The sequence below is a fragment of the Acinetobacter sp. F16 genome (genome assembly GCF_052712855.1).
On record NZ_JBRATK010000014.1, the window covers coordinates 1 to 57671 of the forward strand.

Annotated in this window: 47 protein-coding genes, 8 tRNA genes and 1 pseudogene (1 of these 56 running past the window's edge); 38 read left to right on the top strand and 18 right to left on the bottom strand. The window is 40.4% G+C overall.

The window, feature by feature from the left end:
- Nucleotides 1–174 precede the first annotated feature (174 nt).
- Nucleotides 175–270: pseudogene (locus ACU0NF_RS09220) on the bottom strand (hypothetical protein); the annotation flags it as partial.
- 373 nt (nucleotides 271–643) lie between these two features.
- On the opposite strand from ACU0NF_RS09220, the gene ACU0NF_RS09225 reads away from it, so the two are divergent.
- Nucleotides 644–1108, top strand: a complete 465-nt coding sequence (locus ACU0NF_RS09225; RefSeq protein ID WP_445660916.1) for a hypothetical protein — start codon at nucleotides 644–646, stop codon at nucleotides 1106–1108.
- A 100-nt stretch (nucleotides 1109–1208) separates the two neighbouring features.
- On the opposite strand, the gene ACU0NF_RS09230 is transcribed toward ACU0NF_RS09225, so the two are convergent.
- Nucleotides 1209–1532 carry a hypothetical protein gene (locus ACU0NF_RS09230; RefSeq protein WP_445660917.1) on the bottom strand — a complete coding sequence of 108 codons (324 nt, stop codon included), beginning with the start codon at nucleotides 1530–1532 and terminating at the stop codon, nucleotides 1209–1211.
- A 387-nt stretch (nucleotides 1533–1919) separates the two neighbouring features.
- On the opposite strand from ACU0NF_RS09230, the gene apbC reads away from it, so the two are divergent.
- The gene (gene apbC, locus ACU0NF_RS09235) at nucleotides 1920–3200 is read left to right on the top strand and encodes an iron-sulfur cluster carrier protein ApbC (protein ID WP_445660918.1); all 1281 of its coding nucleotides are present in this window, start codon (nucleotides 1920–1922) and stop codon (nucleotides 3198–3200) included.
- A gap of 283 nt (nucleotides 3201–3483) precedes the next feature.
- Here the strand turns inward: apbC and ACU0NF_RS09240 are convergent, their stop codons facing one another.
- The gene (locus ACU0NF_RS09240; RefSeq protein ID WP_171538735.1) at nucleotides 3484–4026 is read right to left on the bottom strand and encodes a DUF2062 domain-containing protein; all 543 of its coding nucleotides are present in this window, start codon (nucleotides 4024–4026) and stop codon (nucleotides 3484–3486) included.
- 277 nt (nucleotides 4027–4303) lie between these two features.
- On the opposite strand from ACU0NF_RS09240, the gene ACU0NF_RS09245 reads away from it, so the two are divergent.
- From ACU0NF_RS09245 to ACU0NF_RS09270, 6 genes are all read left to right on the top strand, one after another.
- Nucleotides 4304–4897, top strand: coding sequence for a LysE family translocator (locus ACU0NF_RS09245; RefSeq protein WP_370984142.1), 594 nt, complete (start codon nucleotides 4304–4306; stop codon nucleotides 4895–4897).
- A 126-nt stretch (nucleotides 4898–5023) separates the two neighbouring features.
- Complete coding sequence (gene dcd / locus ACU0NF_RS09250; protein ID WP_067723803.1) at nucleotides 5024–5593, top strand: dCTP deaminase; 570 nt, start codon at nucleotides 5024–5026, stop codon at nucleotides 5591–5593.
- Nucleotides 5594–5837: 244 nt separating this feature from the next.
- Nucleotides 5838–7718, top strand: a complete 1881-nt coding sequence (locus ACU0NF_RS09255; protein WP_445660919.1) for a hypothetical protein — start codon at nucleotides 5838–5840, stop codon at nucleotides 7716–7718.
- A 12-nt stretch (nucleotides 7719–7730) separates the two neighbouring features.
- Nucleotides 7731–8453, top strand: coding sequence for a hypothetical protein (locus ACU0NF_RS09260; protein ID WP_370984140.1), 723 nt, complete (start codon nucleotides 7731–7733; stop codon nucleotides 8451–8453).
- Nucleotides 8454–8482: 29 nt separating this feature from the next.
- Nucleotides 8483–10786: a DUF6160 family protein gene (locus ACU0NF_RS09265; RefSeq protein WP_445660957.1), complete on the top strand. Its 2304-nt coding sequence runs from the start codon at nucleotides 8483–8485 to the stop codon at nucleotides 10784–10786.
- Nucleotides 10787–10804: 18 nt separating this feature from the next.
- On the top strand, nucleotides 10805–12238 hold the full coding sequence (locus tag ACU0NF_RS09270; RefSeq protein WP_131384233.1) for a hypothetical protein: 1434 nt from the start codon (nucleotides 10805–10807) through the stop codon (nucleotides 12236–12238).
- Between the two features lie 53 nt (nucleotides 12239–12291).
- Here the strand turns inward: ACU0NF_RS09270 and ACU0NF_RS09275 are convergent, their stop codons facing one another.
- From ACU0NF_RS09275 to ACU0NF_RS09290, 4 genes are all read right to left on the bottom strand, one after another.
- Nucleotides 12292–14007 (bottom strand): proline--tRNA ligase, encoded by a 1716-nt coding sequence (locus tag ACU0NF_RS09275; RefSeq protein ID WP_445660920.1) that lies wholly within the window; start codon nucleotides 14005–14007, stop codon nucleotides 12292–12294.
- A gap of 96 nt (nucleotides 14008–14103) precedes the next feature.
- Nucleotides 14104–17208: an efflux RND transporter permease subunit gene (locus ACU0NF_RS09280; protein WP_445660921.1), complete on the bottom strand. Its 3105-nt coding sequence runs from the start codon at nucleotides 17206–17208 to the stop codon at nucleotides 14104–14106.
- A 22-nt stretch (nucleotides 17209–17230) separates the two neighbouring features.
- The gene (locus tag ACU0NF_RS09285) at nucleotides 17231–18358 is read right to left on the bottom strand and encodes an efflux RND transporter periplasmic adaptor subunit (RefSeq protein ID WP_445660922.1); all 1128 of its coding nucleotides are present in this window, start codon (nucleotides 18356–18358) and stop codon (nucleotides 17231–17233) included.
- A gap of 60 nt (nucleotides 18359–18418) precedes the next feature.
- Nucleotides 18419–19060: a hypothetical protein gene (locus ACU0NF_RS09290; protein WP_445660923.1), complete on the bottom strand. Its 642-nt coding sequence runs from the start codon at nucleotides 19058–19060 to the stop codon at nucleotides 18419–18421.
- 280 nt (nucleotides 19061–19340) lie between these two features.
- On the opposite strand from ACU0NF_RS09290, the gene pilG reads away from it, so the two are divergent.
- The 6 genes from pilG to ACU0NF_RS09320 all read left to right on the top strand — a co-directional run bounded on the left by pilG (nucleotide 19341) and on the right by ACU0NF_RS09320 (nucleotide 27861).
- The gene (gene pilG / locus ACU0NF_RS09295; protein ID WP_067723812.1) at nucleotides 19341–19724 is read left to right on the top strand and encodes a twitching motility response regulator PilG; all 384 of its coding nucleotides are present in this window, start codon (nucleotides 19341–19343) and stop codon (nucleotides 19722–19724) included.
- Between the two features lie 21 nt (nucleotides 19725–19745).
- A complete protein-coding gene (locus ACU0NF_RS09300; protein ID WP_067723813.1) occupies nucleotides 19746–20114 on the top strand; it encodes a response regulator in 369 nt (122 codons plus the stop codon).
- A 5-nt stretch (nucleotides 20115–20119) separates the two neighbouring features.
- Entirely contained in the window at nucleotides 20120–20656 is a 537-nt protein-coding gene (locus ACU0NF_RS09305; protein WP_131318597.1) for a chemotaxis protein CheW, read from the top strand.
- Nucleotides 20657–20701: 45 nt separating this feature from the next.
- On the top strand, nucleotides 20702–22774 hold the full coding sequence (locus ACU0NF_RS09310) for a methyl-accepting chemotaxis protein (protein WP_445660924.1): 2073 nt from the start codon (nucleotides 20702–20704) through the stop codon (nucleotides 22772–22774).
- A gap of 175 nt (nucleotides 22775–22949) precedes the next feature.
- On the top strand, nucleotides 22950–27398 hold the full coding sequence (locus ACU0NF_RS09315; protein WP_445660925.1) for an Hpt domain-containing protein: 4449 nt from the start codon (nucleotides 22950–22952) through the stop codon (nucleotides 27396–27398).
- A 4-nt stretch (nucleotides 27399–27402) separates the two neighbouring features.
- Nucleotides 27403–27861 carry a hypothetical protein gene (locus ACU0NF_RS09320; protein WP_445660926.1) on the top strand — a complete coding sequence of 153 codons (459 nt, stop codon included), beginning with the start codon at nucleotides 27403–27405 and terminating at the stop codon, nucleotides 27859–27861.
- Between the two features lie 71 nt (nucleotides 27862–27932).
- Here ACU0NF_RS09320 and dapE read toward each other — a convergent pair whose 3' ends face one another.
- From dapE to ACU0NF_RS09335, 3 genes are all read right to left on the bottom strand, one after another.
- A complete protein-coding gene (dapE, locus tag ACU0NF_RS09325) occupies nucleotides 27933–29069 on the bottom strand; it encodes a succinyl-diaminopimelate desuccinylase (RefSeq protein WP_131384251.1) in 1137 nt (378 codons plus the stop codon).
- A gap of 131 nt (nucleotides 29070–29200) precedes the next feature.
- A complete protein-coding gene (locus ACU0NF_RS09330; protein WP_067723819.1) occupies nucleotides 29201–29350 on the bottom strand; it encodes an entericidin A/B family lipoprotein in 150 nt (49 codons plus the stop codon).
- A 126-nt stretch (nucleotides 29351–29476) separates the two neighbouring features.
- Complete coding sequence (locus ACU0NF_RS09335; RefSeq protein WP_445660927.1) at nucleotides 29477–30346, bottom strand: DUF1853 family protein; 870 nt, start codon at nucleotides 30344–30346, stop codon at nucleotides 29477–29479.
- A 96-nt stretch (nucleotides 30347–30442) separates the two neighbouring features.
- On the opposite strand from ACU0NF_RS09335, the gene ACU0NF_RS09340 reads away from it, so the two are divergent.
- The 11 genes from ACU0NF_RS09340 (at nucleotide 30443) to ACU0NF_RS09390 (ending at nucleotide 33070) form a co-directional block, all read left to right on the top strand.
- On the top strand, nucleotides 30443–30826 hold the full coding sequence (locus ACU0NF_RS09340) for a YbaN family protein (protein WP_131384255.1): 384 nt from the start codon (nucleotides 30443–30445) through the stop codon (nucleotides 30824–30826).
- Between the two features lie 8 nt (nucleotides 30827–30834).
- Nucleotides 30835–31365, top strand: a complete 531-nt coding sequence (elsL, locus tag ACU0NF_RS09345; RefSeq protein ID WP_445660928.1) for a cell wall-recycling L,D-carboxypeptidase ElsL — start codon at nucleotides 30835–30837, stop codon at nucleotides 31363–31365.
- Nucleotides 31366–31654: 289 nt separating this feature from the next.
- Nucleotides 31655–31730 (top strand) — tRNA-Val (locus tag ACU0NF_RS09350).
- 25 nt (nucleotides 31731–31755) lie between these two features.
- A tRNA-Asp gene (locus ACU0NF_RS09355) sits at nucleotides 31756–31832 on the top strand.
- Nucleotides 31833–31883: 51 nt separating this feature from the next.
- Nucleotides 31884–31960, top strand: a tRNA-Asp gene (locus ACU0NF_RS09360).
- Between the two features lie 21 nt (nucleotides 31961–31981).
- Nucleotides 31982–32057: transfer RNA gene (locus ACU0NF_RS09365), tRNA-Val, on the top strand.
- Between the two features lie 13 nt (nucleotides 32058–32070).
- Nucleotides 32071–32147: transfer RNA gene (locus ACU0NF_RS09370), tRNA-Asp, on the top strand.
- A gap of 30 nt (nucleotides 32148–32177) precedes the next feature.
- A tRNA-Val gene (locus ACU0NF_RS09375) sits at nucleotides 32178–32253 on the top strand.
- 37 nt (nucleotides 32254–32290) lie between these two features.
- Nucleotides 32291–32367: transfer RNA gene (locus ACU0NF_RS09380), tRNA-Asp, on the top strand.
- Between the two features lie 91 nt (nucleotides 32368–32458).
- Nucleotides 32459–32534, top strand: a tRNA-Val gene (locus tag ACU0NF_RS09385).
- A gap of 74 nt (nucleotides 32535–32608) precedes the next feature.
- Complete coding sequence (locus ACU0NF_RS09390; protein ID WP_131268601.1) at nucleotides 32609–33070, top strand: DUF2750 domain-containing protein; 462 nt, start codon at nucleotides 32609–32611, stop codon at nucleotides 33068–33070.
- 38 nt (nucleotides 33071–33108) lie between these two features.
- On the opposite strand, the gene ACU0NF_RS09395 is transcribed toward ACU0NF_RS09390, so the two are convergent.
- The 4 genes from ACU0NF_RS09395 to yccS all read right to left on the bottom strand — a co-directional run bounded on the left by ACU0NF_RS09395 (nucleotide 33109) and on the right by yccS (nucleotide 39667).
- Complete coding sequence (locus ACU0NF_RS09395) at nucleotides 33109–33891, bottom strand: YdcF family protein (protein WP_131384261.1); 783 nt, start codon at nucleotides 33889–33891, stop codon at nucleotides 33109–33111.
- A gap of 102 nt (nucleotides 33892–33993) precedes the next feature.
- Nucleotides 33994–36666, bottom strand: coding sequence for a PepSY domain-containing protein (locus ACU0NF_RS09400; protein WP_445660929.1), 2673 nt, complete (start codon nucleotides 36664–36666; stop codon nucleotides 33994–33996).
- A gap of 181 nt (nucleotides 36667–36847) precedes the next feature.
- On the bottom strand, nucleotides 36848–37408 hold the full coding sequence (locus ACU0NF_RS09405) for a hypothetical protein (protein ID WP_370984130.1): 561 nt from the start codon (nucleotides 37406–37408) through the stop codon (nucleotides 36848–36850).
- 84 nt (nucleotides 37409–37492) lie between these two features.
- A complete protein-coding gene (gene yccS, locus ACU0NF_RS09410; protein WP_445660930.1) occupies nucleotides 37493–39667 on the bottom strand; it encodes a YccS family putative transporter in 2175 nt (724 codons plus the stop codon).
- Between the two features lie 136 nt (nucleotides 39668–39803).
- Here yccS and ACU0NF_RS09415 point away from each other — a divergent pair, with 136 nt between their 5' ends.
- Nucleotides 39804–41021, top strand: a complete 1218-nt coding sequence (locus ACU0NF_RS09415; RefSeq protein WP_445660931.1) for a multidrug effflux MFS transporter — start codon at nucleotides 39804–39806, stop codon at nucleotides 41019–41021.
- A 77-nt stretch (nucleotides 41022–41098) separates the two neighbouring features.
- Here the strand turns inward: ACU0NF_RS09415 and ACU0NF_RS09420 are convergent, their stop codons facing one another.
- Nucleotides 41099–41806 carry a nitroreductase gene (locus ACU0NF_RS09420; protein ID WP_445660932.1) on the bottom strand — a complete coding sequence of 236 codons (708 nt, stop codon included), beginning with the start codon at nucleotides 41804–41806 and terminating at the stop codon, nucleotides 41099–41101.
- Nucleotides 41807–42195: 389 nt separating this feature from the next.
- Between ACU0NF_RS09420 and ACU0NF_RS09425 the strand changes: the two genes are divergently transcribed.
- Entirely contained in the window at nucleotides 42196–43566 is a 1371-nt protein-coding gene (locus ACU0NF_RS09425; RefSeq protein WP_445660933.1) for a DcaP family trimeric outer membrane transporter, read from the top strand.
- A 591-nt stretch (nucleotides 43567–44157) separates the two neighbouring features.
- The gene (gltS, locus tag ACU0NF_RS09430; protein WP_445660934.1) at nucleotides 44158–45399 is read left to right on the top strand and encodes a sodium/glutamate symporter; all 1242 of its coding nucleotides are present in this window, start codon (nucleotides 44158–44160) and stop codon (nucleotides 45397–45399) included.
- A gap of 55 nt (nucleotides 45400–45454) precedes the next feature.
- Here gltS and chrA read toward each other — a convergent pair whose 3' ends face one another.
- Nucleotides 45455–46663, bottom strand: coding sequence for a chromate efflux transporter (chrA, locus tag ACU0NF_RS09435; RefSeq protein ID WP_445660935.1), 1209 nt, complete (start codon nucleotides 46661–46663; stop codon nucleotides 45455–45457).
- Nucleotides 46664–46802: 139 nt separating this feature from the next.
- Between chrA and ACU0NF_RS09440 the strand changes: the two genes are divergently transcribed.
- From ACU0NF_RS09440 to ACU0NF_RS09470, 7 genes are all read left to right on the top strand, one after another.
- Complete coding sequence (locus tag ACU0NF_RS09440; protein WP_445660936.1) at nucleotides 46803–47792, top strand: patatin-like phospholipase family protein; 990 nt, start codon at nucleotides 46803–46805, stop codon at nucleotides 47790–47792.
- A 356-nt stretch (nucleotides 47793–48148) separates the two neighbouring features.
- The gene (locus ACU0NF_RS09445) at nucleotides 48149–48349 is read left to right on the top strand and encodes a hypothetical protein (RefSeq protein WP_445660937.1); all 201 of its coding nucleotides are present in this window, start codon (nucleotides 48149–48151) and stop codon (nucleotides 48347–48349) included.
- Between the two features lie 405 nt (nucleotides 48350–48754).
- A complete protein-coding gene (locus tag ACU0NF_RS09450) occupies nucleotides 48755–49276 on the top strand; it encodes an acyl-CoA thioesterase (RefSeq protein WP_131268580.1) in 522 nt (173 codons plus the stop codon).
- Between the two features lie 132 nt (nucleotides 49277–49408).
- Nucleotides 49409–49984, top strand: coding sequence for a TetR/AcrR family transcriptional regulator (locus tag ACU0NF_RS09455; protein ID WP_445660938.1), 576 nt, complete (start codon nucleotides 49409–49411; stop codon nucleotides 49982–49984).
- 20 nt (nucleotides 49985–50004) lie between these two features.
- Nucleotides 50005–51195, top strand: a complete 1191-nt coding sequence (locus ACU0NF_RS09460) for an MFS transporter (RefSeq protein ID WP_370984122.1) — start codon at nucleotides 50005–50007, stop codon at nucleotides 51193–51195.
- 12 nt (nucleotides 51196–51207) lie between these two features.
- Entirely contained in the window at nucleotides 51208–52101 is an 894-nt protein-coding gene (locus ACU0NF_RS09465) for a LysR substrate-binding domain-containing protein (RefSeq protein WP_445660939.1), read from the top strand.
- Nucleotides 52102–52240: 139 nt separating this feature from the next.
- Complete coding sequence (locus tag ACU0NF_RS09470; RefSeq protein ID WP_445660958.1) at nucleotides 52241–52855, top strand: glutathione S-transferase family protein; 615 nt, start codon at nucleotides 52241–52243, stop codon at nucleotides 52853–52855.
- Nucleotides 52856–52960: 105 nt separating this feature from the next.
- On the opposite strand, the gene ACU0NF_RS09475 is transcribed toward ACU0NF_RS09470, so the two are convergent.
- The gene (locus ACU0NF_RS09475) at nucleotides 52961–54568 is read right to left on the bottom strand and encodes a bifunctional 3-(3-hydroxy-phenyl)propionate/3-hydroxycinnamic acid hydroxylase (RefSeq protein WP_445660940.1); all 1608 of its coding nucleotides are present in this window, start codon (nucleotides 54566–54568) and stop codon (nucleotides 52961–52963) included.
- Between the two features lie 342 nt (nucleotides 54569–54910).
- A complete protein-coding gene (locus ACU0NF_RS09480; RefSeq protein WP_445660941.1) occupies nucleotides 54911–55144 on the bottom strand; it encodes a hypothetical protein in 234 nt (77 codons plus the stop codon).
- A gap of 57 nt (nucleotides 55145–55201) precedes the next feature.
- Here ACU0NF_RS09480 and ACU0NF_RS09485 point away from each other — a divergent pair, with 57 nt between their 5' ends.
- The 3 genes from ACU0NF_RS09485 to ACU0NF_RS09495 form a co-directional block, all read left to right on the top strand.
- On the top strand, nucleotides 55202–55444 hold the full coding sequence (locus tag ACU0NF_RS09485; protein WP_445660942.1) for a hypothetical protein: 243 nt from the start codon (nucleotides 55202–55204) through the stop codon (nucleotides 55442–55444).
- A 280-nt stretch (nucleotides 55445–55724) separates the two neighbouring features.
- On the top strand, nucleotides 55725–56726 hold the full coding sequence (locus ACU0NF_RS09490; RefSeq protein ID WP_445660943.1) for a CobW family GTP-binding protein: 1002 nt from the start codon (nucleotides 55725–55727) through the stop codon (nucleotides 56724–56726).
- A gap of 426 nt (nucleotides 56727–57152) precedes the next feature.
- Nucleotides 57153–57671 carry the 5' portion of a YaeQ family protein gene (locus tag ACU0NF_RS09495; RefSeq protein ID WP_445660944.1) on the top strand. The gene runs 12 nt beyond the window's last position, so the window shows 519 of its 531 coding nt (coding positions 1–519); the start codon lies at nucleotides 57153–57155; its stop codon lies off the right edge, out of view.

Sequence of the window (57671 nt, forward strand, 5' to 3'; positions counted from 1 at the left end):
GAGAGTAAGTCATCGCCAGCTCATTATTCCTGAAAATCCCCCTCCGCATACGCCGAGGGGGATTTTTTTATGCGCGGAATAAATAAAAAAAAGCAGACTTGAACAAAGCAAAAGCAGAAAAGAAAGGTTCCCGAAACCAGCGAAGAAGATCAGCAGCAGCCTGAATCCCGGTTTTTATTGCAGCTGCCGCCGGGCATGTTTAAAGGCGGTTCTCAGGCCTTCTTGCAGAGTGGGGTGATAAAAAGGTTTCTGCAAGATCTCATCTAGAGTAATAGATGTGCCGTATGATTAGACCAATGATAGTTTTTAATTACACATTTACCATTTCTCATAAAAGCCTGTTTGTTTTATAGACACTGATAAATTCTTAATAATTTGCTGAAATGTATAACCTGAATTTGTACATCAAATTTATGTAATTTTTTTATAATTTTATCGTTCTTTTGGACGTTCTTCTCGTTATTAATTTTACCAATCAATCATTTATAAATTATGCCGATACTTTTAATTAAATGACTTATCTCACTTCGCTACATCCTGTACATCCTTTGTTTCAAAATGCAGCTTTAGATTCCATTTATAGAAGTGGCCTTGTATAACTAATAAGTGAGCTAAATGTTGAATAACATAGAGGAAAAAAAACATGATAAATGAAAATAAATTAGACGATTTAAAAAATAAAGCATCTGACTTGGGGAAAGACTTAAAGTTCAAAGCTAAAGATTTGCAGTTGCAAGGTGAAAAAACAGGCAATGATCTCAAACATAAAATTACTGAAATTAAGCTTGAAGGTGAAAAGGCTCTTCATAATCTAAATACGGAAACTGATGCTCAATATACTGAAGCTAAAGTGTCATTTGATGAAAAAGCAAAAGAAGAAAAAACTGAATCTTCAGTGACAGAGAATACGGTACAGGAGAAATTAGAGCACCTAAAAGTGGAAGCAAGTCATAAATTTGAAGAAGCCAAATTAAAAGCGACTGAACTTAAGCAAGAAGCTTCAGTTAAATTTGATGAATTCAAAGCGCAGGCAAGTACTAAATTTGATGAGTTAAAGAAAACTGCAACAGATACAGTTAACAAATTTAAAAAAGATGACCAAGCTTGATTTTAAGTCAGTTACGCTTTAATTGAAGATTCCAGTTAAATCATCTTTAATTTAGCTAGGATGCTCAGAATTAAGAATCAGGATTTTCTAAACAGGGAATTTATTGCGTGATTTCAGCTTTAATTTCCTGATCAGTATTGAGCCATTCAATTCTCTTTACATAATTATTCACAATGGTGATGGTATACATCATATTTTCTATTTCGTATTTATAGTCCATTGCTAAATAAACATTTCCACCTTCTTTGAATTCGCGTGTATTCATTGAATTCGGAGACAAATTTAGTCGATTTTGCATATCCGTAAAAGTATCGCCTAAACTGATTAATTGTCCTTCTGGAGTTTGTATAGAAGAAGTTTCATTTGCAGCGTGGACAAATGACATAGCAGTTAATAAAGTGCATGTAAGCAATTGTTTTAACAAAAATATAATCCCCGAATAAAATATTGTTATGATGAAAATAATAATGTGCAGCCAATATAAAGAACCAAATAAAGATACGTCTGCATAATAATTGTTACGAAAAATAATCTTTATTAAAATAGGTCAATCAAAAAAAGTAAATTTTTTGAACTGTTTCGAATCTATTTGCTTTGCTCGTGTTAGTAAATAATTTAATAAACGTATAGTTATAGATGGTTTAATAGTATGCAACATCATTTATAAAATAAACAGTTAAGCACTAAAACCTACTGATTTGGTCGGATTTTTGGCAACATTCATAAAGCAAGCTAGAACTTTACTTAACCTTCGCCTCATTTAAAGCTAAACTATGATATTCAGCTGTATGTTCGTACTTGGAGTAAACTTATGTCGTGGCTTTCTTCGCTTAAATCTGTTTTTTCACCCTCGCAGGAGGTGAAGGAGGAAGAAATCCAGAATGTGCTACAAGGCTATATATTGCCTAATTCAAGCAATGCACTGAAAGACCGAATTACCCAAGTGAATGTTGAAGGGCGAGTATTGCAAATCACCATTAATACTTATCCTGAGGAAGCGGATCATTTACAAAAAATCCATGATGATCTGGCTGATGCCTTGGAAAAATGTGGTATCCAAGAACTCAATATGCATGTGATTCAGCAAAAACATGCACAAGGTGAAAGCTGTTCTAATCATGATCATGGAAAAGAAGGACATAGCTGTTCAAGCAACTCTCAAGGTGAAAATGCAACGCCTCAAGCCCAAAAACTTCCGCCTGTGGTAGATGCCTCTGGTAAAACAGCCCAAGCTGAAACCAAAACTGAAGAAGATCCAAACAATCCACCCATTCAAAAACCGGCACCGCAACAAAGAGATGTACCTAAACATCCACGTATTAAAAATGTGATCTTGGTTTCATCGGGTAAAGGTGGTGTGGGTAAATCGACCACTACTGTAAACCTTGCATTAGCATTGCAAAAATTAGGTTTGAAAGTCGGTGTTTTAGATGCTGATATTTATGGTCCAAGTATTCCAACCATGTTAGGTAATGCTGGCCGTACCCCAATGATTGAAGCGGAAAATTTTGTTCCAATCGATGCCTATGGCATTGCAGTGCTATCGATTGGACATTTAACAGGTGATAACAATACCCCTGTGGCTTGGCGTGGTCCGAAAGCAACAGGTGCATTGATGCAGTTGTTTAACCAAACTTTGTGGCCAGACCTGGATGTTCTGATGATTGATATGCCACCAGGGACAGGGGATATTCAGTTGACACTTGCGCAGCGTATTCCTGTGACGGGTGCTGTTATTGTGACTACTCCACAAAATGTAGCACTTTTAGATGCAACAAAAGGAATTGAACTGTTTAATAAAGTTCAGATTCCTGTCATGGGTGTCGTGGAAAATATGTCGACGCATATTTGTTCGAATTGTGGTTATGAAGAGCAGATTTTTGGTACAGGTGGTGGCGACAAGTTGTCTGAACAGTACAATATTCCTTTATTGGGTCGTTTACCCTTAAATGTTCAAATTCGTGAAAATGCCGATGCAGGTAAACCTTCTGTACTTGTAGGCGACGATGCCGCTGAAAGCTATATGGCTATTGCACAAAAAATTGCAGATCAATTACCGAAAGTAGAAAAGCCTCAAAATAGAATTTTCTAATCGCTGATTGAAAAGTTATATTTTAAAAGCCCTGCTTGAGTGGGGCTTTTTTGATTGAGGGGGATTAGGTTTTTTGAAGTACAAAGTAATAGGATAAAGCTGTTCAAAAGCAGGATTGATACTTCAATAATGCTTAATAAAAAGATCAAAACTGTATTGTGGGATTAATCGCAGAGTAAAAAAAGTTGGCTTCGTCAGGAAAAACATTAGAAAGCAAATTTTATAGTCCAAGGCAGTTGCAATAATGCGTCTAGTGCTCTTTTTATATTTAAAGGGTTGATGATTATTTGATAGGACGACGACGCTTATAATGTTGAATGATATTCCAGCGCCAAAACAGGCGTGTAATCACAAATAATATCACGGCAAAAATTAAAGCTTCCAGTAGTAAACCGGATAATAGAATTTTCGCCAAACTTAAATCGATATGGCCATTACCAAAGTGGGTAATCCAGTGGCTGATCTGATGCAGAACACCCAGTATCATATCCTGATCAATCATATTCACTTGAAATACCTTTGCACCCAACCAAAAACCAATATATAAAATGGGAACTAGCGTGAAAGGATTAGTCAGCCAAGCGAGACATAAACTCACCGGTAAATTGACCTCAAACAGTAAAACCGTCAAAACAATCAAAATGCTATGAAAAGGCAAAGGCAACATGCCCCAAAACGTGCCAATAAAAATGGCTTTTGAAATCGACTTTCTGTTCACATACCACAGCACAGGATTTAGGGTACGTTGACCAAAAATCTTCATCAGTTTCATCTCTGCAACTTTGTGAGGAGAGGGAAGCCATGATTGAAAGAACCGTTTTGCCATAAAAGTAGGATGCTTAAGTAATAAGGTATTGTGCCTGAATTGATCCTTAAGTGACAGTTCAAGCATGGCTGAATGTAATCATGAATGCTAAAAAATGGGATTGTTGAAATTTTCTATAACAAATGACTCTATAGTTATACTTTGATTAATCTGATAAGTGTTTAAAACTTATATATTTTTTAGTAAATCTGGCGATTTTTAAAAAGATGTAAAATTCCGTATTTGCTAAGTACAATGAACTCAATTACTCTTCGCGCACTCTATAGAGAGGTCGCATATGATTTCATGGCTGTTCATCGGTTTAGTGGTCACTATTTTATTGACACCTGGCCCAACAAATACATTGCTTGCTTCTTCTGGTATACAGGTAGGTGTGCGCAAATCATTACGACTTATTCCGGCAGAATCAATTGGTTATTTAATTTCAATTAGCATTTGGGGGATTGTTGTAGGTACAGTTTCCAGTCAATTTCCTATTCTCCCGATATTTTTGAAGTTATTAAGCGCGCTGTATATTATTTTTCTCGCGATTAAGCTCTGGAAAACGGCAGATATCGAAGCCAGTTATCATCTGCCCACCATTCGTGCACGTGAATTATTTTGTGCAACCCTATTGAATCCTAAGGCATTACTCTTTGCTTCTGCTATTTTTCCAGGTTCAGCGTGGTTAACACTGAATAATTACTTGGTTCATATTGGCATGTTCCTTATTTTAATCGTACCAATTGCCCTGTTTTGGACTTTTATCGGTTCTATTTTGGCCTCGAATAAAGTACGTTGGCTGAATCAATCGAACTTGCAAAAAACTGCTTCTTTGGTTTTGGTCAGTTTTTCTATTCCACTGGGTTATTCTGCTCTTTTAAGTCTTTAAGATGAGATGATGAAAATTGCATTTGGTAAAAAGTGACATCATCGCCTGATCATCATTTCCATTGCAGCCAATTTCAGTTAAAGTACAGCGCAATAATTGATTTAACTATTTTTGGGTATAGAAATAATGGCAATTAAGTCTGATCGTTGGATTCGTGAAATGAGCGAAAATCACGGCATGATTGAACCGTATGCAGAAAACCAAGTGCGTTATGATGAAACAGGTGAAAAACTCATTTCTTATGGTGTTTCAAGCTATGGTTATGATGTTCGTTGTGCGCGTGAATTTAAAGTATTTACCAATGTCCATTCAGTAATTGTCGATCCCAAAAACTTTGATGATAAAAGCTTTATCGATATTGAATCGGATGTATGTATTATTCCGCCAAATTCATTTGCATTAGCACGCACAGTAGAATATTTCCGTATTCCACGTAATGTATTAACGGTATGCTTAGGTAAATCGACTTATGCACGTTGCGGTATTATTGTGAATGTGACTCCACTTGAGCCTGAGTGGGAAGGTCACGTGACTTTGGAATTTTCAAATACAACCAACTTGCCTGCCCGTATTTATGCAGGTGAAGGGGTCGCGCAAATGTTATTCTTTGAATCAGATGAAGTATGTGAAACATCATATAAAGACCGCGGTGGTAAATACCAAGGTCAAACGGGTGTGACTTTGCCGAAAGCATAAACAGTATAAATAATTGAATAAGCGGATCATTTTGTTCCGCTTATTTTTTATGGGATTCATTCATCGGAAACTGGGTTCATTCGCCCAGTTTTTTTTGCAATTGGGTCAATATTCAGCATAATAAAAAGTTATACAAGCTTGGTAAGAACATTGTTGTAATGACAAATAAATAAAAGAGATATACCAAGCTCAGGATGAACTAAAAAATAATGATGCGGAGCATCTGATAAAAAGGAAGGTCGTGATGACTCAGAGTTGGAATAATACAAGATTTAAAAAGTCTTGTTTGGCGAGTTTAATCGCAGTTTTACTTAGTCCGTCAGTTTATGCGCTTGAATCTTTATCAGATGATCACCTGTCCAATACGACTGGTGAAGGTGTCGCACTCGTACTCGATGATTTTAAAATGGTGTTCCAGGCACCTAAAGATATCTCTGCCGGTTCCAGTTATACAAGAAATATTGAAAACCCAGGTCAGGCGGATACTGGCTTTATCCGTATTATTCCCACTGGTGAAAACTACCAACAGCTTTCTAATGCTGCTTGGACAGCGGCATATCAACCTGCTTATGATGCGCAGTACCAAACGTCTTATGACAATGTATACAGTAGCTCAAAAACCACAGAATTTAACCGCATTCAAAGTACTGAACGTACTGTTGCATATAATGAACTGAACACAGCAAAGCGCACCCAATATACGAATTATGAAAAAACTTTTGTTACGGGGACGTTAGCTCAAGAACGATATCAATGGCATTATGATAATGTTTATAATGTGGGGTTAAATTGGTTTTTACTTCCAGCTGAGAAAAAAAGTAGATCAGAGGCTGCTGCATTAAATGATTTAAATACTGTCCCAACTTGGATGAGTGCATTAGCGACGAAGGTAACCAATATAATTACCAATGAAGCGAATGTCCTCGGTGATACACGAGCAAATAATAAAGCCAACATTTTCGCATTAGAAAAAGTAAAATTAAATACGATTACACAAATTCAAATGGTCGTGAACAATGCGAGCAATATTGCAAACAAAAGAACCAAAGCAGATGTATTTATTTATGGTTTGGCTTTATCCAAGAGCGATGGCTCATTAAATACACGTTACAGTAATCAGGGTTTTAATTGGGGTTCGACGGTTAACCCATGGCTATTCCGGGCAGGGACGGAAAAAGTAAGACAATTCAGTGCTACAGAAAAAGACCTCGGATATATTGCTTTGGAGGCGCCATTGGCTACTGTGGCAGCAAATGAAGCAGACAATAACATTAAACTGGGTTTCTGGACGGATATTTTTGCACGCAATTTTACATCATCTAATTATGTTGATCCAAAGACAGGGGCACCCAATGTACCAGAAGATCTGTTAGTTTCAGAGCGCTTACGACTACAATTTGTTGCCAATGGTTTAAGTCTCAATGGCTCTCAATTTCGCCTGTTTCAAACTTTCAATTCTCCGACGAAGGACTATAGTCAAACTTTGGGTTTAGCTAGTGTTATTCGTATCAATACCAATGATACGCCGGAAAATTTAACCACGACTTCTACCAATCTAGATAGTAAAGGAATTCGTATTAGCACTGCTGCCAAGACGGATCAATTAGATGGGGTGGGTTCTACGCCAGCACTGAATTCATCTGTTGCCCCGACTTTCCATGAATTAGAAGGTATGTATATCTATAGTCCAAATATTAACTTGGTCTTGGGTACCATGGATCAGCCATTTATTGTGGCCTCAGATGGTAATAATATTATTTTGGAAGTAACGCGTATTCCAAATGTGCCTGAAATTTATAATAAAATTTATCAAAACTATGGCAGCGGATTAGGCACAACGGTTTTAAAAGGCTCAACCTGTAATGTGTATCAATGTGGTGAGACGATCAAAAATGTATCTACTGATGCTTCTGCACTTTATCAAGGACGTACAGCAACCCACAGTAGTATAGCCATTGGCAGTACAGAACGTATTCCGGGCACCAATCTGTTGCGTGCTAAAACAGATACAAATTCAACTGGTATTATGTTTAAAAATGCCAATGGTGATATTAAAAATTTTGGATCTGCTGTCATTGATGGCGTTTTGATTCAACATCTTAAAATTAAAACAACCGGTCTATAAGGGAGTACAGCAATGCTAAAAAAAATTACACTTTTTGCACTGTTGAGTGCTGCCTTCATTGCACATGCGGGTCTTGAAACCATGAGTCCACAAGAGCTTACAGATGCCGTGGGTCAAGGTGGTGCTGACCTGAGTTGGACGTTATCATTAAATCATCTCTATGCGACAGATATGACGAAAAATGCGATTTCTGTCCTAGATGGCAATGGTAATGCAACTGAAGTTTATTATTCACTCGATCCAAATGCATGTGGCGCAAACAAGCAATTTTGTCGTTTAGCCATCGCACCGAATAATCATGTGGATGCTTTGGATAATAAAAGATGGCTGGTGTTCAAAGGTATTCAAGGTACCTTGCAGATTGATCAATTTTCTATTGATGCTGTAACAGTCGGCAACAACAGTAATACAGCGCAGACTGCGATGAAAATTACATTCTATGATAATAAGCCTTTAAAAATTCGTAACTTAGGTTTTAATACTTTAGCGATTGAAACAGGTACAGGCTCCGGGGCCAATGAAGGATATGCCAATACTCCAATTTATAGCACCTTTACGACCAAAAAAATTCAAGATGACGGCACGACTATTGATGTTGTAACGGATGTTCCGACATTTGATAAAAATACGGAGAAAGGCTTTATGGGATTGAATATGCATGGCAACTTACATATGTCCGGTAATTTAAAAATATTTAGCTATAACTGTACTGGCGGTGCAAGCATCCGTTGTTAGAAGCTTCAGTGTATAATAAGGATATAAATATGATAAAAACAACAATGAAGCTAAGTGTGCTGACAGTATGTATGTGTCTTGCACACCAAGGATACGCACTAGAGCAAATTGATGAACAAGAACTGAGTGACTTGACGGGTCAAGATGGTATTGTGATCACGCATGAAGTATCACGGGTCAAAATTGAGCAAGCAAATTGGTACGATCCAAATCCAGCAGCAAATGTACAAATGGGCTTAGGATTACATAACGCGCAGTTTGATGGGGTGGCGAATAACCCAATTCTAAGTCAACTTGAATTCGATGTTGGTGCAACATCTACGGGTGCAGGTATTCGTTTAGCGGCTAGTGTTTCACCTTTTACAGCCACTGCAGATTTAATATTAGTTAAAAATACATGTACGAGCAATCCATGTCAGCAAGCAGCGAATAGTTTACGTACTCCAGGGGTTAAATCTAATCAAAGCTTAGGTAAGCTTGGAATCAGCACATCTACACCCCTGAATTTCGTTTTGCAAACGACGGGTGGTTTGTTTAATAAGTATGCGAAAGCGAGTATAGATTTTCAATTACAAAATGCCACTATTAGTCATAAATTAGGCCTTAATAGCCTTATTTTGAATGATTTTAATTTTAATTTTGCCGGTGATGGCTATATGTATATCGACCAAGACGAAGGGCTTGTGTTGAGTACATATAATGAAAATCAAAATCACTATGTTGATCTAAAACGCGTTACGGATACCACAGATGTTGCTACTGGGCGTACTGATGCGACGAATCCGGGTGTAAATATCGATTTACGTTATAATACTCCGAGCAATGAACGTAAAAATATTATGCGCTTAGGTGCTTCCGGTGCAGTAACGAATGCTAAATTAGCTGTGAATGGTAACCAAACAAAGGTTGCTAATTTTGAAGTCAATAACAAGGTTAATGGCGTATTAACGAAAGAGACTAAAACAGCATCAGGCTATAATGGTGCAGGCAATGACCTTGGGCTTGTTGGCTCCGGAGGTTTGCATTTAAGTTTAGCGGCGGACTTCACTAATGCATCTGATACTAATCTTCCTGCAACGATGTCAGCAACAACGCTTGAAATTGGGCATACGGGTAAAGGTAGTCATGCGATTGAGTTTTCAAATTTAAGACAGCTGACCACTCGGGCCGCAGATGGCACCTTACACAAAAAAAATGCGTATATCGACTTTGGTGACATTTATATTAATACGATAACAACGAAAACTCTTGATTTCATTGTTAATGAAAATATTCAAAAAACGCTTGCTGTCACCAGTCCAATACTGAAACAAACGTTAACTAACGCAGCTATTCCTAAAGATGTTGTTTTAATTGCTATTCGTGGCATGGATTTCCAATCCATTGCAGCAAAAGCGCGCATTATTTCAGACAATTCGTTGCAAAAATTGAATGGTAGTGGAGGGACGTGGGGGATTGGTATTCCCATTTATAACCTGAATGCCAATGTCGCACTGTCTGCTGGAACCTATGGGACAACCAACAAGAGCGGAATTGCTTACAATGTTATGGCATCTACAGAAGGCTATGGCATAGATTCAAAAACAGGTTTACCAAGTACCACGTCAATTATCTTAATTGATGGTCAAAATGGGGTTCATGGCGAAGCCGTCAATTATTATGCTGGTTTTCGAAATATAGATGCCTTTTTTCAATCAGAAGGTGTCATTGGTTATGAGAATGAAGGGATTTATATTCGTGCCGATAAGCTATTGATTGCTGCAAAAGCGGAACTTGCGATTGGTCAATTACCTGGATCAAAATATAACTGTACATCAGGTGCTTACGCTAAGTGTGGCACCTATGTGCCACATGATAATTTTTCGAAGCGTGACGATGTAATCACTAATATCGCTTTTAAGCTTGATGGCAGTGGAGAGTTGTTAATTATTCCAGGCATAGACCCAACAATTGAGAACCCAGATAGTAATTTCTTAGCCTTCGATGCAAAATTTAAATTTAGACCATTAAGCACAGCTGAGGTCGCTGACGTCGCAAACCTAGGTAGTTATTTTAGTCTTACCAATGAAGATATTGATGTAGATGGTAAATTAAAGACTTCAGGGATTCATTTTAACCGTTTTGAGGGGGATCTTGCGATGAAAGCAAAAGTTCGTGTGAGTGCAGATACCATAACTTTTGATAACCAAGTCAAGTTAAATGCTGGTAATAACATCGCAACACCATTTAGAACCGATTTTGCCATGTCAACCAATGGCAATATACAGAATATCGCATCAATTGCACTGACTGGTGGAACAATTCGCAGCACTTTGGGCATCACACCACGTTAAGATCAGGAAGATATAAAAATGAAAAAGAAATTATTAAGTGGTTTGATTTTTGCCGCATTTAATCTCACAAATTATACCTGTGCGATGATGCCATTAGATGATAATGAATTATCGAAAGTTGATGGGCAGGCATTATTAAATTTAGAAAATAGCTCAGATGCCTCACAAGGGTTAAATTTCCATAAATTAAGTATTGCTGCATTAATGGAGTTGAACGTCAATATTAAAACCTTGCAGTTAGGGTGTGGCGGAACCAATAACAGTTATAAAGTCGGTTGTGACATTGATATTTCCAACCTATCTTTAAGTGGATTAAATACGACTAGTGATAGCAACGGTAGTCCTACATTCGGTGGTGAAGGGCGTGCAGCAACCAGTGCGTCAATTACCAATCCGTTTATCGAGTTTGCGATTAAAGGCAATACTGCTGCGACACGTGAAGTTGCCGGCTTCCGTCTAGGTGCACAAAATATTATGGGACTACTGACTTTAGGGACTGAAAACGGCCAAAATCCAAGTGATGGTATTCAAAGTTTTACCGGCTATATGAAAATGGCACAGACTCAAGGTGAGGCACGCACTAAAGCTACTAAATTTGGTAATACCGACGCAGAGAAAATTAAAGGTAACATTGAAGTGGATATGGTTTTCAGTAAACCTAACCGTGAATTCACAAGTAAACCACTTACCAATGGTCAAATGACAGAAGGGCATACGGGAATTACGGTACCATCCATGCTGGTTAACTTTACGATGCCTGAAACCATTGTCACTGGTTCACGGCTAAAATCAGCAACAGTTTCGGGTATTCGCTCAAGTATTCCTACCATTCCCTTGGCGGCAGCAGAATCCGGAAAAAATTTACCGGATACTGTAATTACTGTGCCTGATTTTTCTAAAGATCAGCTCTATGTTGAGTTTCCAGGTCTAATCGGTGATTCAATTGGTAATCATGCATTTTTTAAAATGTTACCTGGTTCTAGTTTAGATAATCTCAATATGGATATTACCTTTGAGCAGGCTTTAAGCATGATCCATAATATTCCACTGAACGGTACCGGTGGATATTTGTCTTTACAGAATCAGAACGTAAAATGGCAGGGTACAGATGCAGCCGATATTGCGCGCCCAGGTTGGTGGATGTCATTTAAAGATCCGATTCAATTGGGCTATTTAAAAACACAGGATGAAGTTGATATTTCTCATGTCTTGCCTCAGGTTGCTACTGCAATTACAGACTTTTTGTTAAAACCAGAAAATTTAATTAATGTAAGTTTTTTTGAAGCTATAGGTTCACTTGTTAGTCAACCGGTTGAAAAAAAATTGAATATTAATGTGGGTGGTTTTACCAGTTATAACGGTGGAACGCCTGCAACCTTAACCTTAACGGATAAAATTTTGCAAAATCAAAAGGTTCCAACCAACTGCTTTGGCGGACATAAATTCTGTTGATCCTAAATATAAAAAAATCCCGCCTAAGCGGGATTTTTTATGTCAAATCAAAATTATTTCGCAATTTTCGCTAATAAATCTTCTTTTGATATATTTACTGATTCAGCATCAGCACGGCCTTTATATTCAAAAGTACCTGCATCCAAACCTTTTTCACCAATGACAATACGGTGTGGAATACCGTTAAGTTCAAGGTCAGAGAATTTAACCCCTGGACGTTCATCACGGTCATCCAAAATCACGTCATAACCTGCAGCTTGAAGTTCTGCATATAAACTTTCAGCAGCTTCTAGTGTACGTGGTGATTTATGTGCATTCATAGGAACAATGGCGACTTCAAACGGTGCAATGGCTAAAGGCCAAATAATTCCTTTATCATCAAAGTTTTGTTCAATGGCAGAGGCAACTACACGCGTCACACCAATACCGTAACAACCCATCGTTACTACCGTCGGCTTACCATCTTTACCAAGAACTTTACAGCCTAAAGCTTCAGAGTATTTTTTGCCCAACTGGAAGATGTGACCGACTTCAATACCACGTTTAATTTGTAGCGTGCCTTTGCCGTCTGGTGAAATATCACCTTCAACTACATTACGGAGGTCATAGACTTCCGTGTACTGTGCATCACGTTCCCAGTTGACGCCAGTTGCGTGTTTATCCGCTTGGTTAGCACCGGCAACGAAATCAGACAATACAGACGCTGCACGGTCTACAATGACGGTTAAGCCTTTTTCAACCAAACCTTGTGGTCCAATGAAACCTGTGGTTAAGCCGAGCACAGCAATTTGCTCTTCAGTTGCAAAAGTGAGAGGTGCAGCAATTGCAGCATGTTTCTCAGCTTTAATTTCATTCAGTTCATGGTCACCGCGAAGGAACAAAGCAACCACCGGTACTGAACCATCTTCTCGTGCTACGCCTTGAACAAGGAGTGCTTTGACTGAGTCTTTTGTGTCAGTGCTTAAGAATGCTGAAACATCGGCAATGGTTTTTTGATTTGGGGTATCCACCAATTTTAATTCTTGTGTAGCTGCAGCACGTTCACCGACAAGCACAGCTTCTGCCATTTCAACGTTGGCTGCATAGTCCGATTCAGTTGAGAAAGCGATATCGTCTTCACCACTTGAGGCCAATACGTGGAATTCATGCGAACCTGAACCGCCAATTGAACCTGTATCCGCTTGTACTGGACGGAAATCCAAACCTAAACGACTGAAGATACGGCAATATGCATCGTACATTGTGTCGTAAGTCTCTTGTAGCGAGTCTTGATCGATATGGAAAGAGTAAGCATCTTTCATGATGAATTCACGTGAACGCATCACACCAAAACGTGGACGAATTTCGTCACGGAATTTGGTTTGTACTTGATAGAAATTTGCTGGAAGTTGCTTGTAACTTTTCAATTCGTTACGCGCAAGATCGGTAATCACTTCTTCGTGGGTAGGCCCAAGCACAAAATCATTGTTATGACGATCTTTAAAACGTAGTAGTTCAGGACCATATTGCACAAAGCGACCTGATTCTTCCCATAGGCTTGAAGGTTGAGTCACAGGCATCAACACCTCAAGGGAGCCAGCACGATTCATTTCTTCATGAATGATTGCTTCCACTTTATTTAGCACACGTACACCCATCGGCAACCAAGTGTATAAACCCGAAGCCAATTTACGAATCATACCCGCACGTAACATCAGCTGATGTGAAATAACTTCAGCATCGTTCGGGGTTTCTCTTAACGTAGCAAATAAAAAGCGACTCGCGCGCATGGAAGCTGTCCTAAAAATTAAGCCTTGAAAGCCAAGATTATACAATAAAAAATGAGGTGAACATTTCTGAATGTCACCTCATTGTGATGTTATAAATTATGACATGATTTTTCGTATTTGGCGCGTCATAAAATTCTTTAAGTCATCCAGGTAAGTAAAGATCACCGGCACCACGACTAAGGTCAATAAGGTAGAGGTGATCACACCGCCAATCACGGCATGTGCCATCGGTGCGCTTTGTTCACCGCCTTCGCCCAAGCCTAATGCGAGTGGAATCATGCCCATCACCATGGCGCTGGTGGTCATGAGAATCGGTCGGAGTCGGGTTTTACCTGCAGCAATAATGGCATCAAAACGGTCTTCACCACGGTCCATGGCTTTCTTGATGAAGTCGATTAGCAGGATGGCATTTTTAGTGACCAGTCCCATCAGCATGATGATGCCGATAATAGAAAACAGGTTCATGGTTGAATTAAACAGGAACAAGGCCAAAAAGACCCCAATCAGTGAGAGGGGCAGCGAAGCCATAATGGCTGCGGGATGAATAAAGCTATTAAACTGTGATCCGAGCACAATATAGATAAACACAATGGAAAGGGTAATCGCAGTCAGGGCATAACCTGCAGATTCAGCCATATCTTTATTCGCGCCCTGAGTCACGAAACTATAACCCGGTTGCAAATCAAAATTATCCTGAATCTTTTTAAGATCCTGCCCAATATCACCTGCAGGACGGCCTGCAGTATTGGCTTCTACCAATACTTCACGTGCTAAATCACGACGGTTAATCTGTGATGCACCCAGACCTTCTTTGAATGATGCAACAGTTGCCAGTGGCACTAAAATAGGCTGACCCGATGCATCGGTTTTTTGTGAGCTTAAATAGAGGTTTTCGATATCACTCGGTAGGCTGCGTTTACTTTCAGTCAAGCGAAGATTGACATCATAGGTCTCACCTCTTTCATCTTGCCAGGTCGTTACATCATCACCCGCAATCAATGGGCGAATGACATTGGCAATTTGATTGACGGAAAGACCCAAATCACTGGCTAGCAAACGGTTAATATCTACGGCCAAGGTCGGCTTCGGTTCTTTCAGCGAGCTTTCCAGATCGACAATACCTTGCACTTTGGCAATTTCTGCAAGAAAGCGATCCGAGATTTTTTGGAGCTCATCCAGTTCAGGGCCTTTAATAGAAATAAGCACCGGTTTTTGACCGCCAGAGACCGTCTCATCGGCAGAAGCAACGGAGGTAATGGTAATACCGGCGACGCTTTGTAAGCGTTGACGGAATTCATTATTGAGCTGTGTCAGGCTCTTATTACGTTCTAATCGAGGAGTTACACTGACCCGGATACTGACATGGTTTTTACCACGGTCGGTCACGCCATTGATAATGCTATACGTGCTGAGTACGTCAGGATGTTGGCGAATGATATGCTCAACTTGCAATAACTTGGCTTGTGAATATTCGAGTGATGCATCCACCGGTGTTTCAAACTTGATCCGGATTTCGCTTTTATCCGGAACCGGAACAAATTCTGTACCCACTAGTTTGGATAGTCCCAATGCACCAAAAAGTGATGCGACTGCAATCAGCAGGGTTAGAATTCGGAAACGCAGCGCCAGTTTTAACAGTTTTTCGTAGTAGTGACTTAAATTATCGAGCTTGTTGGAGATCCAGTTAAAAAAGCGTTTGATTTTGCCGGGTTGTTTATTTGGGTCGTGTTTTTCAGCCCAATGAGCAGAAAGCATCGGGTCAAGGGTAAAGCTGACAAACATGGAGATCAGCACGGCAGCACTGACCGTTACCCCAAATTGATAGAAGAATTTACCAATAATTCCGCCCATAAAAGCAACGGGCAAGAATACGGCAACAATCGTCAACGTTGTGGCTAGAACCGCAAGCCCAATTTCTTTGGTGCCATCCAAGGCCGCAGTCACATGGTCTTTGCCCATATCACTATGGCGGACAATATTTTCCCGCACCACAATGGCATCATCAATTAACAGCCCAATACTGAGTGAGAGCGCCAGCAGCGTCATCATATTGATGGTGAAGCCAAATGCCCAAATGAAGGTCAGCGTTCCGAGTAGGGCAATGGGAAGAGTTAAACCGGTAATTGCAGTAGAGCGGAATGAACCTAAAAACAGCAACACGATCAGAACGGCTAAAACAGCACCCTCAATAATGGTACGGGCAACATCTTTAATACTGCCGCGAATACTTTTAGAGCTATCTACCACGACTTTGGCAACGGTGCCCTGAGGTAATTGTTTTTCAATTTTCTCCATGGCTTTATAAGTGGCATCCACCACTTCAATGACATTGGAATCGGAACTACGCAAGATATCAATCGCTACGGCGGTCTTGCCATTTAAATAGGCGCTTGATTCCAGATCCGCCTGACTATCTTCAATTTTTGCCACTTGTTTTAGGAAAATGGGTGCACCATTTTTATTGGCAATAATTAAATCACCAAACGATTGTGGGTGAACCACCTTGGACTTGATTTCAACCACCAGCTCTGATGTCGGCTGTTTCAAAGTTCCGCCCGGAACTTCAATATTTTCACCTTTTAAAGTGTTGATGACCTGATCTATGCCAATGCCAAAACTTTGCAGTTTTTGTGGTTCGACTTCAATCCGGATTTGACGTTGTGCATCACCCAGTAAATTCACCGCGCCCACGCCAGTCACGGTTTGCAATTGCGGAACAATGCGCTGATCTAAATAGGAACTTAAGTCGCGTAACGGCATGGTGTCTGATTCAAAAACAATCGACATTACCGCATTGGCTGTTGGATCATAACGCTCGACCACTGGATCCTGAATTTCATCACGAAAATCGGCCGTAACAGTGGAAATTTTATCGCGAATATCCTGTGCTGCAACAGTAGAGGAAACATCCAGATTAAACTCGACAATAATGGTCGACAGCCCTTCACTCGATTGTGAAATCACCTGTTTTAAGCCTGAAATGGTGTTAATCCGTTCTTCCATTTTCTTGGTGACTTCAGATTCAATCATTTCCGGAGATGCACCGGGATAGCTGGTATAGACCACCACAAATGGAAAATCGACATCCGGAAACTCTTCCACGCTCATCCGTTGCCAAGACGCCAACCCCAACACCAGTAAACACAACATCATCATGATGGTGAAAACAGGATATTTGACACTAATTCGGGTAAACCACATAAGAACAATCCTGTGCTTATTTTTATTTTTGAGTGATTATGACTTCTTGATGAAGGTCTTGGTCATTAAATTTAATCCGGCTGATCAGGTCACCGGGTTGCAGTCCTTGAACCACGGCTAAATTGTCACGATAACGCTGTTCTAAAATCACCAGATTTATTTTTTCGATTTTTTTCTGGCGAATGGCCCACACATAAGGCTTTTCTTTCAGATTCTGGATCACATCCAGTGGAATCAACTGGCCGTTAATTTGGGTAGAGGAAAGAATACTGCCTTCGACAAAAGAACCGATACTGAGTGAGTTAATGGTTTCATTCGGTCTGGCAAAGAATTCAATTTGACGGCTCGCAGGATCGGCAATTGGAGAGATCCGGGTCAATACCGCGGTAAGTTGGGCAGGATTACCCTGGATGGTATATTCAATTCTTTGACCGACTTTTAAAGCGGCTTGCATGTCACTCGGCAATTTGGCTTGTATTTCTAAATGATCAGGATCGACGATTTCAAATAGGGTTTGACCCGCAGCCACTGTTTGCCCGGATTCAACCTCACGTTTGGTGATGACACCTGAGATAGGACTTAAAATGGTTCCATCACGATCGGCTTTTTGAGCAATATTGACGTTGGCCTGTTGTGCGCGCACATTTTCAAGTTGCGCCTGATAATCAACCGCTGCCTGTTCATATTCGACTTTGGAAATAAAACCCTGACTCAGCAGGCGACTTTTTCGCTGCATCATGTTTTTAGCCAAAGTGGCTTGTGCCTGAGTCGAGCTAAGATTGGCCTGAGCTTGCGCAAGACGTGCAGCATTATCCTGATTATTTAAGCGAACTAAAACCTGACCTTTTGATACGGCTTGTCCCACTTGCGCATTGACAGCCGTTGCAGTCGCGGTCACTTGGGCCTGTATGCTGCTTTGATTCACTGCACGAAGTGTACCGGTAAATGCTGTTTTGGCAACAGAAACGCCACTCTTGACTAAAACCAGATCCTGTTGGATTAATTCAAATTTTTTTGTAGTTTCAGCCGGTGCTTCGATTTCATCTTTTTGACAAGCACCAAGCAGTAGACTCAAACAGAGGGTACTACAGGTTAAATATTGCTTGTGCTGGCTTAATTTCGTTATTTTTATTCGCTGTCCAAATAGCATGCACACTAATCCTTTTATTTATTACTGCATAAATTAAGCCCATGTCATAACAAATGCAATTTATTCAAGAGCTTTTAAACGAGCGATGATTCTGTCGTATTCTAGCTGTGTATTTCGATAGTGCATTTGTAACGATTGAATATTTTCTTTTTTTAGCTCAATATTTTTTTGGTTGTTATCGAGACTGTTTTTTAAAGTAGTCGGAATGTTTTCCGCTTTACGTAAATGTTCAATTTGCTGACGTTTAAAATAGATCCGATCATTTTGCAGCTGTTTAAGCTGGTCTTGTTGAAAGGCGATTTGTTTTTTAATGTGCATCAAGGCGTTATCGCGTTTGCTTGCAGCCACCTGACTGTTGGTATACGCCGTTTTAAGTTTTAAGTCTGCTGCATTTTGTCTGGCTAGTGCGGCACGTAAGGGTGCTTTTTTTATATCGGCTTCAGTGTTATAGGCACGGTTACGCTGAATCACTTGCATATTCTGGTCCAAGGCTTCATAGCCATGGCGAATGTGATTTGGGGTTACATTGCTACTGATATTGGCAATGCCTTTGCTGTCATAGTAACGATACCATGTGGCTTTAGGCGGAGTTTCGGCAAAAACAACGATCGATTGAAAAAACATCAAAAAAAGAAATATGAATTTTCTAGTCATTTTTTTTTGCGCAATGAAAGCAAGTTTTTGTTTAAACTGACTTTGCATTGTAACCCCCGATTTAAAGTTGACTAAATTACTTATTTTTAAGTAATAAAAATGCTATATTAGACTTAAAATCATCAATAAAAAACATCTCTGTCGTTAAAAAAAAATCATTGGTCGAAGGAAAGTGTGAAGCTGTTATTGAAAATATAAAAAAATGAGTCTTCGTGCAGAAAATGTTCATTGAAAACGCAAGTAAAGATATGTTAAAAATGTTCGTAACTTGTAATCAAACTTTCTGCTCAAATTGTTTGTACATTCTAAAAATGGGAAGGGTCATTAAATGGACGATAAATTCCAAAATCTAAAAGTCATGGTGATTGATGATTCAAAAACCATTCGTCGTACAGCAGAGACATTACTCCAGCGTGAAGGGTGTGAAGTCGTAACCGCAGTAGATGGTTTTGAGGCATTGGCAAAAATTGCTGAAGCAAATCCGGATATCGTGTTCGTCGATATTATGATGCCGCGTCTGGATGGTTATCAAACCTGTGCACTGATTAAAAATTCTCAGAATTATCAAAATATCCCGGTCATTATGCTGTCAAGTAAAGATGGCTTATTTGATCAGGCCAAAGGCCGTGTCGTCGGTTCAGATGAATATTTAACTAAACCTTTTAGTAAAGATGAATTGTTAAACGCAATCCGTAATCACGTAACAGCATAAATTTATTTTTTGGGGACAAGCATGTCACGTATCCTTATTGTTGATGATTCACCAACAGAAACATTTCGTTTTAAAGAGATTTTAACGAAACATGGCTTCGATGTCATTGAAGCGGCGAATGGTGCTGATGGTGTCACAATGGCACAAGCAGAGTTACCGGATCTTGTGTTAATGGATGTGGTAATGCCTGGGGTAAATGGTTTCCAAGCAACACGTCAAATTGCACGTGGTGCTACGACAAAGCACATTCCAATTGTGATTGTTAGTACCAAAGATCAAGCAACTGACCGAGTTTGGGGGAAACGTCAAGGGGCAAGTGATTATTTAACAAAACCTGTAGACGAAAAACAATTAATTGATGTGATTAAACAACACCTCAATGCAGGATAAGCTCTATGGCAGCTAATGGATTTATCGAATTACTTCGGCTGGCTAAACGTGGCAACAAAAACTACGTTACCACTGAAAATGAAGTAAACCGATGGTCAGGCATTGCTTTTGAGATGATGGGGCAATATTTTGTTGCCCCTTTAGGTGAAGTATCTGAAGTGATCTATCCACCTAAATATACGCCAGTTCCAAATACTCAATCTTGGGTCATGGGTTTGGCAAATATTCGGGGGCGGTTACTTTCAGTGGCTGATTTGGCTCAATATATTTCTGGGCATCGAAGTCAGTTTTCACCTACTCAAAAAGTATTGTGTATTAGTCATAATGACCATTATGTCGGTTTAGTTGTAGATCAAGTTTTGGGGATTCAACACTTTAACAAGAAAAGTTTCTTTTCTAAACACAGTGAATTAGACAACCATTTACAAGAATATTGTCAGGGATATTTTAATCAACATAATCAACACTGGCATGTTTTCTTATTTAGTCGTTTATTGCAAAACCCAAAATACATGAACGCATCTATAAAATTTATAAACTAATAGTCGCGCGCTGAAGAATGATGGCGAAAGTCGGGGAGAAGCTGGATGGGCTTTAAACTTAAAAAGAAAAATACAAGTGAAGGCAGCAACCGCAAGGTTGGTAATGCTTTATTGGCAAAGATTCAATCACAAACTGATCAATTATCACGTGTATTTGGTGACAGTGAGAAGTCCAAACCATTTATCTATGGTGCGTTTGGCTGTTTAGTTTTCGCAATTCTGGTTTTATTGTACTTGTTCTATAGTGTGCCGCGTAATAACGAATTAACCCGCAGTTTGGGTGATTTACGTCTTTTGTCACAGACAATTTCCCGTCAGGCAACTGAAGCAACGGCATCGGGTACCAAAGAATCTATTGATAAGTTAATTGAATCTCAAAAAGGTTTTGCAGAAAACCTTGAAACAGTAAAAGATATTCATGCGCATACTGCTGCACTGGATGAAGTTGAAAAGCAATGGAACACAGTATCAGACGGTATTGATTTAATTTCTTCTCAACAGAAAATCATTAACCAGCTTTATGATACCAATATTGCCATTAGTGAAACGATTCCTGGAATTCAGGCCGAATATAACTTGATGGTTGACCAAATGGCACGTCAGGATATGCCAAGTAACCAGGTGGTTATTGCGAAAAACCAGGTATTCATTGCAGAACGTATTTTACGTTCAATCAGCTCGGTATTGACGGGTAGTGATAACTCTCGTGAGTCAGCAGACGACTTTAGTGCCGATACGGAAACATTTGGTTCTTATCTTGAAGCACAGTTAAATGGTAGTAGTGAACTGGGTGTAGAGCGTCTTTCTGATCCGGCTTTACGCGAGTCATTAGAAGGCATTAAAGCGGAATATGATGATGTATTGAAATCAGCATCTGCGACCATTCTTAAAAACTCAACGCAAATTGTAAAAGTACGTCAAGCCTCATCTTCAATTTTTGCACAATCAGACGAATTGTTAGCCAGCCTGAATAAACTCTCTAGTGGTTCAGGCTTAGCAACTGCAATTCCAGCCTTACTGTTAATTTTGCTTTTAACAGGCTTCTTGGTGTGTGTATTCAAACTACTGGGTTTACGTGGTCTGTCAGATAAGCAACGTGTAACAAGCCTGCAAGAAGAGTATGACCGTAACCAGAATGCGATTTTACGTTTACTGGACGAGATCGCCGACTTGGCAGATGGTGACTTACGTTCATATGCAACGGTATCGGAAGATTTTACCGGTGCGATTGCCGACTCGATTAACTTCGCGATTGACCAATTACGTGACTTGGTATCGCGTATTACCGAAACTTCTCAAGAAGTTGCGCAATATACTGCCAATACGCAGGGTATTACCAATCAGCTTGCCGAAGCATCTGAACATCAGGCACAAGAAATTGCCGGTGCATCTGCCGCAATTAATGAAATGGCCGTGTCGATTGACCAGGTATCTTCAAATGCAACGGAATCTGCAGTCGTTGCGGAGCGTTCAGTACAAATTGCTGCCAATGGTGCAGATGTCGTACACCGTTCAATTGAAGGGATGGACATGATTCGTGAGCAGATTCAGGAAACCTCAAAACGTATTAAACGTCTGGGTGAATCTTCTCAGGAAATTGGTAACATCGTTGCCTTGATTAACGATATTGCCGACCAAACCAACATCTTGGCATTAAACGCAGCCATTCAGGCGTCGATGGCGGGTGAGGCAGGTCGTGGTTTCGCCGTGGTAGCCGATGAGGTACAGCGTCTTGCGGAACGTTCAGCATCTGCAACCAAACAGATTGAAGGCTTGGTAAAAACCATTCAGACAGATACTAACGAAGCTGTAATCTCGATGGAACAAACAACATCCGAGGTTGTACGTGGTGCGAACTTGTCTAAAGATGCGGGTGTGGCACTGGATGAAATTCAAAACGTATCGACCAACTTGGCGAAATTGATTGCCAACATTTCGGATGCTGCAAAACTGCAGTCTGCGTCTGCAGGTCATATTGCAACCACGATGAATGTTGTACAGGAAATTACCTCGCAAACCACAACGGCAACCTTTGATACCGCACGTTCAGTATCTGAATTGGCAAATATGGCCGAATCGTTACGTGAATCTGTAACGGACTTTAAATTACCTGATTAAGGTAATAGGGAAGCTTTGCGGTGATGTGCCTTACTTTCGGGTAAGGTGCATCAATAAATCACAGATAAAGCATCGACAAGATGAACTTAAGCTCAAAAAGTTAGGTCTCGCGTGATGGTGACAATTAAGTTTGAGCGCCCTTCTTGGTGGCAGATAAACGTAAGAAGCCTAAGCTATGAAAGAAATATTAAAAAATTTAGTTGAAACGACTACGCTTCCTGAAGATAGTTATCTTGATCAAGATGCAGAAATTCTAGAAATTTTTGTTGAAGAAATCGAGGAAATCTTCGTTGAATTAAATACTTTATTTACAATTTGGTTCGAAAATCCCAACGACCAGGAAATTTTGACCACGATTCGCCGTCATTTTCATACGCTTAAAGGCTCTGGACGCATGGTGGGGGCGAAATCTGCCGGTGAAGTGGCTTGGGCTGTTGAAGACACTTTGAATCGTGTTATTTCAGGTGCAATATCATTAGATGCAACGGTTCAACGCTTCGCTCAAACCGTATTCAAAATTTATCAATATAAATTATATCCAATTTTTAAAACTGTTCAGCTGGCTGATATTGATTTGCGTCCGCTGGTTTTGCTGGGTCAGCAAATACAGCAAAAATTAAGTTTAGAACCTGCTCTGGAAGAATTACTGGCGCTTTCTACAACTTTAACGACTGAAGATGGTGTTACCGGTTTAGAGTTGAATGATGATGGATCAACTCAACCAGACACAGCCGTAGATCTTGAAGCAGAAACAGACATAGAAGCTAATGAAACTCATAATGATATCGAAGAAACGGTTGCCATCTTTATTGAAGAAGCTGAAGAGCATTTGGCAACGATTGATCAGTTCTTGCAGAGTGAGCATGAAAATAAACAGGATTATAATGCGCTGATTCGTGCTTTACATACCTTGCGTGGCAGTTCATCAATGGCTCATATCGAGCAGATTTTTGAAGCCAGTACCAAGGCAGAAAACTTATTTAAAACCTTATTACAAGAAGAAATTGTTTCGACTTCTAAGCAAACGGCTTTGCTGATTCAGTATGCCGAATTTGTGCGTGATTATTTGCATACGCTTAGACAAGGTGAAATGCAGAAACTTGATGCGATTTATGAAACCTTTAATAATGCCTGGAATAACTATGGCTTTACTTCAGCTGAAATAGATGAAGAGGTTAATCCTCAAGGTCTGGTTTCCAAGCTGATCGCATTAAATATTGATTTGTTATTAGACACTGAATTCGAATTTGAAAAACGGGCCAAAGTTGAATATCCTGAATATATCCAAGCTTTAAGTGAACAGGCGCAACAGTTATTAGATCATACCGATAACCGTGCTGCAGCGGGCATCCACCAATTTACCAGTGAATTGAAATCAAGTTATGAGGCGCTGGTATTAAAGCCAGAATTGCTCAATATTGATTATGCCTATGAGCTGTTTGCGCAGGCACACCAGGAATTCATTCATTTGTTTGATACCTTGGCTGCAGGGCAGCGTGTCATATTAAGCGATGACGTCCAGAAAATATTGAGTGATCTTTCTGCCTTTGTTCAGCAAGACCTTGAACAGTTTGATGATGCTGAAGACGATGCTGAACCTGTCATTGATGAATTACCAGTGACAACAATACCTACAGCATCTACGACAGTTGATCTGGCACAGATTTCACAAAGAATGCGCTCTGATCGTGCTCAAATGCATGCAGCGGATGCAAACAGTGATTTCGATGCGGATTTACTCGGTATTTTCCTGGAAGAAGCTGAAGAATTATTGGGCGGTATTGACCAAGATTTGAATACTTGGACGAAAGATCCAGCCAATACCACCGCACTGAATAATTTAATGCGTTATTTGCATACCTTGAAAGGGGGCGCAAATATGATTCAAGCAACGCATATTGGCTTGATTTCGCATGAATTAGAGTCAATTTATGAGCGCGTGATCCGTCAACAAATCACGGTTACGCCACAACTGATTAGTATTATTCGTTTAGTCCAAGATGACGTATCAGATCGAATTCAAATCATTCGTGAAGATAATATTGATTACTCTGGTGCTGAATCGATTCAGATTTTGCATCATATCCAAGAGATTGCGCAAGGCAAGTTTGCAAGTGCGGCTGTGCTTGAAACCGTTGCAGTTGAGAATGTTGCAGTTGAAGATACTTCAGCGGAACGTGACGTCCATGAATTAGCAGAACCAGCAAGTGAGACATTTGCTCCAGAGATTGAAACAGAACCAGAAGCTGTTTCACAAAAAGTTGAATCTGTTGAAGATCCCGAGGATAGTATTCGCTTAATTGCAGAAGAAACCTTCCTGGAAGAAGCGGAAGAAATTTTAGAATCTACTCATAATTTATTGAAACAATGGTTTGATCAACGAAGCGACCGTAGCTTATTGCTTCAATTACAACGTGCTGCCCACAGTCTGAAAGGTGGTGCGCGTATGATTGAAAATGAACCTGTGGCTGCCATTTCCTATCAACTGGAAACCACTTTCGAGCAGTTCGCAGTCCATCATTTTAATTCAAATGTTTACGACTTATTATTACAGACCACCTTTGCATGGTTAAAACAGGCTATCTTCGAACGTGATTACAGTAATTTTGATAGTCTGAAATTAAGTTTAGAGTCGATTGGCTTTGTTGATGTCACCGCTCAATTACCAAATCGTGTGACTCAATCCGATCTATTATCTACACCGAAAACTTTTGAATTTGTGCAGGGTGATGGTACTGAACCGCCTGCAATGCTGGGTGAATGGGATTTAAGTTCGCAACAAGACAACAGCAATGAAATGATCCGTATTTCTGCCGACTTGGTAGAGAAGATGATCGACTTGTCTGGTGAAAATTCAATTAACCGTTCGCGTATCGAAATGGACTTGGGCCAGCTCGGTAATACCTTGAATGAGATGGAACTGGCGATGAAGCGTTTAGCTGATCAGTTACGTCGAATGGAAGGTGAGCTAGAGTCACAAATTATCGCAAAACATGGTTCTGAAAATTCGCGTTATGCCGATTTTGACCCATTAGAGATGGACCAATATTCATCTTTGAACCAGTTGTCAAAATCGTTGGCGGAATCTGCATCTGACCTGGTGGACTTTAAAACGACTTTGTCCGAAAAGATTCGTGATACAGAAGGCTTACTGTTACAACAATCACGTATTCAGGCCGAGATTCAAGAAAGCTTGATGCGTACGCGTCTGGTGCCATTTGATCGCCTGTTGCCGCGTTTACAGCGTATCGTACGTCAAACCTCGTCCACCTTGAACCGTCCAGCAGAGTTGATTGTTCAAAACACTGAAGGTGAATTGGACCGTACCATTCTTGAGCGTTTGGTGACGCCATTTGAACATATGCTTCGTAACGCAATTGACCATGGTCTGGAAGATGCTGAATTACGACGCGAAGTACAGAAGCCTGAAGTAGGACGAATTGTCTTAAATATCAGCAGTCAAGGTACAGATGTACTGGTCTCGTTCAGTGATGATGGTAAAGGGATTGATGAATCCAAGATTAAAGAAAAGGCATTAAACCTGGGTTTAATCAAGACGGATCAATTCCTCGACAAACAGGAAATCCTGCAACTGATTTTCCATCCTGGATTCAGTACGGCAAAAGAAATTACCCAGATTTCCGGTCGTGGCGTAGGCCTGGATGTGGTGCAAAGTGAAATTAAAGCACTGGGCGGTCATGTCTCTGTAGATTCAGAACTGGGCAAGGGTACAACCTTTACCATTCGCGTACCAACCACGGTAGCGGTAAGTGATGCCTTGATGGTGAAAGCAGGTGATCAGCAATTTGCAATTTCATTGGCACAAATTGACCGTATTGTCCGAATTGCACCGTCTACCTTGGAAGAGTATTTCAACAGTAAAGATGACTTGTTTAAAATTGACAACACCAATTATAAACTGCGTTACTTATCCGAGTTCGTTTCAAACCAGCCCTTACCGCGTTTAAGTAATATTGCTCATTCTTTACCAGTACTGTTGATTAAAGGCAATAGTGGTCAAACCATTGCGTTACTGGTTGACCAGTTGATTGGTTCGCGTGCGCAAATTGTGGTGAAACCGATTGGCCAGCAATTCTCAAGTGTGGGTGTGGTTGCCGGAGCGACCATTTTAGGTGATGGTCAAGTCTGTCTGATTCTGGATGGACAAAACATTGCCCGACAAATTCAGACCACGCAGCGCATTAAGCATCTGTCAGATCAGCGTGATCTGTCCCGTCATAACAATGCACGTCGTTTAATTATGATTGTGGATGACTCGGTTACTGTACGTAAGGTGACATCACGTTTACTTGAGCGTCAGGGTTATGACATCGTGACGGCTAAAGATGGCGTCGATGCGATGGAACAACTTGAAAATGTCAAACCGGACTTGATGCTGCTGGATATTGAAATGCCGCGTATGGACGGGTTTGAAGTGACCAATCTGGTTCGTCATCATGAAGTGCATCGAGATTTACCAATTATCATGATTACTTCAAGAACCGGTGAGAAACACCGTGAGCGTGCATTCAGCCTGGGTGTCAGCCACTATATGGGTAAACCGTTCCAGGAAGCAGAATTGTTAAGCAATGTTGAAAACCTGTTAGAGACCAGCGAGGGGTAAATAAATGAGCCAAAATAGCGTTTCAAACTCTGCTGTGAATCAAATGACACAACAGGAGCTGCATCACCTTATTACCGTGTCGACCGGGTTTATCGATGCGTATATTATCGATTGTCATGGCAAAGAGGCGATGTTGTTGCCGCAAAATATCGTCTTGTCTGCACTGGACAGTACTACGCAGGTTCCATTTGTGGAGTGGCATGAACTCAAGCTGCCTGTGTATGCGGTGAATAATCCGCAACAGAAAGAAGGGGTGGCTTTGGTGATTGAAGGTGATGACATAAGCCAACGTTTTGCCCTGATGTGCAATCAGATGCCAAAAACCATTCGTTTACGTATTTCTGAAGTGGTCGATGAAGAACAGGCTTTAGATGATCCGGCTGTATTCCAATATGTACGCATGGCGGATCAGGTTTTTCATATTCCTAATCTGGCGCAAATTCAATCTTCTTTAGGATTGTAATTTAAATATAAGCTCAAATATGAGTAAAAAAAAGGAACTTTTTAAAGTTCCTTTTTTTATGGATTGGCGTCTTAGTTGGCCAATAAGCCTTCTAAAATCTGTTCATAAATTTCAGCAAGTGGCTCCAGATCTGCCACATTTACATGTTCGTCAATTTGATGAATGCTGGCATTTAAAACACCTAACTCAAGTACCTGTGCACCAGTCGGGGCAATAAAACGACCATCTGAAGTACCGCCACTGGTCGATAATTCAGTTTCAATACCGGTTACATTGCGAATCGCATTTTTTGCAGCATTGACCAGTTCGCCGACTGGAGTCAGGAATGGTAAGCCTGATAATGTCCATGAAATATCATAGTCCACGCCATGGCGATCCAGAATTTCTAAGGTGCGTGCCTTGAGTTGTTCTGCTGTAACTTCAGTTGAATAGCGGAAGTTAAACAGCAAGTTCATTGTGCCCGGAACAACATTGGTTGCTCCAGTACCGGCATTAATATTTGAAATTTGGAAAGACGTTGCCGGGAAGTATTCATTGCCATTGTCCCAAACGGTATCGCAAAGTTCAGCCAATGCTTTAGATGCGGTATGAATGGGATTAATCGCAAGGTGAGGGTAGGCAACATGTCCCTGTTTGCCTTTAACAGTTAAGTTGGCATTTAACGAACCACGACGACCATTTTTAACAATGTCACCGAGCTGATGGGTGCTTGATGGCTCGCCGACCAGACACCAGGTCATCTTCTCATTACGTGCTTCTAAAGCTTCTACGACCTTTACTGTGCCGTTAATCGACGGACCTTCTTCATCAGAGGTAATAAGGAACGCGATTGAGCCTTTATGATTGGGGTGTTTTGCGACGAAGCGTTCAGATGCGACCACCATGGCTGCAAGTGCTGTTTTCATGTCTGCACTGCCACGACCGTAGAGCTTGCCATCACGAATTTCCGGTACAAACGGATCGGAGTTCCAGTCGTTTAAACTGCCTGTTGGAACCACATCAGTATGACCTGCAAAACATAAAACCGGTGCTTCAGTGCCTTTACGTGCCCATAAATTATCGACATCTTCGAAACGCATCGGTTCAATGTTGAAGCCAATTTTTTCTAAACGATCCGCCATAATGTTCTGGCAGTTATGATCGATTGGTGTTACAGAAGGCTGACGTAACAGTTGCAGGCTTAAATCAAGGGTAGCGGAAGAGGTCATGCGATTTTCATCAGTCGATAAATTTGTCAGCACTATAATAGGCGAATATGCCCTGGAATGTGAACGACTGCGATAAAATTGCCATAAAAAAACCCTATCTAGGATAGGGTTTCATATGCACTAAAAACGAATTAGTTTTTGCGGATTTCGTCAGAAGTTTTTTCAGCAGTATTGGTTACGGCATCTCCGGCTTTGGATACATCTTTACCCATGCCTTTAAAAGTATTACAACCAGTTAATACAAATGCCATAATAAGGGAAGTCGCTAGAATTTTTTTCATCATCATCTCCAGGTAATTCATTATTTTGATGTGAGTTTAGGTTAAATAATAGATGATATAAAAAATATGAGTTTTTGATGGTAGAAAAGTAATCAATTGTTATAAAGATAGACTTTTCTCATAAAGTTAGTGAGTAGAATGCTGAGAAAGCAGTGGTGCATGTCTGTACATATAGAAATTGTTTTGACCTTTTTGCAGATATAAACCATTGGTCCACCAATGCGCCGTTTCACTACTTAGATGGGATGCCGGGCAGATCCATTCTTGCCGATCCAGACGATAATATGCAGCTGTTTTATCTGGGATCTGACTACCCCAATAGCCTAAACGCCGTTTGAGATTGACCCAAGCCGGAATGACTTGTTGGGTATGAGCAACAGGAAGATAGAGTTGACCTTTTAATACGGTAAAACGACTTTCAATTTTATATTCCAGCGCATCTTCAAACTGAAACTGTTTTTGGCTAAAGTGATTTAATTTTCGAAGCAAGGTGTCGCTACGGTTTAGGCCATACCAACAGGCTAAAGAAAAATCCCGCTCTGCCAAATAATATTTTAAAGCCACTTCCCAATGTTCAATTTTATGGGTCTCGGTATTGAGTAATAGAAAATCGAGTTCGCCCAGGGTTTTAGGTCCGGCGATTTTTTGAATGCTGTGACCGAGTAATTGATAAGAATGATAGTTTTGATCGAGCAGCCAAAACCAGATAAACATTTCAAAACGTAGACCTAAACGAGTACTTTTTAGCTGTTGTAAAAAGGTTTCTAGTTCTTGAGGATGTTGATCTAAATAAAGCAGTCTTGAATGATAATTCTGAAAATGTCTTGCCCAGCTTTCATTGCCATGTAATTGAAAAGAATGCTTCAGTACCAGTTCTGCTGGAATAGCGGCTAAAATATTCGGGCTGGCTACACAAAATGCCAGTTGCCGAACCAGTAAATTTTTAAATTGAAGCCAAGGTTCATCAAGCTCAGACCCTTGATTTAAAGCAAACATAGAAACACCCAGCGATAAATTAAAAAGTGCAGAATTACAACGGATAATATGCAAAAACACTTTATACTACCGCAATTAGTTGTATAGGGCAGTGCTATGAAGATGTTGTTTTGGCGAAGTTTAGTGGTGATTTTTGTCATCCTGGGCTTTATCGGAGCACTTTTACCGGGTATGCCAACAACAGTATTTCTTATTTTAGCCGCTTGGGCTGCCTCAAAAGGTTGGCCGCAAATGGATGCCTGGTTACTCAATCATCCCAAATATGGGGCCACCTTGCGATCATGGCGTGAAAACGGTACTGTACCGCGTAAAGCGAAATGGTTCGCCAGTATCATGATGCTGATCAGCGCTATCATTATGCTGTTTACCAATGCGCCGTTGCTGGTCAAAGTATTTACCGACTTGACCATGCTTTCGGTTGCAATCTGGCTGTGGTTGCGTCCTGAACCTTCGGCTGAACCGATCAAAGAAGCAGAGTAATAGCCCTCATGTCATATACCTTAGAACAAGCAGACGTCTGGATTGATTTGGCTGAACAAAGCTTAATTTTGCCAAAGCATAATAAGTTTTATGTGATTTCTTCGGGTAAGAATGGCATTGGTGAGCAAGAAAATTCAGGCAAGACCCCGAGAGGCTGGCATAAAGTCGCGCTCAAATTTGGTCACAGCGCAGCTAAAAATGCAGTTTTCAAAGCCAGACAGGAAACTGGCGAAGTCTATAATCAAGCATTAGCGGCACAATTTCCTGAACGGGATTGGATTCTCTCACGTATTCTCTGGTTAAGCGGTTTGGAAGACAACTTTAATCAGGGCGAGGGCTGCGACACATTTAAGCGTTATATCTATATACATGGCACTCCCGATAGCGAACCGATGGGTATTCCGATGTCACATGGCTGTATTCGCATGCGCAATGATGATGTGGTTGAACTGTTCGAGCTTATTCCAGAACAAGCTTTGGTTTTTATATCCGAGCACAGTTTAAATTCAACTGGTCATAAAACAGGCACAGTTCTCTAAAAAAACAGCTTAATAGATGAAAAGTGAAAATTCATCTATCGAGCTTGGCTAAAAAATAGCGTTATTTCCCAATTGTTCAAAAAACATGAGCAATTTTGAGTCAAAACCAACCGATGAAATTATAAATTTTTGCAGAAAATTCTAAATAAATGACAGAAATTGTTTGTTTTTATAGCGATTAACCTATTTTTTAATCACTCAAACGTAAAAAAAACAAAACAGGCAGAAAAGCGTTTGACAGGCTGCATAGATTCTCTATAATGCACCACACAAACGATGAAGTCGTAAAGGGCGCTTAGCTCAGTTGGTAGAGCGTCTGCCTTACAAGCAGAATGTCGGCGGTTCGATCCCGTCAGCGCCCACCAAGCCTTTACGTTAAATGACTTAAGTGCAGCGGTAGTTCAGTTGGTTAGAATACCGGCCTGTCACGCCGGGGGTCGCGGGTTCGAGTCCCGTCCGCTGCGCCACTTAATTCAGATAACAAGTTGTTTGTACCACAATAGCGACATTGTGTAGATGCAGCGGTAGTTCAGTTGGTTAGAATACCGGCCTGTCACGCCGGGGGTCGCGGGTTCGAGTCCCGTCCGCTGCGCCATTTACATGATAGACCTCTTGAGGGCGCTTAGCTCAGTTGGTAGAGCGTCTGCCTTACAAGCAGAATGTCGGCGGTTCGATCCCGTCAGCGCCCACCAGATTTTTTGCGATGCAGCGGTAGTTCAGTTGGTTAGAATACCGGCCTGTCACGCCGGGGGTCGCGGGTTCGAGTCCCGTCCGCTGCGCCATCCTTAAAATCGAAATGTAAGACCCTTTAAGGGCGCTTAGCTCAGTTGGTAGAGCGTCTGCCTTACAAGCAGAATGTCGGCGGTTCGATCCCGTCAGCGCCCACCATATCTTCGGATATGAAACTTATTTATAAGTTTGCCGTGCAGCGGTAGTTCAGTTGGTTAGAATACCGGCCTGTCACGCCGGGGGTCGCGGGTTCGAGTCCCGTCCGCTGCGCCATTTTCTAGATTCCTTGTTCTAGATCATGGTTACATCCAGCAAGATTTCTTTCTTGCGTCATAAAAATAGCCATGCTATTTTTATTCCTCAAGGGCGCTTAGCTCAGTTGGTAGAGCGTCTGCCTTACAAGCAGAATGTCGGCGGTTCGATCCCGTCAGCGCCCACCATATATTCTCCTTGCTCAAATCCTGTTTTTTTCATAGAATCTCAAGACTATAATAATTTTAAATATTGAAAAACTATGAGAAATCCATATCAACGCAAAGCTGCGTCCAAAAATCAAAATAACAGCTACAATGCTCACGATATTTATAAACAATTCATTGAAACAATCGTTGCTCAAGGTTCTGTTAGCGCTTTATATGATGACGGCTGGGCTTTATGTGCGACGCCTACAGGTCAGCGCGCTTTCGCCGTTTGGCAGCATAAAAGCCTGGCAAAGTTGTTGATTAAAGATAATTGGGAACATTATCAAATTCAGGACATTTCACTTAAAGATTTTATTGAAAAAGTTATTCCTTTTTTACGTCAAGAAAATACCTGTGTGTCGATGGATTTAACGCCTGAAGGGCAGAATGTCCTGGTTGCTCCTGAAAAATTATTATTGGACATGAAAAATTATCTGTATCAGATCTATTTGCAAAAACCAGAGTTATTTAAAGACACTAAGTTGCCTATGCCACGTAGCATTCGCTTGAATTAATACTTGTTATTCATCATATTAAAAGTTGCTGATCCGATTTAATACTCGTTGAGTAACCACCCGCTGATAAAAGCAAAGTATTCTCTTAACCAAGAGTTGTAGCGAATATACAAGGGTGTCGGTGCACTTATAGTCAGGATCTGTTGATAGCCCTGATGTTTGGCTATGGCTTTGGCGCGCAAAAGATGAAAATCACTGGTCGCAATGACAATAGGCGCACTTAGGGTAATGTGATGTGCTTTAAGCAAGGGCTGCACATTGTGCAGGTTTTGTTCGGTACTGGTACTTTGATCTTCTAATAAAATGCGGGATGGATCAATCTGATAGTGTTTTTGCAGGTATTCAGACATCACTTCTGCTTCAGTCATCTGCTCTTTAAAGCCTAAACCTCCGGTCATCACCATAATGGTTTGAGGGTAGCGATTAGCATATGTTGCAGCGACATCTAAGCGTTGTTTTAAAGTGGGTGAAGGTTGTCCATTTTCTATACCGCTGCCCAGTACAATAATTGCGGCTGCCGGTTGTGCTGTGGTGTTTTGTTGAATCGTATATTGCAGATAAGCGAAAAAAATCAGCAATGTGCCAAGCCACAGAAAAAATCCTGCCCAAGAACAACGCCATAAAGTCAGTCGTAATTTATTTTTATTGATCACTAATTGAATAAAATTATAAAAGATGGAATACAGGATGAATCCGATACCGATAATAATCGGAAGAATGATGCCTAAATGGATTTTATCGAGTGAAAGTAACCATAAGCCATCGAGTGCCAATAAGCTGCCTATGATAAAACTGAAGCTGCGTTTTAGATACTCGGACATTAAGCTAACTCTGGGTAAAGGATGCTATTAGTTTAAACAAATTAGATACTTTAAACATAAAAAACCGAGCGCTAAGACTCGGTTTTTTATTGGCTTTAATATTTAATAAACATCACGACGGTAACGGCCTTCTTGACGAAGCCGATCGACTGTTGCTTCACCTAGAATATCAATCAGGGCTTGATCGACATCACTGGCCATGCCGTTGATGCTACCGCAAACATAAATCACCGCACCATTATCCACCCAGGTTTTAAGTTCCTGGACTTGCTCGCGTAGTTTATGGTGCACATAGACTTTTTCTTCTTGATCACGTGAGAAGGCTAAATCGAGACGTTGCAGCATGCCTGTGGTTTGCCAAGCTTCAATCGTACTTTGATAGAAGAAGTCATGTTCACGTTGACGTTCCCCAAAGATCAGCCAGTTTTGAGTGTAATCCTGACGGGTACGTGCATGTAACAAGCTCATTAAGCCCGCAAGACCCGTACCGTTACCAATGCAAATCACTGGGCGATTATCATCAATCAGATGGAAAGATTCATTGGTGCGGATACGTAGCGCAATTTCACTGTTTAATGCTGCATGTTGAGTTAGCCAGCCCGAACCCAGGCCTAATTGTCCTTGAGCATCCGAGTGTTGACGTACCACTAAGCGTAGTACTTGTTGCGAAGGAATACTGGCAATTGAATATTCACGCGAAGGCAAGGTATTTAGCTGTTCCAGTAAATGTTCCATATTGGCAAAAGGTTCAACCTCTGTGGTTAAATCTTTATCCCATAGCGCCTGTTCAATGCTGAGCTGTAACGAATCTACTTGTGTCTTCGGCTGGATTTGATGCTTTTGCATAAAGGCTGTAATACGTTCAGCACTGTTACTCGGTTGAATTTCTGCAATATCACCGGCTTGCCAAATCACTTCATGACTTGGCTTTAATTCGATATTAAATGCAGGTGCACCCAAGCTGTTCGGATTGAGCAGATCGCGTTTTGTGAGTGTCCAGGTATCGAATGTTTTTTCGATATTCATGGCTTGTAATTCAAGCTTGGTTACTTTGACTAAAGCATTGTTCCATGCCTGAATCTGCTGATGATTGGCATTATCCACCTCAATGGTGGTAAATAATTGTTGTGCACTATTTTGTTTTAACCAGGCATCAATTTCATGTCCAAAACTACAGAAGGTGTCTGGATAATCGCGGGAACCCAAGGCTAAAACAGCATAGTGTAGATGGCTTAAATCAAGCTGTGATGAAAGTATTTTCTTGGCAAAACTTGAAGCTAAATCCGGTGCTTCACCTGTGCCGTAAGTACTGGCGACAAACAGGACTTGTTCCGTATTTTTTAGATCATCCAGGCTTAAATGCTGTACAGCTTTTACGGTTACAGGCTGATGAGCCTCTTGCAAGCTGGTTGCCGTACGCCAAGCCAGTTGTTCAGAAATACCAGTTTGGGTGGCATAAGCAATCAGCCAAGGTTTGGCATCTGGATCAATACTGACAGCAGTTAAGCTGTTACGTGCTGCTTGAGTAAGTTTCTTTTGTTTACGGCGTTTAAGATAGAGCATCCAGCCCGTAACAAAGAACAATGGCATTGAAAGTGCAGCCAGCATTGCCATGAATTGATACACGGGGCCAAAGAAGCTACCCCGGTGAACAGGCAACATGCTGCTCATGATTTTTTCATTTAACTTTTTATCTTCATAAATTTCCATGTCTTTAATGGATGAAGTTTTATAGTCAAATGTGGCTTTATTACGTGCACGTTCATGTTGTGGAACAGCATCCACAAAAGACAGTTCAATTTCGCCATTGGCTTTTTTCGGCAAGTTGAGGGTCAGGCTAGAATAATCACGACCGACCTGTGCATTAAATCCAGTCCAGGTTTGGCTTAGAGCAACATTGACTTGCTCAGGGCTTAAACTCGGTTTATCGCGCCCTTCACCACGAGAATCTTGTTTAGGACCTTCTTGACCTGCGTTAGCTGATTGTGCCTGTTCAGTGCCACCACGCTCAGCTGTTCCACGTCCTTCACCGCGTGGCGCATTTTCGCCACGTTCAGCGCGACCTTCTCCAGCGCCACGACCTTCACCTTTTGACTCTTTTTGTTGTTCGACGCCCATCACGGTATACAGCCCGCTACGCCACCAGCCATAAGACCAGGTTAAGCCGGTACACGCGATAATCAGGAAGAAAATAACCACCCAAGTACCCACAACCGCATGCAAGTCCCAGAGAAAATTACGGCCTTTCAGTTGCGGTTTAATCATTAGCCATTGCTTGAAAGAGTGCTTTTTAGGCCAACGCAGATATAAACCACTGAATATAAAGATTAGCAGCATAAGGGTACATGCGCCCGTAATCTGTTTACCGACCGGCCCAACGGTTAAGTTGCGATGCAGCTGTTGAACAAACTGGAAGAACTCCCGCCCTTTGATTTCAGGTAAAACTTCAGCCGTGTAGGGGTTAATCATCATGTTATAGCCCTTACGCGCACCTTCTTTGACAATATTCATGCTAGAAGAGGCAGTAGGGTCTTTGGCAACAGTGATGCTATTTATTTTTATCTCTGGATGGGCAATTTGAAAATGCTGATACAGTTCTGCAGGGGTTAACTTGTCACGATTTTCAGCTTGTACGGTATAACTATCTGGATTCAGCCATTTTTGAATCGGTTGTTCATATGAATAAATGGCACCGGTAACCCCCATAATCGAAAGGATTAACCCAGCGCTAATCCCGAGAAACCAGTGGATCTGAAAAAAGATTTTTTTTAACATAGCTGAAAAAAGATGCGGGAGGTGGACAGTATTGGCGCGAATTATAACTGAACTTCTGGCAGATAATAAGGATTTTGCAGGTAATATTTATTCTCATTCTCATTTGTATCTGTTTTTGTAATAAAAAACCCCCAATGCTTTGGAGGTTTTTTATTCAAATCTTTTTCATTACAGCAGGGCTTTAGACTTTTTTCGCTTCGCCCACTGTTTCAGTTAAATGCTTACGGATAGTGTTGAATGAGAAATTCTTTGAATCCATGCGTTTTGGCAGAATATAAGCACCTTGCTGACCTTTAACCTTGAAATTAATCAACATAAAGTCAGGAGTGTTATACCATTCATAAATATCTTTCCAGCCGATTGCACCGACACCTTCTTGCGCACCCATTTTTTGACGCATGATCAGGCCGTGTGGCTGAACGCCTAAACGAATACCCTTGATTTCCTGTACAGGGAATTCATTCATTTTACGTTTCACGTACCATTCCAGACCGAATTTACGGATGAGGAAGTACGCCACGACGCAGACCAATGCCACCCAGCAAAAAATGGTCGAATAGTTCTTTAACAGGATAATACCAACAATAGACAGGACAGCCACGGCAGCCATAATCGCCCATGTTTTAGTGCCAATTTTGTTGGTGCTACGCCAAATCGCAAGTTGAGCTTGACGTTGTTCAGCCTCTGAAATTTCATAGTTCACAGGCTGTAGGGTATAAGCGTATAAATTTTTCGCGGTCATAATGAATTAACAAATTTAGAACTGTAAAAAGTTTAGCATTATTTATACCAATTCAGTGAGTATATTGTTCCAAAATCATTCGAATTATAATGAGGCCAATTCGGTGGCTTTCTCATCATGGTCATGGCTCAAACCTTGCTTTAAACGGCTGAGTTGATTCAGAATACTTAACATCAAAGAGAGTTGCTGCAAAACAATCAACGGTTTCTGGTCATCTTCATTATTTTGGCTTAAGCGTTGACGAATCGTGTTCAGCATATTTTGTGCGGTCAGATCGGGAACTTCATCTTTCAATAAAGAACCTTGAATATCTTCTAAAGCCAAGTCCAAAAGCTTTAACACCTCTTGATCCTGTATTTTTTCACGGTGCGCACCAAGCGCAGCAATATAGCTGAGCAGGGTGTGATTCAAACATAAGAATTCAAAAGCCAAGGCTTTTTGGGTTGGATCGAAATCCGGCTCTGTGGCTAAGGTTGAAATGAGTGATGCAACTTCGGCATCATTATTATGTGCGGCACGACGAACCACACGATATTTTAAACCGTGATTACGCCCTTGTTTATATTGTTCAATGACTTCTGCCAGATAGTCACATTGTGCAGTGAGAGAGCGATTGATGGTGCGTGACAGGCGACGGAATTTCCAGTCCGGGAAAATAAAACTGACCCCAAACCATGCCAGGGCACAGCCAATGACCGTATCAATCATGCGGGGTAAGGCTGCTTCAAAGCCCATGCCATCCAGATTAAAGTTGATTAGTGCAAGAATGGTAATAAACGCGGTGGCTTGTGCATATTGTTTACTGCGCAATTCAAAGAACAACACGCCACTTAACACCAATAATAATAATTGTCCTTCAATCGACGGGATAAAGTACAAAATGGCATAGCCCAGAATAATACCGATTAAAGTGCCGACAATACGCAGACGTAAACGGCGTTTGGTAGCATTAAAGTTGGGTTGGCTGACAAAAAGAGCGGTCAATAAAATCCAGTAACCATATTCAATATTGGTCAGCTGGACAAAAATATAGCCAATCAGCAACACAATCGAGACCCGGATCGCATGTCGAAACAGCACAGATTCCGGGGTTAAATGCTGTTTGATACGAATCACCATATCATCCCAGCCTTTTAAGTCATCATCTTTCAGCTGGTGTTCAATATGTTTGGCTTTATCAAACTTGATATGACGTTCTGTTTCGACGTTGCGTAGTTGCGCATCAATTGACTTTAAATTTTGATACAGCGAGAACAGGGCATTGATCCAGACTTGGTCATATTGCTGTTCAGCGCGTAATTTCTCTAAAGAGAGTTTTAGATTGGCAAAAGCAGGCTTAAAGCGCTTGTTATGCTGATAGGTCTCACGGCGCATGATACTGTGACTTAAATCTTTGCAGGCTTTGGCTTGAATAAATAGAATGCGCTGGAAGCGAAATAAAATATCACTATGTTCAAAAATTTTAACCAGTTTTTGATAGTCAATGTGCGCTGAATCGGCACGTTCATGAATATCTTGCGCGACAAAATAATATTGCAAGCTGCGACGGGTATCTTTTTGCCCACGGTCACCCTTTAAACGGGTCAACAGCGCCGTTTTCATTTCATTGAAAATGCCGACCAGCTTGCCATTTTCCAGAGACAGCTCAATCATGCTTTGCTGATAACTACTCGGGGTCATGTCGATATCAAACAGGTTTGATTTTGCAAACAGAAAATCGCCTAAGGATGAATAACACTGCGACAATTTATCTTGAACCTGGCGAACGGGAAATAACAAGAAGCTGATGGTTGAAATCAGGCCATACCATGCGGCACCTGCAACCAGCAGCAGGGGTTGGCTATACCAGTTGTCAAACAGTTCAACCCCCAGCATCGAGTAAACTGAAATCACCAGACAGCCGTAGGAAATGGTGGCATAACGGCGCCCTAATGAGCCGAGCAGAATCCAGCCAATACAGGAAACAATCAAGCCCAAGGCAAATAAAATGGGGTAAGGAAACAAGAAATAAACCGAGCAGGCCGTAATAAAGAAGCCGATATAGGTATAAATCAGGTTCATGATACGAACCGAGAAACGGTCATCAATATCACTTAAACCTGCAGCCACGACGCCCAATGTTAAAGGAATAGTTGCAAGTTGATATCCCATAAAATAGGGCACAAAAGCCGTCCCTGCAAATGCAATAATCATGCGCAGGTTATACATAAAGGTGGTGTTATACGTCGCTTGTTTAAGCCGCGTTAGCCAAGATTTCAAAGTTGGTTCCTACCGCAAGGTGATCTGTGCATTGTGTTGTTGAATTATGTGATTTTTCACTCTCAATTCTGGGAAATAATACTATGTACAGTGTAAGCTTGTCTTTAAAGCAGCCATTTAAAAATTAAATATCGATATGTCTGAACAGCAGTTTACTCAACAATATTCTACGGCATGGATTATGCTGTTGGCCTTACTAACCTCACTGGGTCCACTCTCCATCGACATGTACTTGCCGGCATTGCCACAAATGGCCAGTGACTTTGGGGTAAGCACCCAAATGGTGGCCAATACTTTGCCTGCATACTTTTTAGGTTTGGCATTGGGACAACTGATTTATGGTCCATTGAGTGATCGAATTGGCCGTAAGAAGCCACTCTATTTTGGTTTGCTGCTCTATATCGTGGCAAGTATGCTCTGTGTTTTTGCCACCAGTGAATGGAGCTTGATTGCGGCGCGTATTTTACAGGCCATTGGCGGCTGCGTTGGCGTTGTCATTGCCCGAGCTGCCATTCGTGACCGTCTAGATATGCAAGCTTCCGCGCAGGCCTTCGCCAGTATGATGATTGTCATGGGGATTGCACCGATTATTGCGCCAAGCTTGGGTGCAATGGTATTGAAGTTCTTTTCCTGGCATGCGGTGTTTGTATTTTTAACGCTGATGGGTGTGATCTGCTTGCTGTGTGTACACTTTTTCTTTAAAGAAAGTCTCACCCCCGAACGCCGTTTAAAATTGAATCTCAGCCAGATCTGCAGGTTATATGCGGCCATTTTTATTGATCGCAGTTTTAGGTTACCCATGCTGGCCGGGTGTTTTTCGGGCGGGGTGTTATTTTGTTATATCAGTTCATCGGCTTCGGTGTTAATGGATGATTATGGCCTGAATCAGCAGCAATTCGCTTATGCCTTCGGTATCAATGCCTTTGGTATTATGTTGTTATCGACGCTAAATAAAAAACTGGCGCATCAATTTTCAGTGCTTGGCCGTTTAAAGATCGGTGGCACGCTTCAGTTAATAGGCGCAGCTATTTTATTCATTGCCGGTTTAATGGGCCAAATCCCATTGTGGATAGTACTTTCAGGTATGTTTTTGGCGGTGGCAGGGATTGGCTTTACTGGACCCAATGCCATGGCATTGGCAATGTCGGAACAAGGTTCGCGCGCAGGAACTGCCAGTGCCATTATGGGCAGTATGCAGTTTGCCTGTGGTTTATTGGGTGGCGTGATTTTGAATTTTCTGATTTGGAATGCACTCTTGAACATGGGGTTGGTGATGTTGATGTTTGTAGCTGTGACTCTGCTTGCGATCAAGCAATTAAATCCGCCTGCACATCATGAGCGACCGCACAGTTAATCTTGAAAAACTAAAGTAAAAATAGAAAAAAAGAGACCTGTATTTAGGTCTCTTTTTTTTAGATTGAATAAATCTATTTATTCATCCAGAAACACGGTAAATTCTTCAACGGCTATACGCGGAGTAATAAAAGTATTGATGATATCGTTGGGATCGGCATAACCCAATGCAATGGCACACACCAGTTCTTCATTTTCAGGGGCATTCAGTACATCCAGTACAATGCGGTGAAAATGATTCCAGGCGGCTTGAGGGCAGGTATCCAGACCGCGTGCTTTAGCGGCGATCATGACATTTTGAATCATCATGGCAATATCCATTTTAGCGCCAATTCCCATGGCCTTATTCACGGTAAAATAGAGGGCAACAGGTGCATCAAATAACTGGAAATTACGCAGTTGCTGGCGCGCCATTTTTTCTTTGTCACCTTTTTGAATATTTAATAAACCATATAAACCCCAGCCATTTTCACGGCGACGCTCGATAAAGGGTGAAATCCAGGTTTCTGGATAATAAGCAAAAGTTTCTTGATATTGGCTGGCCAGTTCTGGCTTATTCGCCAGTTCGATTTGTGCTTTACATACCCGTTCAACCATTTCATCACGTTTTTTCCCCGTCACAACATACACTTTCCAGGGTTGTGTATTGGTTCCGGAGGGTGCCCGACTTGCCACAGTTAAAATGTCTTTAATGATTTGCGGATCAACTGCCTTATTTAAAAAAGCACGTACAGAATGGCGTGAAGTAATCGCATCATCAACATGATGAACCTGTTGCAAATTCATAAAAATTCCTTTTGAAATGAGTTTTTTAGCGCTTATTACTATATACATTAGTCTAATATTTATGCATAAGACTTTGTGTGAATTTTCGCTAAGCTAAAGAATGTATTCATTATTTTTAAATAAATATTTAAAAATAAGACGATTTTTTAATCATTGTTCAAGAAAACCGATTTTAATCAAGCGAAGAAATTGATAGATTGTTGGCTACATATGGTTTACATATGTTGTACTTTCATAATACGTTAAGCTTTTTTCACTGTACTGATAAGCAGAAAATGCAATGATTTTTGAAGCTTTTTAAAATTTTGAATCATGACTTTTTCATTGATTTGTTGAGTTTTTAAGGGTCAGTTATGCACGGATGCGAAATATTTAAATTGGAGATAAGAATGAGTCGCTTACTCAACGGTAAATTTATGGCTAAAAGTTTAGCATTGGCAGTTACAGCTGTAATGGTAAGCACAGCGCACGCAGGTAAAACTGAGCAACAACAAATTCAAGAACTACGTCAAGAAGTTGAAACATTAAAATCTTTAATTCAACAGCAACATCAAGTTCAACAACAGCAGCAAACTCAAATTGAACAAGTTAAAGCGCAGCCTGTGCAACTTGCAGCAGCACCAGCAGCTAAACCTGAATCAGCATTCACAGGCCTTAAAACTAAAGCAGGTTCAAGTGTAAACCTATATGGTTTCGTTCGTGGTGATGCGAACTACATTATTGAAGGTGCTGATGATGACTTTAATGCAGTAAGTAAATCTGGTGCGAGTACTGCATTAGTAAAAGATAAATTGCGTGCAACTGCTAAAACGACCCGTTTAGGTTTGGATTTCAATACACCAGTAGGTGATGCTAAAGTCGGCGGTAAAGTTGAGGTTGACTTTGCTGGCACCAATGAAGCCTTGCGTATTCGTCATGCTTATTTAACCTATAACGACTGGCTATTCGGTCAAACCACATCTAACTTCCTGTCGAATCATGCACCAGAAATGATTGATTTTGGTACCAATGTCGGTGGTGGTACAGCGCGTATTCCACAAGTACGTTATGGTCTAAAACTCTCTCCTGCAACGCAATTGTTCTTCTCTGCTGAAGAGGGTAATAGTTCTGCAACAGCTTTTAAACGCACTGTTACGGAAATTCGAGATACTACAGGTGCTGTCACTGGTACAAAGACAACTGATGAAGATGTAAGTTCTGGTGTTAAATATAACTTGCCTGTATTAACAGCTAAATTAACGCAAAGTTTTGCTGATGGAAAAGGCGCCGTTTCAGGTCGTGCGTTACTTGAGCACTATAAATCTGAAACGAGTGATGATGATAAAATGGGTTGGGGTTTGGCAGCTGGGGTAAATTATCAAGTATCTGAGCCATTAAAAGTTTCAGCTGATGTTTCACATGTTGTGGGTAACAGCAATTACTTATATGGTAGCAACTCTGCTTTCTATTTAAACCCAGTTAATGGCGATATAGAGCAGAATGAATTTAATGCGGTTCAAGTCGGTGCGACATATAAATTCTCGCCTAAATTACGTTCAACTTTAGCGTATGGCGCACAGTTTGCCGATGATGGTACTGATTATGCAAAACTTTATCGTGCAGCTAATGAAGAAGTTCAACAAGCTTGGATTAACTTTATCTATTCACCAGCTGCACCGATTGACCTAGGTGTTGAATATGTTAACGGTAAGCGTGAAACATTTGCAGGTGATTCATATAAAGATAACCGTGTCGGCTTAATGGCAAAATACAATTTCTAATTAAAAAAATTAGAAATATTGAGTAAGAAAAGAGGTGATTTATTCGCCTCTTTTTTATTTCTAGTTTGGCAATATGAATTATTATTTATAAAAGTTATTTATTTAAAAAATTAAACCGTGAAAAACCTAATTTTTAGTAATAGGCAAAATTGTAAATAAATAGAGACATTAATCACCAAATTTGGATAATATACGCTTTTTTGAACATTGCCTGGCGTGATAGCATTATCATTGCTAAAAATGAATTGTTTATTTCTGCATATCCTGCAGAAATTAGCATGATATGGACTAGAAGCTTTAATTGAGACGATCTCTCATGAGTAAGCGGGTTAGTAGGGATTTAAGGAAATGTTCTTTTATTGAATTCCAAGAATATAATAACTTGCATCGTCTTTTTTGATATTTTTCATCTATATGAAAAAATGATCTCCTTGTCCGTAGTTTCATCAAAAATGAATTTTCTTTATTCCTTTTTGTTGTACAGCTTTTATTTCATTTGATTTTTATCAAATGGTTCTTGAGCTTTTTTGTTTCAAGAAAATAAAAAGGCTATAGAACAAAAAGAATCCAACCATTTTATGGACAATGATGATGGAATTTACTTTTAATGCCTTTTATACGCTCATTGCAGCGGTAATCGTTCTTTTATTAGGACGGTTTCTTGTCAATAAAATTGATTTTTTAAGGCGCTACAATATTCCCGAACCTGTGGCGGGCGGCTTGGTCGCTGCGATTGTTTCACTATTTGTGCACAATATTTGGGGTCTCAGTATCTCTACCAGTACTGAACTACAGACCAGTTTTATGCTAATTTTCTTTGCCTCTATTGGTTTAAGTGCAAACTTTAGCAAGTTAAGAGAAGGCGGTTTGGGGCTGGTGGTTTTCCTGGTTTGTGTGGCTTCATTTATTGTCGTGCAAGATTTTGTCGGGATTAGCTTAGCGACTTTATTGGGAATTGATCCCTTAATTGGCTTGATTGCGGGTTCAATTACCCTGACGGGTGGGCATGGTACAGCGGGTGCCTGGGGTGAAATTCTAGAAGTTGAACACGGTATTCAGGGTGCTTTAGCCTTGGGTATGGCCAGCGCAACTTTTGGTTTGATCATTGGTGGCATCATTGGCGGTCCTTTGGCCAAAATGTTGATTAACCGTCATCAACTTGCTCAGCCGCGTACTAATCAGCAAATTGCAGCCCGGGATTCAACACTTAATGCCGATACCGATTCAACTGAATTTACTCAATTTGAATATCCGCATCAGGTGCGTTTAATTACGGCTGATAATGCAATTACCACTTTGGGTATGTTCGCCGCATGTTTGGCCTTTGCTGAATTTATGACCGGTTATAGTAAAGGCAGCTGGTTTGAGCTTCCGACCTTTGTATGGACTTTGGCCGGTGGTGTAATTCTGCGGAATGTCCTGGAAGGGGTGTTTAAAGTTAGAATTTTCGACCGTGCAATTGATGTATTCGGAAATGCCTCCTTATCGCTTTATCTGGCTATGGCCTTACTTTCTTTGAAGTTATGGCAATTGTCAGATTTGGCTGGCCCATTGGTGGTTATTCTAGGCGCACAAACCTTAACCATGGCACTTTATGCGGCATTTGTGACTTTCCGCGTTATGGGTAAAAACTATGATGCTGCCGTACTTTCTGCAGGGCACTGTGGTTTTGGTATGGGCGCAACTCCCACTGCCGTGGCCAATATGCAGGCTATTACCAATATGTATGGTCCTTCGCATAAAGCTTTCTTGATTGTTCCATTATGCGGGGCATTCTTTGTCGATTTAATTAATGCGACCGTCATTCAGCTGATTCTTAAGTTTTTTGTATAAGTCTGAATATATGTCTAGAAAGCCCCAGGAAACTGGGGCTTTTTTATTCTGAATATTATAAAAAGCTCAGAACAAGTTGATGGCCCAGGAAGCTGCCAATTAGGCTCAACCAGACGGGAAGCCTGGTTTTAAGCAGTGCTATGACCACTGCAACAAATAAAAGATCAGTCAGCTGTACAATATAATGCTGCGCCATTTGCAGAACCATACACAGTAGAAGACCGACCACAGCTGCATTGATCCCCACAACAGCATGACGTATATAGGCTTGGTTCATCAGCCATGACCAGTAAGGCAAGCTTCCAAAAACTAGTAGAAAGGAAGGAATGAATATAGCCAAAGTTGCAAGGGCTGCATTAAGTACAGGAAATGCGGTTAAAGGCATTAACGCCCCAATATAGCTGGCAAAACTAAATAAAGGCCCTGGCATCAGTTGGGCAAAGGCATAACCTAAATCGAATTTTTCTGCTGAAATTAAACCTGTGGCAACAAAGTCCTGATGCAAAAAAGGCAGAATAATATGTCCCCCGCCAAACACCAGCGAAGCGGTGCGATAAAAACTTTCAAAAATTTGAGTGAACATACCAATGTGTAGCCAGTTCAGAACTGGAAAGATAAAGAAAGGCAGAATAAAAACTATGAACCAAAGATAAGCATTTGATCTTTCTGTAGAAGAAATAGCCTCTGTTAAAGAAGAATTTTCCGCTTTATTTTCTTTTGTAGTCGCATTTTTTTGTGCGAAGAATATGCCCAGCAATGCCGCAATAAAAATCACAATAATTTGATTCAAGGGCAGGGAAACAGTATAAATAAACAGGGTGGAACAGAGCATTAAAATGTATTGCCAAATTTTGGTACAAAAGCTGCGCAGCATTTGCCAGAAAGCCCATGTCACCACCGCCAAAACAATTAGTTGAATACTATGGAAAAATGCTGAAGAAAGCAGTGGGAAAAGTTGTTCGCCTAATAAGGCTACCATGGTCATCATTAATGCTGAAGGTAAAGTGAAACCCAGCCAGGCAAGTACCGCGCCCCAATAGCCTTTTTTCACATAGCCAATGGCTAACCCGACTTGGCTGCTGGTCGGTCCAGGTAGAATTTGTGCCAATGCGACCAATTGGGCATATTGTTGGTCATCTAGCCAATTTAATTGTTTTACAAAGGTTTGATGAAAGAAGACCAGATGTGCGGCGGGACCACCAAATGCCAGACAGCCTAATTTTAAAAAATTTAGAAAAATAGTGCGATAATGAAGATATGGCATTGGCAAATTCACTCAGTTCAATCTTTTAAAGGCTAATATTTTTCGATGGCAGTTTAACGAAATACTACAGTGTGAAAAACAGATAGTTCTTAAACTGTACAACTTTTAAAAGATAAGCTTATTCATCTTTGGGTAGTTCATGATAAATATCAAATTCGGGTTTATTGTTTTAGCTGTAGTAAGTGTAGTGGGATGCCAAAGTGTTCCCCATTCCAAGCTTACTGTAGGTTCTACCGGCTTATCTGAATCTCCAAGTGTAGATGCACAAGTACATGCCGACCGCATTGACTTTAAAAAATTAAAAAAACAGGAAAATCGTCCGATTGTTGCTTTGGTTCTCGGGAGTGGTGGTGCGCGTGGCTATGCGCATATTGGTGTGATTCAGGTATTGGAACAACAAGGCATTCATCCTGATTTTATTGTCGGTACCAGTGCAGGCAGTATTGTGGGTTCAATTTATGCCAGCGGCAAAACCGCGAATGAATTGCGCGATATTGCTTTAAATATGAAAGCCAATGATGTCCGTGATGTAAAACTGGATATGAAAGGTTTTTTTGACGGCAAAAAAGTTGAAAATTACGTCAATCAGCAAGTGAATAATATACCTTTGGAATTGCTTAAAACCCCAATGTATGTGGTGGCGACAGAATTAAAAGAAGGCAAAAAAGTGGTCTTTAATTATGGCAACACCGGGCAAGCAGTACGTGCCTCTGTGTCTATTCCAAGTATGTTTGTGCCCACTAAAATTGGTGAAGATGAATATGTGGATGGCGGCCTGGTTAGCCCTGTTCCTGTCAATGTCGCACGTGATTTGGGCGCAGATATTGTGATCGCAGTCGATATTCTGGCTCAACCGGTGCATACTGAAACCAGCAATGTTTGGGGCCTGTTTAACCAGAATATTAATATCATGCAGAACCATTTAGCCAGAGAAGAATTGAAACATGCAGATATTGTGATTCAGCCTGATTTAAGAGAAAAAGCACATATTTTTGATGTCAAAGGCCGTGAAATGACTATACGAGCGGGCGTAAAATCAGCACAAAATCAATTAAATGCTATTTCGACAGTATTCAATCAAAAACACTATTCCCCAATAAACAAAATTCAGTTGAGTGCACAGGATTAATTGAAGTTGTAAAAAATTGAAATAATAATAATGAAGAGTAGTAACAATGAAGAAAGGAGTTAAGAACAAGACATAATTTTTTGTTTAATGCAGTCTTGTTCCTATTTTCAATAGTGTCACATAGATTTCTGTGTTGATTGATAAATAAGCGAATTAAGATGAATTCTATTATAAAGATAAATTAATTAATTGATATTTCTGAATAAAAGCAATTAAGTAGCCAAAAGTTTTATACTATATTATTTTTGTATTAATACTTTTTTGTTCAATGATTTAAGTTTACCAGTAGTTGAAAAATCAATAAACTTAATTGCATTAAAGTCAATATGAACACATATTTCTGTAAGGATGGTTAAATGAATAACAGCAGTATGATTAGAGAAAAAATTAGCATCGGACATAAAGTCAAAATGGCCACTATGGAACATCTGGTTTTTACTGTCGTTGCAGAAAATGCGGACGGTACATTTAGTATTGAAACACAGCTCGATCAGCAGAATGTGCTCAGTTACGGCAATATTTCTAAAGAGATGCTACGACGTGAAATCGTTTCTTAATCCTGTTTAATTAAGTCTTATTTAATTTCGTCCTATTTAACTTGTGTGAGGCTGGTTTTATTTTTAAGCAGTAGATACTTAAAAAAGAATATCTGCAAATGGATTTGCATTGAGTCTTAATTCACATAATTACCTTATTATTTAAAAATGGCATACTTTTAAATGAATGCGAGTGTATTTTTTGTAATCATATTTTTTGAGTAATTATTCTATAAAAACTGCAATAAATTAAAAAGATAGCAGATACAGCCTGTTAAATAGACTGATATATATTTTCTTGAATGATGCTGAAATCACTATAAATAATAATGATGACTTTATTGCCGATTTGGACATTCTATTTCGTAGAAAAACGATATAATAATGACTTAATACTATTGTCTATCAAAGAGTCTAGAGAACGCGATGTCCCCATTAGATCAAATTGCTCCAGCATTAGATGACCAGTCTGAATTAACCATGTCGGTTTTAATGACTCCAGATATGGCAAACTTTTCAGGTAATGTTCACGGTGGAACAATTTTAAAATTGTTGGATCAGGTCGCATACGCATGTGCCAGCCGTTATTCGGGTAGTTACGTGGTAACTTTATCGGTCGATAAAGTCAATTTTAAAGAACCGATTCATGTCGGTGAACTGGTGACTTTCCTTGCCAGCGTAAACCATGTCGGGCGTACCTCTATGGAGATCGGAATTCGTGTAGAGGCGCAGAATATTCAAAAGCGTACGATTCGCCATACCAATAGCTGCTATTTCACCATGGTTGCGGTGGATGAAAATGGTAAGCCACAACAAATCCCAGCGCTAAATTTAGATAATGACTGGAAACGCTGCCGTTTTGAAGCGGCTGAACACCGCAAAGTCGCTCGTTTGCAAGAAAGTCATCATCCATCATGCAGTATTTATAAAAAAACCTCACAATGCTAATGATGTATTGATTAAAAAAGATCGCTTTTAAGCGGTCTTTTTTTTGCTATGAAAATATGCTTTTGATCTATACAGCAGTACTAAATCGGCATAATATAAAACGATACGTATCGTTTCGTTTTTGGTGAGGCCATGACTGAAGTAGAGGTTGAGAAAACTTCACGCCGTAAACAATGTATTTTGAAAGCAGTGACTGCTGCTTTAGAAGAATATGATTACAGCCATTTAACTGTAGAAGACATTGCGGCACGGGCAGGGGTCGGGAAATCGACGATTTACCGCTGGTGGAAGCATAAGTCTGACTTGGTCTTTGATGCTTTCAAAGCGCAAACCGCTTCAGTATTTGAACTGGATTTTGAGCAAAGTCTGGAATTGAATCTCAATCAGCAACTTTTAAAGTTAGCACATGCGTTGAATCATCCGGTGGGCCGAGCCTTGCTGGTGGTGATGGCTGAGCATCGTGAAGCTGCGGGTGAATTTTTTAAACAGTATTTATTACCGCGCCGTGAGCAAACCCGTAAGCTGATTCAAATCGCAATTGAACGGCATGAAATTATTGCTGATTATCCTTTTGAGCTGATGCTGGATGCGCTGTATGGGCCGATCCATTATCAAATTATTTTCTTCAATCGCATGCCCGATGAAACCTATATTCAAAGTTTGGTACATCTGCTCATGCAACCTGTTCTTGTTCAAAAGTCGCCATAGCTACCCTTAAGTTGATCATTATGACTACCCCGAACACCGAGCGCTTATGGAATCGCTCTTTCATTTTATGTCTGTTCAATAACCTGTTTTTATTTACTTATTATTATGCGCTCCTGACTATTTTACCCATCTATATCATGAAAAATTTAGGTGGAACGGTTAAAGAAGCCGGTTTGGCACTGACATTATTTCTGATCTCTTCAATTGCAGTTCGCCCATTTTCTGGACTCATTGTCGAAAAATTAGGTAAAAAAATATCCTTTCGCGGATCCGAATTTTTATTTGTCCTGTTTGCTTTTAGCTATTTATTTGCCGACAGCATGTGGGCTTTATTGGTGATTCGTTTTATCCACGGTATTTGGTTTAGTATATTGACCACGGTGACCGTGCCGATTGCCAATGATTTTATTCCAGATCATCGTAAAGGTGAGGGCATGGGCTATTTTGTCATGTCCACCAACCTTGCAGTGGTATTTGGACCCTTAATTGCCTTAACCGTGCTGCAATTTACTGACTTTATTAGCCTGTTTGCAATATTGACCGCAGTGATTTGTCTGGGCTTTATTTTCTGTTTAATGGTTCCGATACAAGAAAATAAACTCGATAAATTAACAGAAAAAGTAGAAGAAAAACGGTTGGGGTTGCATGACATTATTGAAATGCGTGCCGTGCCGATTGGCTTTGTGGCATTACTAACCGCATTTGCCTATTCCAGCATTATGAGCTTTATTACTGCGTATAGTGAATCGAAGGATTTACTGGCCTATACCAGTTTATTTTTTATTGTCTTTGCCATTTCCATGATTGTGGTGCGGCCTTGGGTCGGGAAAATTTATGACCGTAAAGGGGCCAGCGCCGTCATTTATCCTTCATTTATTTTCTTTGCTTTAGGCTTGGTGGTGGTGAGCTTTGTCTCAAACCAATGGATTCTTTGGCTATCTGCTATATTTATTGGAATTGGCTATGGCTCATTATTTCCATGCTTTCAAACTGTGGCGATTCAGTCGGTGCCCAAGCAGCGAATGGGACATGCCATCTCGACCTTCTTCACCTTATTTGATTTAGGCATGGCTCTGGGTTCAGTGATTCTGGGGCTGATCATTGCCTATTATGGTTATCAAATGACTTATCTATTCTGTGCTGTGATTACTGTAGCGACGTTATGTGTCTATAAATACACAGTTTCAGCATCACTTAAACAACCCAAATAAAGAGGTACGGCCGTGGAATTACGTCATTTACGCTATTTTGTTGCAGTGGCAGAAGAGCTGAATTTTACTAAAGCTGCACTACGTATGTGCACGGTACAGCCATCTTTAAGCCAGCAAATTAAAGACCTTGAACAGGAAGTTGGAGTTCAGCTATTGGTTCGATCGAATCGCAAAGTCGAACTGACAGAAGAAGGTAAAGCATTTTTAAAAGAGGCATTGCTAAGTCTGGAACATGCTGAAAAGGCCATTCAGGATGCACGCCAAATTGCCAATTTGAATAAAGACCAGCTGAATATCGGTTTTGTGCCTGTGGCTGAAATGAAAATTTTCCCCTATATCATGCCGAATATTCGGGTGCATTTTCCAGAAATTAAAATTAACTTTCATAGTATGACCGATGCTGATCAATTCAAGGCTTTAAAGAAAGGCGATATTGATATTGCATTTACCCGTTATGTTGATGAGTCTAGTGAAATTGAGCATGTACAAATTTTTAGCGAGCCTCTGGCTTTAATTGTTCCGAAAGATTCCCCGATTGCCGAGCAGCGTCACGTCAGCATCAAGAGCTTTAACAACCAGGATTTTATTATCAGTGATGAAATTGCATCACCTCAGTTGTATAAAATTATTACCGACTTTTTTAAGCAAGCCAAATTGAATGTCAAAGTGGTACAGCAATCGACCAATATTTTATTGAATGTCAATTTAGTCGGAATGGGCGTGGGTTGGAGTTTGGTGCCTGCCTATGTGATCCCTCTCTTGGGCGATAAAATTGTGGTCAAAAATACCCTTGAGCCTTTACCTATGATTGACCTGCACGTCAGTTACCGTAAAGGCCAAAAAAATCAAGTGATTGAACTGATTTTAAAAATCTTGAAAGAACAATTTTATATGGGCTTCTTTTAAAAAATTATCTCTATTACACGATGCTTTTCATTCAGTAAAAGCATCGTAGTCAATTCATGCCTCACATAACAACCATCAATACCTCATCTAAAACGATTTATACTTAAAGTCTAAAATAACAAGATAGGCCAAAAAAATGATGAAGTTGTATAACAATGCCCAGTCTCGTGGCATGACTTTATTTCCTTTATTAAAAGAACTTGAGATTGAAGACCAGATTGAACAGATTCATATTCCTTATGAAAAAATGCATCAAGCCGAATATTTAAAGGTTAATCCGATGGGGAAAGTGCCTTGTCTGGTCGATGAAGGGATCGTGATTTCAGAAGTGGCGGCAATATTTACCTATCTGGCAGATAAATATAGTGAAAAAGGTTTTTCACCCGCACTGGATGATCCCAAACGTGGTGCATATTTGAAATGGATGTTCTTTTGTCATGGCCCTTTGACCGAATATATGGACTTAAAGAGTCTTGAGGTGTCTAAAGAACAAATTGAAAAGAGAAAAATGGGCTTGGCTTTTGGTCATGAGGAAACGTTATTCGCTTTCCTAAAACAGGGCATGCAACAGGCTAATCCGTATTTGCTGGGCGAGAAAATTTCAGCAGCAGATTTATATTTGGCTTATTGGCTAGTTTTTGCCATCTCTTTCAAAATTTTGCCTTATCAAGATGAGTTCAAGCCTTTTATTCAACTCATCGGAAGCCGGGATTCAATGAAAGATGTACCGTGGTTTCAAAAAATAAATGCTTAACTCTTAATGTCATTTGAACAGGAAAAAAAGCAGAATCAAAAAGACCACGCTTTGCGTGGTCAGGCCTCTGAATATGATTCAGTGAATGTGTTTTTTATAGCTGTATTATTTTACATGCAGCTTTTTGAATAGCTGTTGGCTGACATGGTCTAAAGTTTGTGGAATCGCAAGCGCGGCCACAAAACGGTCAGGGCGTAGAATGACCACCGAATCCGAGGTTTTACCAAACCAGGTACGGATGTCAGTACCAATATCGCCAAGGGTAATCACGCCATCAAATTTCTTACGATTTTCATTGCCAAACTGAACTTCAGGAATGACCTGAATAAATTTAACGCCTAAATTTTTCCAGACTTGCATGGTGGTGTCACTGAGTCCCCATTGTGGATCCACACCCCAGGCAATAATGGCGAAGTCGTTGCCAATCACGTCATCCAGTAAAACCTTTTCACCAGACTCAAGTTTCACATGCGGCTGAATGAACATTTTACCGACTGGAGATTCCTTTTTACCATCTGCTAGCAATGCACCATCATTATATTTCGGCATCGGTTTGAAACGCATTTCAAGCAAATACTGTTTAATCGGCTTGATGTAATTCAATGCGTAGGCAATGCCGTCACGAACAAAACCTTGCCATTTTTTCGGTGGCGCAAGCACGTGACCTGCCATCACAGAAAGATCAATCATCGCCTTGGCATGGTCTTTACGTTCAATCTGGTAAGAATCCAATAAATCTGCAGTCGCTTTACCTTGTACCACCAGCGCAACTTTCCATCCCAAGTTGAATGCATCACGCATACCGCTGTTATAACCCTGACCTTGCCATACCGGCATAATATGCGCTGCATCACCAGCTAGCAAAATCCGGTCGACACGGAATTTATCGGCAATACGTGCATTATGCGTATAGACACGCTGACGGATCACATCAATATTTTCAGCATTCGGTAAGACTTTAGACAGCAATTTTGCGATGTTTTCTGGTTTGCTGAGTTCTTCCTGAGTTTCACCCGGCATGACCATGAATTCGAAACGACGGATACCATGCGGAAGTGCCGCAGACACATATGGACGTACCGGGTCACAGCACAAGTAAATGTGTGGAGTCGCTAAAGGATCATTTTCAATGTCGATGACGATCCATTGATTCGGTGCAGTTTTACCATCAAAAGCAATGTTTAAAGTACGACGTACAATTGAGTTGCCACCGTCACAGGCAATTAAATATTTTGCCTGAACCGTTTCTTGTTTCTGGTTTTTATCTTGAATCTTAAGCGTTACGCCATTTGCATCCTGGCTAAACTCATTTAGCTGACGTGAAAAAAGCACTTCAGTTTTTTCGTATTGTTTTAAACCTTGCAGCAAGACATTGTCTACTTGAGGCTGAATAAATGCATTACGACGTGAGAAACCAAATTCACGGGTAAGTGGCTGAATATCTGCGAAACAGCGACCTTTAGGGGTCAAGAAACGCATTGCATGGTTGGGTGTCGTATGCGGCAAGACTTGATCGACCAGACCAAGTGATTGAATGGTACGCAAAGATTCATCATCAATACCAATGGCGCGTGGGTAGTCAATCAAACTATCCAGCTGTTCGATAATAGTGACCTGAACACCTTGTTTGCTTAAATAGTTCGCAATCGTTAAACCAACAGGGCCTGCGCCCAAGATTGCCACTTCAGTGGTGTAATTTGTTTTGTTGCTCATAGCGAATGTCCATTCAATCAATTCACATCTAAGTGTATTAACGGTGAAATTGAGGGTCTAAACAAGCTATGCCATAGTAGATATGTTGAATGAAAAGAAAACAGCTCAAATGGTATAAATATTTTAAGATATTGAAAAATAATAAATCTATAGATATTTAACTATACAATTTTTTCAATCAATGATCATTTTTTTCTATCATTCAACCAAATCTTTGTTAAAGTGAAAAAAGCTGAACTATTTAAATAGTTCAGCTTTAATTGCTAAATCATTCCTGTGCTTAGCTCAGGTGGAGTGAATAATTCAGCATTGGGTTTTACCGTGTTATTACGAAAATTTATTTCACTTGGTCGATTGGGTGGACTTCGTCGTTTTGGTGGTTTTTTCTTCCGTGGTTTTGTCTGAAGCCGGTTGATTCGTTGTTGCTTGATCTGCAGTGCTATCAGCGCTGCTCGCTGGCTGTTCCTGAGTCGAAACAACTACTTTCTCTTCTTTGGTTTGTTTTTCAGTTGCAGCAAAGGTAGTTGCAGCAGCAAGGGTAAAAACAGAAGCAAGTAATATTTGAGTTAATTTCATTTTGGCATCCTTTATTCTTTAAAAAGTTATTCGATCCATATTTATCATCACATAAATATGGACAGCGCTCATGCTAAAGAGCCTGGAGCAGGGGAGCAACCCAAGCAACAAAGTGAAACAGAACCGTTAACCGGAAAAATACAACCAAGCGCTAATTGTTTATTTACTGTAAGAAATGGTCTAAAAACTGAAGAAAAAATGTATATGAATATTTCTGTATCAGCTTTTTTAAAAGTTTATTGTTTACCAAGAACAAACAAAACCGGTCTCAATCATCATTCTCGAAACTTTATAGCTTGAGATTAAATGTAAATAAATCTTTCAAATAAGGCGCTGTATTTCCTCAATTTGGCCTTTTAATAAAGTAAAAATAAATGAATGATACTGAGTTTAAATTTCATATTTGTTTGAATTAACTCAATAAAATTTAATAAAAGCGTTGGCTAAGTCTTTTTAAATAATGTGAATATGTTGCCATGAATTCAGGAAGAAATTAAAGTGAGCAATATGCAGATGTTTCAGAGGGTTTGTTCTGGGCACTGCATGGATTGATTTTCACCCAATGAATAGCGAGTAAGTTTTGAAACTGATTTCTCCCACGCAAGCTGTCCCTACGCATATCATTTCTGGATTTTTAGGGGCTGGAAAAACCACCTTGCTCAAGCATTTGCTCAGTCAGAAACCAGAAAGTGAAGTGTGGGCAGTGCTAATGAACGAGTTTGGGCAAATCGGGGTAGATCAGCAGATGTTACCGCAAACCCAGGGCTATCAAGTCAAAGAGCTATTGGGCGGCTGTCTGTGCTGTAGCAGTCAATTACCGATGCAAATTGCCTTGTCGCGATTATTGTCTGAAACCAAACCGGACCGGTTATTTATCGAACCGACCGGTTTGGGACATCCTGCGCAATTACTGGAACAACTGACCGAACCGCATTGGCAACAGAGTATTGCCATGCGTGCCTTAGTCTCGGTGGTGGATGGTTCACGTTTGCATGATGCTGATTGGAGCAAACAGAATCTGTATGCAGATCAGTTAAAAGCTGCGCAGAAGATTGTGGTTTCTCATGCAGATACTATGGATTTTGCTGATGAGCAAGCTCTAGCCGCATTAAAAACTGAATATCAAGCCTATCAGCAAACCTGGCTGATGAGTGGGCAAGAACAAATTTCCCTTCAGCAAATTGATCTGCCTTATGTAGGCACTGAACGCAAGATTCAGCCCTTACTAAAAATTCAAAAAAAATTTTCGACAGAGCAAAGCCTGCCTGAAATTAAACAGTTGCCTTATCACTATGTCGAGACTACTCAAGGCTATAGTGTGGCGGGATGGAAATTCCCTAAACGCTGGCAATTTGATTTTTATCCTCTTTTAGATTTGCTTTGTGAACAAAAGAATTGGCTGCGGATTAAAGGAATTTTTAATACCAATCAGGGTTGGAAAACTTTTAATTTTAATCCGGAACAATTTAACTATCAGTCTTCAGAAGAGGGCATTGATAACCGCATTGAAATCATTGTGCAAGATCAGCGAGACTGGCTGGTTTTTGAAACAGCACTGATGAACTGCCGCATAGATCAGTAACATTTTAAAAAAGAATAATCATACGCTGAAATGTTTGGGGTGATTCAGCTGTTCATCAAGAACATAAAGCAAAGCCCTCATGTGGGGGCTTTTCTTATATTAGTACATCAGCGACTGAAGCGTCGTTTGCGGAGACTGACAGGTTTAGTATGTGTTGTACGTGAGCATGGTCAATGGCTTTTTCCCCATTTGCAATCACTACTGCCGCGACTCGGTTACCGATCAGGTTGGTATATGAAATAACAAGCCAAGTCCAATACCCAGAATTAGGACCAATACCACTTGCAGAAAGAGGTTCTATTTTAGTTTTTGCATTATAAAAGCTAACAGTGAATAGAATGAGCTACCAGTTATGCCAGAACTTAGCCCAACTGTTCTAAAGGCTTTAAATCAAGTATGCTAAGCGCCAAATTTGAGGACTCTTTTATGGCGCTTAAAGCAACGATTTATAAGGCTGATTTGAATATTGCCAATATGGATGATCATCAATATGCTGATTATCAACTGACCATGGCGCAACATCCATCTGAAACGATTGAACGATTGATGGTACGTATTTTGGCCTATGCGCGTTTTGCTGATGAAGCTTTAGAATTTACCAAAGATTTATTTGAAACCGATGAACCGGCTTTGTGGGAAAAAGACTTAACCGGTCAATTGGTTAAATGGATTGAAGTGGGTAGTCCAGATGAAGATAAAGTCAAAAAAGCCAGCGCGCGCTGCAAACAGGTCGCAGTAGTGACTTATGGTTCGTCAGTAGATGAATGGTACAAGCGCAACAGCAAATTAAAAACCTTAAGCAATGTTAAAGTGTGGAAGCTCTCTACAGCAACCACCAATGCACTGCCACAGTTATGCGAACGCACCATGCAATTACAGTTAAACGTCATGGATGGTGAATGGACGCTGATTGGCGAGCATGCGCAAGTCTTGGTTGAATGGGAA

Coding starts and splice junctions, on each gene's coding strand:
- ACU0NF_RS09225 (WP_445660916.1), top strand. CDS start 644: ATGATAAATGAAAATAAATTAGACGATTTAAAAAATAAAGCATCTGAC.
- apbC (WP_445660918.1), top strand. CDS start 1,920: ATGTCGTGGCTTTCTTCGCTTAAATCTGTTTTTTCACCCTCGCAGGAG.
- ACU0NF_RS09240 (WP_171538735.1), bottom strand. CDS start 4,026: ATGGCAAAACGGTTCTTTCAATCATGGCTTCCCTCTCCTCACAAAGTT.
- ACU0NF_RS09245 (WP_370984142.1), top strand. CDS start 4,304: ATGATTTCATGGCTGTTCATCGGTTTAGTGGTCACTATTTTATTGACA.
- dcd (WP_067723803.1), top strand. CDS start 5,024: ATGGCAATTAAGTCTGATCGTTGGATTCGTGAAATGAGCGAAAATCAC.
- ACU0NF_RS09255 (WP_445660919.1), top strand. CDS start 5,838: ATGACTCAGAGTTGGAATAATACAAGATTTAAAAAGTCTTGTTTGGCG.
- ACU0NF_RS09260 (WP_370984140.1), top strand. CDS start 7,731: ATGCTAAAAAAAATTACACTTTTTGCACTGTTGAGTGCTGCCTTCATT.
- ACU0NF_RS09265 (WP_445660957.1), top strand. CDS start 8,483: ATGATAAAAACAACAATGAAGCTAAGTGTGCTGACAGTATGTATGTGT.
- ACU0NF_RS09270 (WP_131384233.1), top strand. CDS start 10,805: ATGAAAAAGAAATTATTAAGTGGTTTGATTTTTGCCGCATTTAATCTC.
- ACU0NF_RS09275 (WP_445660920.1), bottom strand. CDS start 14,007: ATGCGCGCGAGTCGCTTTTTATTTGCTACGTTAAGAGAAACCCCGAAC.
- ACU0NF_RS09280 (WP_445660921.1), bottom strand. CDS start 17,208: ATGTGGTTTACCCGAATTAGTGTCAAATATCCTGTTTTCACCATCATG.
- ACU0NF_RS09285 (WP_445660922.1), bottom strand. CDS start 18,358: ATGCTATTTGGACAGCGAATAAAAATAACGAAATTAAGCCAGCACAAG.
- ACU0NF_RS09290 (WP_445660923.1), bottom strand. CDS start 19,060: ATGCAAAGTCAGTTTAAACAAAAACTTGCTTTCATTGCGCAAAAAAAA.
- pilG (WP_067723812.1), top strand. CDS start 19,341: ATGGACGATAAATTCCAAAATCTAAAAGTCATGGTGATTGATGATTCA.
- ACU0NF_RS09300 (WP_067723813.1), top strand. CDS start 19,746: ATGTCACGTATCCTTATTGTTGATGATTCACCAACAGAAACATTTCGT.
- ACU0NF_RS09305 (WP_131318597.1), top strand. CDS start 20,120: ATGGCAGCTAATGGATTTATCGAATTACTTCGGCTGGCTAAACGTGGC.
- ACU0NF_RS09310 (WP_445660924.1), top strand. CDS start 20,702: ATGGGCTTTAAACTTAAAAAGAAAAATACAAGTGAAGGCAGCAACCGC.
- ACU0NF_RS09315 (WP_445660925.1), top strand. CDS start 22,950: ATGAAAGAAATATTAAAAAATTTAGTTGAAACGACTACGCTTCCTGAA.
- ACU0NF_RS09320 (WP_445660926.1), top strand. CDS start 27,403: ATGAGCCAAAATAGCGTTTCAAACTCTGCTGTGAATCAAATGACACAA.
- dapE (WP_131384251.1), bottom strand. CDS start 29,069: ATGACCTCTTCCGCTACCCTTGATTTAAGCCTGCAACTGTTACGTCAG.
- ACU0NF_RS09330 (WP_067723819.1), bottom strand. CDS start 29,350: ATGAAAAAAATTCTAGCGACTTCCCTTATTATGGCATTTGTATTAACT.
- ACU0NF_RS09335 (WP_445660927.1), bottom strand. CDS start 30,346: ATGTTTGCTTTAAATCAAGGGTCTGAGCTTGATGAACCTTGGCTTCAA.
- ACU0NF_RS09340 (WP_131384255.1), top strand. CDS start 30,443: ATGAAGATGTTGTTTTGGCGAAGTTTAGTGGTGATTTTTGTCATCCTG.
- elsL (WP_445660928.1), top strand. CDS start 30,835: ATGTCATATACCTTAGAACAAGCAGACGTCTGGATTGATTTGGCTGAA.
- ACU0NF_RS09390 (WP_131268601.1), top strand. CDS start 32,609: ATGAGAAATCCATATCAACGCAAAGCTGCGTCCAAAAATCAAAATAAC.
- ACU0NF_RS09395 (WP_131384261.1), bottom strand. CDS start 33,891: ATGTCCGAGTATCTAAAACGCAGCTTCAGTTTTATCATAGGCAGCTTA.
- ACU0NF_RS09400 (WP_445660929.1), bottom strand. CDS start 36,666: ATGTTAAAAAAAATCTTTTTTCAGATCCACTGGTTTCTCGGGATTAGC.
- ACU0NF_RS09405 (WP_370984130.1), bottom strand. CDS start 37,408: ATGACCGCGAAAAATTTATACGCTTATACCCTACAGCCTGTGAACTAT.
- ACU0NF_RS09415 (WP_445660931.1), top strand. CDS start 39,804: ATGTCTGAACAGCAGTTTACTCAACAATATTCTACGGCATGGATTATG.
- ACU0NF_RS09420 (WP_445660932.1), bottom strand. CDS start 41,806: ATGAATTTGCAACAGGTTCATCATGTTGATGATGCGATTACTTCACGC.
- ACU0NF_RS09425 (WP_445660933.1), top strand. CDS start 42,196: ATGAGTCGCTTACTCAACGGTAAATTTATGGCTAAAAGTTTAGCATTG.
- gltS (WP_445660934.1), top strand. CDS start 44,158: ATGGAATTTACTTTTAATGCCTTTTATACGCTCATTGCAGCGGTAATC.
- chrA (WP_445660935.1), bottom strand. CDS start 46,663: ATGCCATATCTTCATTATCGCACTATTTTTCTAAATTTTTTAAAATTA.
- ACU0NF_RS09440 (WP_445660936.1), top strand. CDS start 46,803: ATGATAAATATCAAATTCGGGTTTATTGTTTTAGCTGTAGTAAGTGTA.
- ACU0NF_RS09445 (WP_445660937.1), top strand. CDS start 48,149: ATGAATAACAGCAGTATGATTAGAGAAAAAATTAGCATCGGACATAAA.
- ACU0NF_RS09450 (WP_131268580.1), top strand. CDS start 48,755: ATGTCCCCATTAGATCAAATTGCTCCAGCATTAGATGACCAGTCTGAA.
- ACU0NF_RS09455 (WP_445660938.1), top strand. CDS start 49,409: ATGACTGAAGTAGAGGTTGAGAAAACTTCACGCCGTAAACAATGTATT.
- ACU0NF_RS09460 (WP_370984122.1), top strand. CDS start 50,005: ATGACTACCCCGAACACCGAGCGCTTATGGAATCGCTCTTTCATTTTA.
- ACU0NF_RS09470 (WP_445660958.1), top strand. CDS start 52,241: ATGAAGTTGTATAACAATGCCCAGTCTCGTGGCATGACTTTATTTCCT.
- ACU0NF_RS09475 (WP_445660940.1), bottom strand. CDS start 54,568: ATGAGCAACAAAACAAATTACACCACTGAAGTGGCAATCTTGGGCGCA.
- ACU0NF_RS09480 (WP_445660941.1), bottom strand. CDS start 55,144: ATGAAATTAACTCAAATATTACTTGCTTCTGTTTTTACCCTTGCTGCT.
- ACU0NF_RS09485 (WP_445660942.1), top strand. CDS start 55,202: ATGGACAGCGCTCATGCTAAAGAGCCTGGAGCAGGGGAGCAACCCAAG.